The sequence below is a fragment of the Campylobacter sp. VBCF_01 NA2 genome (genome assembly GCF_027797205.1).
Taxonomy (GTDB): Bacteria; Campylobacterota; Campylobacteria; order Campylobacterales; family Campylobacteraceae; genus Campylobacter_B.
In genome coordinates, this window is sequence record NZ_CP115607.1 from 1 (window position 1) to 55,625 (window position 55,625).

The 55,625-nt window shown below is 41.1% G+C and carries 67 protein-coding genes and 2 pseudogenes (1 of these 69 running past the window's edge); 48 read left to right on the plus strand and 21 right to left on the minus strand.

The genetic code is table 11. The features are described from left to right. From PF027_RS00005 to PF027_RS00120, 24 genes and pseudogenes are all read left to right on the plus strand, one after another. Positions 1-111 (plus strand): annotated as a pseudogene (locus PF027_RS00005) (30S ribosomal protein S10); the annotation flags it as partial. An 11-nt stretch (positions 112-122) separates the two neighbouring features. Next, positions 123-701, plus strand: coding sequence for a 50S ribosomal protein L3 (gene rplC, locus PF027_RS00010; RefSeq protein ID WP_270858577.1), 579 nt, complete (start codon positions 123-125; stop codon positions 699-701). Next, positions 698-1,312: a 50S ribosomal protein L4 gene (gene rplD / locus PF027_RS00015; protein ID WP_270858576.1), complete on the plus strand. Its 615-nt coding sequence runs from the start codon at positions 698-700 to the stop codon at positions 1,310-1,312. The genes rplC and rplD overlap by 4 nt, the downstream gene beginning before the upstream one ends. 1 nt (position 1,313) lies before the next feature. Further along, a complete protein-coding gene (locus PF027_RS00020) occupies positions 1,314-1,595 on the plus strand; it encodes a 50S ribosomal protein L23 (protein WP_270858575.1) in 282 nt (93 codons plus the stop codon). Between the two features lies 1 nt (position 1,596). Then, complete coding sequence (gene rplB / locus PF027_RS00025; RefSeq protein WP_270858574.1) at positions 1,597-2,427, plus strand: 50S ribosomal protein L2; 831 nt, start codon at positions 1,597-1,599, stop codon at positions 2,425-2,427. 2 nt (positions 2,428-2,429) lie between these two features. Then, positions 2,430-2,711, plus strand: a complete 282-nt coding sequence (gene rpsS, locus PF027_RS00030) for a 30S ribosomal protein S19 (protein ID WP_270877271.1) — start codon at positions 2,430-2,432, stop codon at positions 2,709-2,711. Between the two features lie 10 nt (positions 2,712-2,721). Further along, a pseudogene (gene rplV, locus PF027_RS00035) lies at positions 2,722-3,033 on the plus strand (50S ribosomal protein L22); the annotation flags it as partial. A 19-nt stretch (positions 3,034-3,052) separates the two neighbouring features. Continuing rightward, on the plus strand, positions 3,053-3,748 hold the full coding sequence (gene rpsC / locus PF027_RS00040) for a 30S ribosomal protein S3 (RefSeq protein WP_270858572.1): 696 nt from the start codon (positions 3,053-3,055) through the stop codon (positions 3,746-3,748). A 2-nt stretch (positions 3,749-3,750) separates the two neighbouring features. Continuing rightward, positions 3,751-4,176, plus strand: coding sequence for a 50S ribosomal protein L16 (gene rplP / locus PF027_RS00045; RefSeq protein ID WP_270858571.1), 426 nt, complete (start codon positions 3,751-3,753; stop codon positions 4,174-4,176). After that, on the plus strand, positions 4,163-4,345 hold the full coding sequence (gene rpmC, locus PF027_RS00050; RefSeq protein ID WP_270858570.1) for a 50S ribosomal protein L29: 183 nt from the start codon (positions 4,163-4,165) through the stop codon (positions 4,343-4,345). The genes rplP and rpmC overlap by 14 nt, the downstream gene beginning before the upstream one ends. Positions 4,346-4,355: 10 nt before the next feature. Next, positions 4,356-4,607: a 30S ribosomal protein S17 gene (gene rpsQ, locus PF027_RS00055; protein ID WP_270858569.1), complete on the plus strand. Its 252-nt coding sequence runs from the start codon at positions 4,356-4,358 to the stop codon at positions 4,605-4,607. Beyond that, positions 4,607-4,975: a 50S ribosomal protein L14 gene (rplN, locus tag PF027_RS00060; RefSeq protein WP_270858568.1), complete on the plus strand. Its 369-nt coding sequence runs from the start codon at positions 4,607-4,609 to the stop codon at positions 4,973-4,975. The genes rpsQ and rplN overlap by 1 nt, the downstream gene beginning before the upstream one ends. Continuing rightward, positions 4,975-5,208, plus strand: a complete 234-nt coding sequence (gene rplX / locus PF027_RS00065; protein ID WP_270858567.1) for a 50S ribosomal protein L24 — start codon at positions 4,975-4,977, stop codon at positions 5,206-5,208. The genes rplN and rplX overlap by 1 nt, the downstream gene beginning before the upstream one ends. A 2-nt stretch (positions 5,209-5,210) precedes the next feature. Further along, positions 5,211-5,756 (plus strand): 50S ribosomal protein L5, encoded by a 546-nt coding sequence (gene rplE, locus PF027_RS00070; protein ID WP_270858566.1) that lies wholly within the window; start codon positions 5,211-5,213, stop codon positions 5,754-5,756. A gap of 1 nt (position 5,757) precedes the next feature. Further along, a complete protein-coding gene (locus tag PF027_RS00075; RefSeq protein ID WP_270858565.1) occupies positions 5,758-5,943 on the plus strand; it encodes a type Z 30S ribosomal protein S14 in 186 nt (61 codons plus the stop codon). Positions 5,944-5,955: 12 nt separating this feature from the next. Continuing rightward, the gene (rpsH, locus tag PF027_RS00080) at positions 5,956-6,351 is read left to right on the plus strand and encodes a 30S ribosomal protein S8 (protein ID WP_270858564.1); all 396 of its coding nucleotides are present in this window, start codon (positions 5,956-5,958) and stop codon (positions 6,349-6,351) included. Between the two features lie 76 nt (positions 6,352-6,427). Next, complete coding sequence (gene rplF / locus PF027_RS00085) at positions 6,428-6,964, plus strand: 50S ribosomal protein L6 (protein ID WP_270858563.1); 537 nt, start codon at positions 6,428-6,430, stop codon at positions 6,962-6,964. A 10-nt stretch (positions 6,965-6,974) separates the two neighbouring features. Then, entirely contained in the window at positions 6,975-7,331 is a 357-nt protein-coding gene (rplR, locus tag PF027_RS00090) for a 50S ribosomal protein L18 (RefSeq protein WP_270865758.1), read from the plus strand. A 15-nt stretch (positions 7,332-7,346) separates the two neighbouring features. Further along, positions 7,347-7,790, plus strand: coding sequence for a 30S ribosomal protein S5 (gene rpsE, locus PF027_RS00095; RefSeq protein WP_270858561.1), 444 nt, complete (start codon positions 7,347-7,349; stop codon positions 7,788-7,790). A 12-nt stretch (positions 7,791-7,802) separates the two neighbouring features. Continuing rightward, positions 7,803-8,204 (plus strand): 50S ribosomal protein L15, encoded by a 402-nt coding sequence (rplO, locus tag PF027_RS00100; RefSeq protein WP_270858560.1) that lies wholly within the window; start codon positions 7,803-7,805, stop codon positions 8,202-8,204. Next, positions 8,204-9,469, plus strand: coding sequence for a preprotein translocase subunit SecY (secY, locus tag PF027_RS00105; protein WP_270858559.1), 1,266 nt, complete (start codon positions 8,204-8,206; stop codon positions 9,467-9,469). The genes rplO and secY overlap by 1 nt, the downstream gene beginning before the upstream one ends. Before the next feature lies 1 nt (position 9,470). Then, positions 9,471-10,238, plus strand: coding sequence for a type I methionyl aminopeptidase (map, locus tag PF027_RS00110; RefSeq protein ID WP_270858558.1), 768 nt, complete (start codon positions 9,471-9,473; stop codon positions 10,236-10,238). 14 nt (positions 10,239-10,252) lie between these two features. Further along, the gene (gene infA, locus PF027_RS00115; protein ID WP_005869854.1) at positions 10,253-10,471 is read left to right on the plus strand and encodes a translation initiation factor IF-1; all 219 of its coding nucleotides are present in this window, start codon (positions 10,253-10,255) and stop codon (positions 10,469-10,471) included. Positions 10,472-10,732: 261 nt separating this feature from the next. Beyond that, positions 10,733-12,448, plus strand: coding sequence for a DUF262 domain-containing protein (locus PF027_RS00120; protein ID WP_270872632.1), 1,716 nt, complete (start codon positions 10,733-10,735; stop codon positions 12,446-12,448). 27 nt (positions 12,449-12,475) lie between these two features. Here PF027_RS00120 and PF027_RS00125 read toward each other — a convergent pair whose 3' ends face one another. Next, positions 12,476-13,153 carry a DNA alkylation repair protein gene (locus tag PF027_RS00125; protein ID WP_270867885.1) on the minus strand — a complete coding sequence of 226 codons (678 nt, stop codon included), beginning with the start codon at positions 13,151-13,153 and terminating at the stop codon, positions 12,476-12,478. Positions 13,154-13,298: 145 nt separating this feature from the next. Between PF027_RS00125 and PF027_RS00130 the strand changes: the two genes are divergently transcribed. Next, entirely contained in the window at positions 13,299-14,075 is a 777-nt protein-coding gene (locus PF027_RS00130; protein ID WP_270867886.1) for a 3'(2'),5'-bisphosphate nucleotidase CysQ family protein, read from the plus strand. A 45-nt stretch (positions 14,076-14,120) separates the two neighbouring features. Next, positions 14,121-14,507, plus strand: a complete 387-nt coding sequence (locus tag PF027_RS00135; protein WP_270872633.1) for a type II secretion system protein — start codon at positions 14,121-14,123, stop codon at positions 14,505-14,507. Positions 14,508-14,518: 11 nt separating this feature from the next. Here the strand turns inward: PF027_RS00135 and PF027_RS00140 are convergent, their stop codons facing one another. Beyond that, positions 14,519-15,121 carry a hypothetical protein gene (locus PF027_RS00140; protein ID WP_270872634.1) on the minus strand — a complete coding sequence of 201 codons (603 nt, stop codon included), beginning with the start codon at positions 15,119-15,121 and terminating at the stop codon, positions 14,519-14,521. Positions 15,122-15,217: 96 nt separating this feature from the next. Between PF027_RS00140 and PF027_RS00145 the strand changes: the two genes are divergently transcribed. The 15 genes from PF027_RS00145 to PF027_RS00215 all read left to right on the plus strand — a co-directional run bounded on the left by PF027_RS00145 (position 15,218) and on the right by PF027_RS00215 (position 33,614). Beyond that, positions 15,218-15,775, plus strand: a complete 558-nt coding sequence (locus PF027_RS00145; RefSeq protein WP_270872635.1) for a TRAP transporter small permease subunit — start codon at positions 15,218-15,220, stop codon at positions 15,773-15,775. Further along, on the plus strand, positions 15,775-17,136 hold the full coding sequence (locus PF027_RS00150) for a TRAP transporter large permease (protein ID WP_270858552.1): 1,362 nt from the start codon (positions 15,775-15,777) through the stop codon (positions 17,134-17,136). The genes PF027_RS00145 and PF027_RS00150 overlap by 1 nt, the downstream gene beginning before the upstream one ends. A gap of 37 nt (positions 17,137-17,173) precedes the next feature. Next, on the plus strand, positions 17,174-18,979 hold the full coding sequence (locus tag PF027_RS00155) for a biotin/lipoyl-containing protein (protein ID WP_270872636.1): 1,806 nt from the start codon (positions 17,174-17,176) through the stop codon (positions 18,977-18,979). 158 nt (positions 18,980-19,137) lie between these two features. Then, entirely contained in the window at positions 19,138-20,721 is a 1,584-nt protein-coding gene (gene pckA, locus PF027_RS00160; RefSeq protein WP_270865768.1) for a phosphoenolpyruvate carboxykinase (ATP), read from the plus strand. Next, positions 20,696-21,997 (plus strand): CAP domain-containing protein, encoded by a 1,302-nt coding sequence (locus tag PF027_RS00165; RefSeq protein ID WP_270872637.1) that lies wholly within the window; start codon positions 20,696-20,698, stop codon positions 21,995-21,997. The genes pckA and PF027_RS00165 overlap by 26 nt, the downstream gene beginning before the upstream one ends. A gap of 9 nt (positions 21,998-22,006) precedes the next feature. Beyond that, entirely contained in the window at positions 22,007-23,404 is a 1,398-nt protein-coding gene (argH, locus tag PF027_RS00170; RefSeq protein ID WP_270872638.1) for an argininosuccinate lyase, read from the plus strand. Further along, positions 23,374-24,045 (plus strand): uroporphyrinogen-III synthase, encoded by a 672-nt coding sequence (locus PF027_RS00175; RefSeq protein WP_270872639.1) that lies wholly within the window; start codon positions 23,374-23,376, stop codon positions 24,043-24,045. Before argH ends, PF027_RS00175 begins: the two co-directional genes overlap by 31 nt. 218 nt (positions 24,046-24,263) lie before the next feature. Then, on the plus strand, positions 24,264-25,511 hold the full coding sequence (purD, locus tag PF027_RS00180) for a phosphoribosylamine--glycine ligase (RefSeq protein ID WP_270867895.1): 1,248 nt from the start codon (positions 24,264-24,266) through the stop codon (positions 25,509-25,511). 4 nt (positions 25,512-25,515) lie between these two features. Then, entirely contained in the window at positions 25,516-25,962 is a 447-nt protein-coding gene (locus PF027_RS00185; protein ID WP_270867896.1) for an RDD family protein, read from the plus strand. Between the two features lie 28 nt (positions 25,963-25,990). Further along, a complete protein-coding gene (locus PF027_RS00190) occupies positions 25,991-28,198 on the plus strand; it encodes an LPS-assembly protein LptD (RefSeq protein WP_270872640.1) in 2,208 nt (735 codons plus the stop codon). Continuing rightward, complete coding sequence (locus PF027_RS00195) at positions 28,195-28,929, plus strand: phosphoribosyltransferase family protein (RefSeq protein ID WP_270858543.1); 735 nt, start codon at positions 28,195-28,197, stop codon at positions 28,927-28,929. Before PF027_RS00190 ends, PF027_RS00195 begins: the two co-directional genes overlap by 4 nt. Beyond that, positions 28,913-31,045, plus strand: coding sequence for a polyribonucleotide nucleotidyltransferase (locus PF027_RS00200; RefSeq protein ID WP_270872641.1), 2,133 nt, complete (start codon positions 28,913-28,915; stop codon positions 31,043-31,045). The genes PF027_RS00195 and PF027_RS00200 overlap by 17 nt, the downstream gene beginning before the upstream one ends. Positions 31,046-31,057: 12 nt before the next feature. Next, positions 31,058-31,912 (plus strand): universal stress protein, encoded by an 855-nt coding sequence (locus PF027_RS00205; RefSeq protein ID WP_270864717.1) that lies wholly within the window; start codon positions 31,058-31,060, stop codon positions 31,910-31,912. 41 nt (positions 31,913-31,953) lie between these two features. Beyond that, positions 31,954-33,117 carry an MFS transporter gene (locus PF027_RS00210; RefSeq protein WP_270872642.1) on the plus strand — a complete coding sequence of 388 codons (1,164 nt, stop codon included), beginning with the start codon at positions 31,954-31,956 and terminating at the stop codon, positions 33,115-33,117. Next, positions 33,114-33,614 carry a methylated-DNA--[protein]-cysteine S-methyltransferase gene (locus PF027_RS00215; RefSeq protein WP_270872643.1) on the plus strand — a complete coding sequence of 167 codons (501 nt, stop codon included), beginning with the start codon at positions 33,114-33,116 and terminating at the stop codon, positions 33,612-33,614. Before PF027_RS00210 ends, PF027_RS00215 begins: the two co-directional genes overlap by 4 nt. Before the next feature lie 22 nt (positions 33,615-33,636). Here PF027_RS00215 and PF027_RS00220 read toward each other — a convergent pair whose 3' ends face one another. Continuing rightward, positions 33,637-34,212, minus strand: a complete 576-nt coding sequence (locus PF027_RS00220) for a nitroreductase family protein (RefSeq protein ID WP_270872644.1) — start codon at positions 34,210-34,212, stop codon at positions 33,637-33,639. Between the two features lie 33 nt (positions 34,213-34,245). Continuing rightward, the gene (locus PF027_RS00225; RefSeq protein WP_270872645.1) at positions 34,246-35,082 is read right to left on the minus strand and encodes a 4Fe-4S binding protein; all 837 of its coding nucleotides are present in this window, start codon (positions 35,080-35,082) and stop codon (positions 34,246-34,248) included. Between the two features lie 97 nt (positions 35,083-35,179). Here PF027_RS00225 and PF027_RS00230 point away from each other — a divergent pair, with 97 nt between their 5' ends. Next, a complete protein-coding gene (locus tag PF027_RS00230) occupies positions 35,180-35,626 on the plus strand; it encodes a MarR family winged helix-turn-helix transcriptional regulator (RefSeq protein WP_270872646.1) in 447 nt (148 codons plus the stop codon). A gap of 111 nt (positions 35,627-35,737) precedes the next feature. On the opposite strand, the gene PF027_RS00235 is transcribed toward PF027_RS00230, so the two are convergent. The 15 genes from PF027_RS00235 to PF027_RS00305 all read right to left on the minus strand — a co-directional run bounded on the left by PF027_RS00235 (position 35,738) and on the right by PF027_RS00305 (position 47,363). Then, positions 35,738-36,133: a cyclophilin-like fold protein gene (locus PF027_RS00235; protein ID WP_270872647.1), complete on the minus strand. Its 396-nt coding sequence runs from the start codon at positions 36,131-36,133 to the stop codon at positions 35,738-35,740. A 16-nt stretch (positions 36,134-36,149) separates the two neighbouring features. After that, positions 36,150-36,410 (minus strand): hypothetical protein, encoded by a 261-nt coding sequence (locus PF027_RS00240; protein ID WP_270872648.1) that lies wholly within the window; start codon positions 36,408-36,410, stop codon positions 36,150-36,152. An 8-nt stretch (positions 36,411-36,418) separates the two neighbouring features. Then, complete coding sequence (locus PF027_RS00245) at positions 36,419-36,817, minus strand: flavodoxin family protein (RefSeq protein ID WP_270872649.1); 399 nt, start codon at positions 36,815-36,817, stop codon at positions 36,419-36,421. A gap of 36 nt (positions 36,818-36,853) precedes the next feature. Further along, positions 36,854-38,383 (minus strand): flavodoxin, encoded by a 1,530-nt coding sequence (locus PF027_RS00250; protein ID WP_270872650.1) that lies wholly within the window; start codon positions 38,381-38,383, stop codon positions 36,854-36,856. Continuing rightward, positions 38,380-39,027 (minus strand): DUF4405 domain-containing protein, encoded by a 648-nt coding sequence (locus PF027_RS00255; protein WP_270872651.1) that lies wholly within the window; start codon positions 39,025-39,027, stop codon positions 38,380-38,382. The genes PF027_RS00250 and PF027_RS00255 overlap by 4 nt, the downstream gene beginning before the upstream one ends. A 20-nt stretch (positions 39,028-39,047) precedes the next feature. After that, positions 39,048-40,013, minus strand: coding sequence for an aldo/keto reductase (locus tag PF027_RS00260; RefSeq protein WP_333720397.1), 966 nt, complete (start codon positions 40,011-40,013; stop codon positions 39,048-39,050). 95 nt (positions 40,014-40,108) lie between these two features. After that, positions 40,109-41,110, minus strand: a complete 1,002-nt coding sequence (locus PF027_RS00265) for an aldo/keto reductase (RefSeq protein ID WP_270872652.1) — start codon at positions 41,108-41,110, stop codon at positions 40,109-40,111. A gap of 33 nt (positions 41,111-41,143) precedes the next feature. After that, complete coding sequence (locus PF027_RS00270; protein WP_270872653.1) at positions 41,144-42,433, minus strand: NTP/NDP exchange transporter; 1,290 nt, start codon at positions 42,431-42,433, stop codon at positions 41,144-41,146. Positions 42,434-42,505: 72 nt separating this feature from the next. Further along, on the minus strand, positions 42,506-43,087 hold the full coding sequence (locus tag PF027_RS00275) for an NAD(P)H-dependent oxidoreductase (protein WP_270872665.1): 582 nt from the start codon (positions 43,085-43,087) through the stop codon (positions 42,506-42,508). A gap of 172 nt (positions 43,088-43,259) precedes the next feature. Beyond that, a complete protein-coding gene (locus PF027_RS00280; RefSeq protein ID WP_270872654.1) occupies positions 43,260-43,886 on the minus strand; it encodes a flavodoxin family protein in 627 nt (208 codons plus the stop codon). Positions 43,887-43,910: 24 nt separating this feature from the next. Further along, complete coding sequence (locus PF027_RS00285; RefSeq protein WP_270872655.1) at positions 43,911-44,462, minus strand: flavin reductase family protein; 552 nt, start codon at positions 44,460-44,462, stop codon at positions 43,911-43,913. Between the two features lie 10 nt (positions 44,463-44,472). Then, positions 44,473-45,582, minus strand: coding sequence for a carboxymuconolactone decarboxylase family protein (locus tag PF027_RS00290; protein WP_270877272.1), 1,110 nt, complete (start codon positions 45,580-45,582; stop codon positions 44,473-44,475). A 10-nt stretch (positions 45,583-45,592) separates the two neighbouring features. After that, a complete protein-coding gene (locus tag PF027_RS00295) occupies positions 45,593-46,480 on the minus strand; it encodes an aldo/keto reductase (protein ID WP_270877273.1) in 888 nt (295 codons plus the stop codon). Positions 46,481-46,566: 86 nt separating this feature from the next. Next, positions 46,567-47,025 (minus strand): hydrogenase maturation protease, encoded by a 459-nt coding sequence (locus PF027_RS00300; RefSeq protein ID WP_270877274.1) that lies wholly within the window; start codon positions 47,023-47,025, stop codon positions 46,567-46,569. Beyond that, positions 47,022-47,363 carry a formate hydrogenlyase maturation HycH family protein gene (locus tag PF027_RS00305; protein WP_270862997.1) on the minus strand — a complete coding sequence of 114 codons (342 nt, stop codon included), beginning with the start codon at positions 47,361-47,363 and terminating at the stop codon, positions 47,022-47,024. The genes PF027_RS00300 and PF027_RS00305 overlap by 4 nt, the downstream gene beginning before the upstream one ends. 162 nt (positions 47,364-47,525) lie before the next feature. Between PF027_RS00305 and PF027_RS00310 the strand changes: the two genes are divergently transcribed. The 6 genes from PF027_RS00310 (at position 47,526) to hisIE (ending at position 53,110) form a co-directional block, all read left to right on the plus strand. Continuing rightward, positions 47,526-48,302 (plus strand): hypothetical protein, encoded by a 777-nt coding sequence (locus tag PF027_RS00310; protein WP_270858521.1) that lies wholly within the window; start codon positions 47,526-47,528, stop codon positions 48,300-48,302. 2 nt (positions 48,303-48,304) lie between these two features. Continuing rightward, positions 48,305-48,856 carry a molybdenum cofactor guanylyltransferase gene (gene mobA / locus PF027_RS00315; protein WP_270877275.1) on the plus strand — a complete coding sequence of 184 codons (552 nt, stop codon included), beginning with the start codon at positions 48,305-48,307 and terminating at the stop codon, positions 48,854-48,856. Then, positions 48,846-49,832 (plus strand): phospholipase A, encoded by a 987-nt coding sequence (locus PF027_RS00320; protein WP_270871393.1) that lies wholly within the window; start codon positions 48,846-48,848, stop codon positions 49,830-49,832. Before mobA ends, PF027_RS00320 begins: the two co-directional genes overlap by 11 nt. 394 nt (positions 49,833-50,226) lie before the next feature. Further along, the gene (locus tag PF027_RS00325; RefSeq protein ID WP_270877276.1) at positions 50,227-51,153 is read left to right on the plus strand and encodes a branched-chain amino acid transaminase; all 927 of its coding nucleotides are present in this window, start codon (positions 50,227-50,229) and stop codon (positions 51,151-51,153) included. Between the two features lie 8 nt (positions 51,154-51,161). Beyond that, positions 51,162-52,247 carry an SPFH domain-containing protein gene (locus PF027_RS00330; RefSeq protein WP_270877277.1) on the plus strand — a complete coding sequence of 362 codons (1,086 nt, stop codon included), beginning with the start codon at positions 51,162-51,164 and terminating at the stop codon, positions 52,245-52,247. A gap of 62 nt (positions 52,248-52,309) precedes the next feature. Continuing rightward, complete coding sequence (gene hisIE, locus PF027_RS00335; protein ID WP_270871133.1) at positions 52,310-53,110, plus strand: bifunctional phosphoribosyl-AMP cyclohydrolase/phosphoribosyl-ATP diphosphatase HisIE; 801 nt, start codon at positions 52,310-52,312, stop codon at positions 53,108-53,110. 157 nt (positions 53,111-53,267) lie between these two features. Here the strand turns inward: hisIE and PF027_RS00340 are convergent, their stop codons facing one another. Further along, positions 53,268-53,873: a lactate utilization protein gene (locus PF027_RS00340; RefSeq protein WP_270862949.1), complete on the minus strand. Its 606-nt coding sequence runs from the start codon at positions 53,871-53,873 to the stop codon at positions 53,268-53,270. 98 nt (positions 53,874-53,971) lie between these two features. Continuing rightward, positions 53,972-55,625: the 3' portion of a PEP/pyruvate-binding domain-containing protein gene (locus PF027_RS00345; protein ID WP_270872054.1), read on the minus strand. It continues 827 nt past the right edge of the window; 1,654 of the gene's 2,481 nt are visible here — the last part of the coding sequence; the start codon falls outside the window, past its right edge; the stop codon is at positions 53,972-53,974.

Sequence of the window (55,625 nt, forward strand, 5' to 3'; positions counted from 1 at the left end):
CACGCTCGTATGCTAGATATCGTAGCGGCAACCCCTGATACAGTTGATTCGCTAACTAAACTTGACTTAGCCCCAGAAGTTAATGTCGAAGTTCATGCGATGGGCAAATAAGGAGTTAAAGTATGGAATATATCGTAGAAAAAATAGGCATGAGTAGAACAGTCGGCATCAAAAGCACGCCTGTAACGCTTTTAAAGCTTATTAATACTAAAATTTGCGAAGTATGCAACGACAAGCAAGCTATCGTAGCTTACGCTAACGGCAAAGCATACAACAAATCTATCGCAGGAATTCAGAAAAAATATAGCCTAAGCAAAGAATTTAACAAATTCGCGACACTAAATGTCGAAAATGCTGAGGTTGGCGATCAAAGCACAGAAGTATTAAGCTCGGCTAAAATCGTAAAAGTTACTTTTACTTCAAAAGGTAAAGGTTTCCAAGGTGTTATCAAACGCCACGGTTTCTCTGGCGGTCCAGCAGCTCATGGCTCACGCTTCCACAGAAGACCAGGTTCTATCGGAAACTGCGAGTGGCCAGGTCGCGTCCAACCAGGTATGAGAATGGCAGGTCACACAGGCAATGAGACAATCACTGCTAAAAACGAGATAGTAAGCTTCGATGCTGAGAATAAAATTTTGGTAGTAAAAGGTTCTATCCCAGGATTTAATGGTGCAATGGGCAGAATAAGGATAGTAAAATGAGTAAAGTAAGCGTTCTTAATGAAAAATTAGAAAAAGCTAGCGAAATCGAACTTCCTGCAAAATATGCAGAGGTAAATTCGCACAATTTATATTTATATGTAAAATCTTACCTTGCTTCACTTCGTGCAAATACGGCACAAACAAAAGGTCGTTCAGAAGTTAGCGGTGGTGGCAAAAAACCATGGCGTCAAAAAGGTCGTGGCGGTGCAAGAGCTGGTTCGACTAGAACAAATGTTTGGGTTGGCGGTGCGGTTGCATTTGGTCCGACAAACAACAGAAACTATGAGCAAAAAGTCAATAAAAAACAAAAACGCCTTGCGCTTGAATTTGCTATGAACGAAAAAGCAAACGAGGGCAAATTTTATGTTTTCGATAACCTAAGCGTAGAAAGCGGCAAAACAAAAGACGCTGCTAAATTTATCGAAAAACTAGGTGTAAGAGATGCTTTAATCGTTAAAAACGAGCTAGATGCACAAACACTTTTAGCATACAGAAATTTGAAAAATTGCTATGTAGTTGATGCTAGCGAAGTAAATGCTTATTTGGTTGCAGTATATAGCTCAATCGTATGCGAAAAAGCTGCATTTGAAACATTGGTGAAAGAGGACTAAAATGGCAGATATAACAGATATCAAAACTATACTTTATACAGAAAAGTCTCTTGGCCTACAAGAAAGTGGCGTAGTTGTTATCCAAACAAGTCCGTCAATGACTAAAAATGGACTAAAAAGCGTTTTGAAAGAATACTTTGGCATCGTGCCTGTAAAAGTAAATTCATTGCGCCAAGATGGTAAAGTTAAAAGATTTAGAGGAAGATTAGGCGTAAGAGATGATGTAAAGAAATTTTATGTCAAACTTCCAGAGGGTGCAACCCTAGAAAATGCGGAGGCGTAAGATGGCGATTAAAACATACAAACCATATACTCCAAGTAGAAGATTTATGACAGGCCTTAGCAGCGATGATATCACTGCAAAAGCAAGCGTTAGAAGCCTACTTGTAAAAATCCCAGCCGCTGCTGGTAGAAACAATAATGGTCGCATTACAAGCCGCCATAAAGAAGCTGGTGCTAGCAAACTTTACAGAATTATCGATTTCAAAAGAAGAAAATTTGGAATCCCAGGTAAAGTAGAGGCTATCGAATACGATCCAAACAGAAATTGTAGAATCGCTTTGATCTCTTATGCTGATGGCGAGAAACGCTATATCATTAGACCAAATGAATTAAATGTAGGCGATGTCGTTGCTTCTGCTGAGGCTGGACTAGATATCAAACCGGGCAACGCAATGAAAATGAAAAGTATCCCAGTTGGAACTATCTTGCACAATATCGAGCTAAAACCTGGCAAAGGTGCTCAAATGGCTCGTTCAGCTGGTGGATATGCTCAACTAATGGGTAAAGAGGAAAAATATGTAATCCTACGCTTACCATCAGGCGAGATGAGAAGAGTTTTGGCTGAGTGTATGGCTACTATCGGCGTTGTTGGCAACGAAGACTGGGCCAATGTCGTTCTAGGAAAAGCTGGTCGCAATCGCCACAGAGGAATTCGCCCACAAACCAGAGGTTCTGCTATGAACCCAGTAGATCACCCACACGGTGGTGGTGAAGGCAAGAAAAATTCAGGTCGTCACCCAGTTACTCCATGGGGCAAACCTACAAAAGGTGCGAAAACTCGTCGTAAAAAAGCTAGTGATAAGCTTATAATTTCTAGAAAGAAAGGAAAATAAAAATGGCTAGATCGCTTAAAAAAGGTCCTTTCGTAGATGATCATGTAATGAAAAAAGTAGTAGTTGCAAAGGCTGCTAACGATAACAAACCAATTAAAACTTGGTCAAGACGCAGCACAATCGTTCCTGATATGATTGGACTAACATTTAATGTGCATAATGGCAAAAATTTTATCCCAGTGTATGTTACAGAACACCACATTGGTTATAAATTAGGTGAGTTTGCTCCTACTAGAACTTTCAAAGGCCACAAAGGCTCAGTTCAAAAGAAAATCGGTAAATAAGGGGAAATAAATGAGTAAATCAACTATCAAATTTGTTCGCCTTTCACCGACTAAGGCAAGACTTATCGCAAAACAAGTTCAAGGCATGAACGCTGAATTTGCACTTGCTACATTGGAATTTACTCCAAATCGTGGTGCAAAATATATCGCTACTGCTATTTCAAGCGCAGTTGCTAATGGCGGTTTTGAACCAGAGGAAGTTATAGTAAAAAGTTGTCGCGTAGATGCTGGTCCAGTTCTAAAAAGATTTAGACCACGCGCTCGTGGAACAGCAAGCAGAATCAGAAAGCCAACTTCACACATTAGCGTTGAAGTAGCAAAACCAAGTAAGGAAGCGTAGTATGGGACAAAAAGTTAATCCGATTGGTTTAAGACTAGGTATCAATAGAAACTGGGAATCAAGATGGTTTCCTGCTAAATCAACACTATCAGAAAACATCGGCGAGGATTACAAAATCCGTAAATTCCTAAAAGCTAAACTTTATTACGCAGGAATTAGCCAAATTCTTGTTGAAAGAACAGCTAAAAAAGTTCGCGTAACTATCGTTGCAGCTCGCCCAGGTGTTATCATCGGTAAAAAAGGTGGCGAAGTAGAGAATTTAAGAGCCGAAGTTGTTAAACTAGTAAATAAAGATGTGAATTTAAACATCAAAGAAGAGCGCAAAGTCGGCGCTAATGCACTTTTGGCAGCTGAAAATGTAGCTATGCAATTAGAGCGCAGAGTTGCATTTAGACGCGCTATGAAAAAAGTAATTCAAGGTGCGCAAAAAGCAGGCGCAAAAGGTATTAAAATTTCGGTTTCTGGCCGCTTAGGTGGCGCTGAAATGGCTCGCACAGAGTGGTATTTAGAAGGACGCGTTCCACTTCACACTCTAAGAGCAAAAATCGATTATGGTTTTGCTGAGGCTCATACTACATACGGAAATATCGGTATTAAAGTTTGGATTTTCAAAGGCGAAATTTTGCAAAAAGGAATTCAAGCTGAAAAAACAGAAGAAGCTTCTAAAAAACCACGCAGAACAAGAAGAGGTAAATAGCCATGTTGATGCCTAAAAGAACAAAATATCGTAAGATGATGAAAGGTCGCAATCGCGGCTACGCAACTCGCGGTAATGCTTTGACATTTGGTGATTTTGGTATCAAAGCTGTTGAAGCAGGTAGAATTAATTCACGCCAAATCGAAGCAGCTCGTATCGCGATGACTCGCTATGTAAATCGCCAAGCTAAAATTTGGATTAAGGTATTTCCTGATAAACCACTTACTAAAAAACCTCTACAAACTCGTATGGGTAAAGGTAAAGCTGGTGTAGAAGAGTGGGTAATGAATATCAAACCAGGCAGAATGATTTTCGAGATGACTGGTGTAAGTGAGGAGCAAGCAAGAGCAGCTCTTACGCTATCAATCCACAAATTACCTTTCAAAACAAAAATTGTAACTAGGGATAGCGAAAATGAAATATACTGATTTGAAAGATAAAGATTTAGCTGAGCTAAATAAGATGTTAAAAGATAATAAGTTGCTTTTATTTACGGCTAAGCAAAAGCTTAAAACAATGCAGTTAAGCAATCCTAATGAAATTCGTGCGATCAAAAAAGATATCGCTAGAATCAATACTGCTATAAAAGCAAAATAAGGATAGAGTTATGGCATTTAAAAGAGAAATTCAAGGCGTAGTCGTAAAAAAAGCGGGCAATAAAACTGCTACTATTTTGGTAGAGAGAAGAGTTATCCACCCAAGATATAGAAAAATCGTCAAAAGATTTAAAAAATATCTTATCCATGACGAGAACAATATCGTCAAAATCGGCGATACTATATCAGCAGTTGAGTGCAGACCACTTAGTGCGAAAAAAACATTTCGCTTAAAAGCGGTTTTGAAAACAGGAGTTGAATAATGATACAAAGTTTTACAAGACTTGCAGTAGCTGATAACAGCGGTGCAAAAGAACTTATGTGTATTAAAGTTTTGGGTGGTAGCAAACGCCGCTATGCAACAGTAGGCGATATTATAGTTTGTTCTGTAAAAAAAGCTCTACCAAATGGCAAGATTAAACGCGGTCAAGTTGTAAAAGCCGTCGTCGTTAGAACAAAAAAAGAGCTTCACAGAGGAAATGGCTCTTTGATTAGATTTGATGAAAATGCAGCTGTAATTTTGGATGCAAAAAAAGAGCCGATTGGCACTCGTATTTTTGGCCCAATCGGTAGAGAAGTCAGATACGGCGGTTTTATGAAAATCGTTTCATTGGCTCCGGAGGTTCTATAATGGCAGTGAAATTTAAGATTAAAAAAGGCGATCAAGTAAAAATTATCGCAGGTGATGATAAAGGCAAAACTGGCGTTGTAAAAGCTGTTTTCCCTAAAAAATCACAAGTTATAGTTGAGGGTTGTAAAATAGCTAAAAAAGCTGTTAAACCAACTGAGCAAAATCCAAGCGGCGGTTTCACAAACAAAGAAATGCCTATGGATATTTCAAATGTCGCATTGGTTGAGGGTTGATTATGAACAGATTACAAACTAAATATGTTGAGTCAATTAGACCAGCTTTACAAAAAGAATTTGATATAAAAAATCCTATGCTAATTCCGGCACTTGAAAAAATCGTAATTAGCGTTGGTGTAGGCGAATCTGGCAAAGATCAAAAAGTGCTTCAAAATATGGCTGATACAATCTCTTTGATTGCAGGTCAAAAAGCACTTATTGTAAATGCAAAAAAATCAGTTGCTGGTTTTAAAGTCAGAGAGGGATTTCCTGTCGGTATTATGGTTACATTGCGCAAAGAGCAAATGTATGCGTTTTTTGATAAACTTATCTCAATCGCATTACCAAGAGTAAAAGACTTCCGTGGTGTTGCACGCAATGGCTTTGATGGTCGCGGTAACTATAACTTCGGTTTGCAAGAGCAATTAATGTTCCCTGAGGTAGAGTATGATAATATCCTAAGAACTCACGGTATGAACATTACAATCGTAACTACAACAAATAGCGATAAAGAGGCGTTTAAATTGCTAGAATTATTTGGCATGCCTTTCGCAAAAGGAAAGTAATATGGCAAAAAAATCAATGATAGCTAAGGCAAAACGCCCTGCTAAATTCAGCTCTCGTGCATATACAAGATGCCAAATTTGCGGTCGTCCGCACTCTGTTTATAGAGATTTTGGAATTTGCCGTGTATGTTTAAGAAAAATGGCTAATGAGGGTCTAATCCCTGGCCTTAAAAAAGCTAGCTGGTAAGAAGGAGTAGATATGGTAAATGATCTTATTTCAGACGGATTAACCCGCATTAGAAATGCAGCTATGAGACGCTTAGACACTGCTAAATTGTTTCACTCAAATGTTGTAGAGGCTACTCTTAAAATTTTAGCTCAAAAGGGCTATATCGAGAGCTACAATGTAGTAGAAGAGGGAAACAAAAAATTCATCAATGTTGTTTTAAAATATGATGAAAAAGGCAGAAGTGTAATCAACGAAGTAAAAAGAGTTTCAAAACCAGGTCGTCGTGTTTATCAAGGTAAAGACGAGATCAAAAGATTTAAAAATGGTTATGGAACAGTAGTTGTTAGCACTAGCAAAGGCGTTATGAGCGGTATCGAAGCTAGTAAAGCTGGCGTTGGCGGCGAAGTGCTTTGCACTATTTGGTAAAAAGTTCTACTTTTTATGGCATTGTGGTATCCATTCGTAAAAGTAGTCATACCCTAGACAAATAAAAAGGAAAATTATGTCAAGAATTGGTAAAAAACCTATCTCTATTCCAAACGGAGTAGAGGTAAAAATCGATGGTTCATCTTTAAAATTTAAAAAAGCAAACAACGAAAGAGTCCTTGATTTAAAGGGCAATGTCGATGTTAAAATCGAAGATGGCCAAATTTCGTTTTCACCAAAAGGTGAAGATAGACAAAGCAGAGCGTATTGGGGAACATACCGTGCGCTAGCTAACAACATCGTTATTGGCCTAACTGACGGCTTTACAAAACAGCTTGAAATCAACGGCGTTGGTTACAGAGCTGCGATGAAAGGCAAAGTCTTAGAGCTAAATTTGGGTTTTTCTCATCCGATAAATTTCGATTCACCAGCAGGTATTGAAATTTCAGTAGATAAAAACATCATCACAATCAAAGGCGACGATAAACAAAAAGTTGGTCAAGTCGCTGCTGAGATTAGAGGATTTAGACCACCTGAGCCATACAAAGGCAAAGGTGTAAAATATGTCGAAGAGCATATTATCCGCAAAGCCGGTAAAACATCTAAAAAATAAGGGTTGAGAAATGACAGCAAATGTATTAAAAAGAAAAATAGCTCTAAGAATTAAGAGAAAAAGAAGAATTCGTGCAAAAATTTCCGGCACTAGCTCTTGCCCTAGAATTTCTATTTTCAAATCAAATAGAACAGTTTATGCGCAAGTAATCGATGATGTTGAGGGAAAAACAATATGCGCTGCCAGCGGTAAAACTTTGGGTGTGAAAGCAAACAAAGAAGGCGCTGCTAGCCTTGGCAAAGATTTGGCTGCTAAGCTAAAAGATAAAGGCATTTCTGAGGCGCTTTTTGATAGAAACGGTTATTTATATCACGGAGTGATTGTAAGTTTTGCTGATGCGTTACGCGAAAACGGCATCAAACTATAAACCAAAGGAATTATCGTGGAAAAATATAATAGAGAAGAATTCGAAGAAGTAATCGTTAATATCGGTAGGGTTACAAAGGTCGTAAAAGGTGGTAGAAGATTTAGATTTACTGCCCTAATCGTTGTTGGTAATAGAAATGGTTTAGTTGGCTTTGGTTTTGGAAAATCAAAAGAGGTTCCAGACGCGATTAAAAAAGCCGTAGATGATGCGTTTAAAAACATCATCGAGGTTAAATTAAACGGTTCGACAATCACTCACGATGTAGAGGTTAAATACAACGCTAGTAGAATTTTGCTTAAACCAGCTAGCGAAGGTACCGGCGTAATCGCAGGCGGATCTGTTCGCCCTGTTTTAGAACTTGCAGGCGTTAAAGATATTTTGACTAAGTCTCTTGGTTCAAACAACTCATCAAATGTCGTAAGAGCTACAATGAAGGCTCTTAGCATGCTAAAACACTAACAAGGATTTAAGATGGGATTAGAAAATCTTCAAAAAGCACCAGGCTCTACTCATAGCACCAAAAGACTAGGTCGTGGTCAAGGTAGCGGTCTTGGCAAAACAGCAGGTCGCGGTGGCAAAGGTCAAACTGCGCGCACTGGCTCACATGAAAAAAGAGGTTTTGAGGGTGGCCAACAACCACTTCAAAGAAGATTACCAAAAGTTGGTTTTTATTCAAGATTTGAAAAACCTTATGTAATCAATGTAGAAAAAATTTCAGCTGTAAAAGAGCTAAGCGAGATTACAGTTGATACTATCAGAACTGTTCATAAAATGTCTAGCTCTGTAAAAGTAGTAAAACTTATCGGTGCAAGCGCAAAAGATCTTGCTAGTAAGATAAAAGACGAAAATGTAAAATTTAGCGGACAAAACTAATGAACAAAACACTTCGCAACAAGATACTCATTACATTGGGTTTTCTATTTGCTTTCAGGCTACTGGCTTATGTGCCAGTGCCGGGCGTTGATGTTGAGGTGATAAAAGAATTTTTCAATACAAACAAAGACAATGCCTTTGGTATGTTTAATATGTTTAGCGGTGGCGCGGTCGAAAGATTTAGCGTCATTTCGCTGGGCATTATGCCATACATTACAGCTTCGATTATTATGGAGCTATTATCTGCTACATTTCCAAATTTAGGCAAACTAAAAAAAGAGCGCGACGGTATGCAAAAATATATGCAAATTATTCGTTACGCTACAATCGCTATTGCACTTGTGCAAGCAATCGGTGTTAGTATCGGTTTGCAGGGCATTACGGGCGTAAATGGCGCGAAGGCTATCATGGCAGAAAATACAAACGAATTTATATTTATTTCGTGTATTTCTATGCTTGTAGGAACTATGCTTTTGATGTGGATTGGCGAGCAGATTACTCAAAGAGGTGTTGGAAACGGCACGAGCTTAATCATCTTTGCCGGTATTGTTAGCGCGATACCAACGGCGATCGGCGGCACAGTTCAGCTCGTAAATAATGGCGAACTTAATATCTTAAAATTAATCGCAATCGCCTTAATTATTTTTGCTACAATCGCGGCGATTTTGTATGTCGAGCTAGGCGAGCGCAGGATTCCAATCTCGTTTCCTCGCAAAATTTTAATGGCGAACCAAAACAAACGCATTATGAATTATGTGCCAATCAAGCTAAATTTAAGCGGTGTTATTCCGCCGATTTTCGCTAGTGCGGTATTGATGTTTCCTAGCACGATTTTGACTGCTAGCACAAATTCTTTTGTCCAAAAAGTAGCTGACTTTATCAATCCAAGTAGCTATTTCTTTAATCTTTTGACATTTATTTTAGTTGTATTTTTTGCGTATTTTTACGCTTCAATCGCGTTTAATTCCAAAGATATCAGCGAAAATTTGAAAAAACAAGGTGGATTTATCCCTGGAATTCGTCCAGGTGAGGGCACAGCGACATTTCTAAACGATGTTGCATCTCGCCTTACATTTTGGGGTTCGATTTATCTAGGCTTGGTGACTGTTATTCCATGGTTGCTAGTCAAATTTATGGGTGTTCCATTTTATTTCGGTGGCACGAGCGTGCTAATCGTAGTATCGGTCGCACTTGATACTATGAGAAGAATCGAAGCGCAAGTGTATATGAACAAATACCAAACCCTAAGTGCCGTTGGACTATAAAATGGCAATTTTACTCAAAAATCAAAAAGATTTAGAGGGTTTGCGGGCGGCGAATAAAATCGTCGCCGCTGCCCTTGATTACGCGGAAGAATTCATAAAACCTGGTATGACGCTTTTAGAAGTGGATAAAAAAATCGATGATTTTATCACGAGCAAGGGCGCGTATCCAGCATTTAAAGGGCTTTATGGTTTCCCAAACGCAGCTTGTCTTTCGCTAAACGAAGTTATAATCCATGGCATACCTGATAACACTATCCTAAAAGAGGGCGACATACTAGGCATCGATCTAGGTTCTCGCTTAAATGGATATTACGGCGATAGTGCGCGCACTTTGCCGATTGGCAAAATTTCAAAATCAGACGAAGAGCTCATCGCATGTAGCAAAGACGCGTTGTATCATGCTATCGACACGATAAAGGTCGGCATGCACTTCAAAGAGCTATGCCTAGCTATCGAGCAATTTATCAGAGCGCGTGGATATGTGCCACTATATGGATTTTGCGGGCATGGAATCGGCAAAAAACCGCATGAAGAGCCTGAAATCCCAAATTATTTAGAAGGCAACAATCCAAAATCAGGACCAAAAATCAAAAACGGCATGGTGTTTTGTATCGAGCCGATGATTTGCCAAAAAGACGGCACCCCAGTCGTGGGCGCAGATAAATGGACGACGACGAGCAAAGACGGGCTTAGGACGGCTCATTATGAGCATTGCTTGGCTGTGGTAAATAACAAAGTCGAAATTCTAAGCAAAAGCTTGAAAGATTAAAAGGAGAAAATTTAATGGCAAAAGATGATGTCATTGAGATTGATGGCAATGTGATCGAGGCGTTGCCAAATGCGACATTTAAGGTCGAGCTTGATAACAAGCATGTGATTTTGTGCCATATCGCAGGCAAAATGCGTATGCACTATATCAAAATCATGCCAGGCGATCGCGTCAAAGTCGAGCTTACGCCATACAGCCTTGATAAGGGCAGAATCACTTATCGCTACAAATAAATTTTGCATTTGTAAAATTTAACCAAGTGGTTAAATTTTAAAATTTCGCTTTTAAAATTTAACCCAAATTCTTAAATTTTTGCTTTTAAATTTTGTCTGAATTTTAAAATTTTAGCTTCCAAATTTCACCTAAATTTTAAAATTTTGTTTTTTTTGAAATTCTACGCAAATTTCAAAATTCTACTCCGTAAATTCGCCAAATTTCAGCTAACTCTAACCCCCCCCCGTATAATTAGATGAAAATTTTTTAAAGGATGAAAAATGGCAGCTGTTTTTGACGAGTTTAAAACTATTGCTGAATTTTTGCAGACCACGCAAAAAGAGAAAATTCTAATCCCAGAGTATCAAAGACCTTATGCTTGGGGGTTCGATCAAATCGAAGCTTTATTTAGTGATTTAAAAGATTTTACAATAGATAAAATCAAAGATAAAACCCAAGAAACATATTTTTTAGGCACGATTGTTTATTTTGTCAATGACAATGGCGAAAAAGAAATCATCGACGGACAACAACGCCTAACCTCGATAATGCTACTTTTGCGAGCAATTTACGAAAAATTATCCACTAGCGAGATTACGACGCCTGAGGGTTTGAATTTTATAAATAAAATCGAGCCACTACTTTTCATAAAAAACGAAATGACTGGGCAAGTCGATAAAGACGATATATTGATTAGATCTGATGTCGTATCAGATAGTCAAAACCACACATTTCATCAAATTTTAAAAACTGGTAAAACGCAAAACGGGGCAAAGGATAATTACAGCAAAAATTATGAGAGCTTTTCTAAATTATACGATGAGTTTATTTCGCAAAATTCAGACCCAAAAGCGATTTATTATTTCATAAACAATCTTTTAAATTACACAACCATAATCCCAATCAAAGCCAAAACCCAAGATACCGCTCTTACGATATTTAACACCCTAAACGACCGCGGTATGCCACTAAGCGATGCTGACATTTTTAAGGGGAAAATTTACAAAAATTTAGATGATGATAAAAAAGTAAAATTTATCCAAGAGTGGAAAATTTTAGAAAACGAAACTGAGCTAGCAAATGAAAAAATGCAAAATTTATTTTATATGTATATGTTTTATCTAAGGGCAAAAGCTGATGATAAAGACACCACGACGCCAAAACTTCGCTCGTATTTATTAAAAAAGAAACCCGAATTTTTAAGAGATGATGATTTGCTCGAAAATTTACGCCAAATTTTGAAAATTTTAAAATTTAGCAAGGATTTGAAAGATATTGATGATGAGGTTTGGAGCGAAAATTTGCAGATAAAACAGGTTTTTTCTCTCCTTGTGCTTACAAATAACGAGTGGTGGAAATATCCTAGTATAATATATTATTTGACGCACAAAAACAGTCCAAATTTCGAAAATTTGTATTTGAAATTTTTGCGAAAATTGTTTGTGAGTATTTTTCAAAGATATAGCATAGAACATGCTATAAATTCGATTAAAGCGCCTGTTTTGAAGCTAAATGTAGAAATCACAAATAACGCAGAGCCGAAATTTGATTTTAAAGAAATTTTGGGCGATGAAGAAAATATCTTAAAGGGAAAAATTATCGCGCCACATGTAAATTTGCGCTATGCTTTGGTTTTGTTTGTGGCATACGAAATGGCAAATCAAACCGAGATTTTGCCCGAGCGTTGGGAGCTAGAACACATTTTTCCGCAAAAATGGCAAAACACCTATATCGAGCAAACTTTGGGCTGGACGGATGCGAAATTAAAAGAGCTGTTGTGGAATATTGGTAATCTTACGCCACTTGAAAAAAAGTTAAATATTATGGCGAGTAATGGGTATTTTGACAAGAAAAAAACCGAGTATGCAAAATCAAAAGTGGCGATAACAAATGGAATTGATAAAAATTATAACGAGTGGAAACCTGAAAATATTATCGAGCGAAACGGCGAAATCGTAAAATTTGTAAAAGAAAAATTTAATCAGTGGGCACAATAAATTTAAAATCTAAATTTTCCGCGAAATTTAGGATTTCGCGGATTTTAATGCCTTAAATTTTGCCTTGCTTTGCTCGGTGAAACGCAGGCTTTCGCAGATTTTTTTAATCGTAAGATTTTTGATTTTTTCGTTTTTATACCCCTGCAAAAACTCATAAATTTCACCCTCAAATTTCACGGCGAATTCGCACAGTGCCCACGCTGCCCCCATTTTGACATAGTATTTCTCGCTTCGCTCAGCGCGCGCAGTATCTAGCAAAAGCGCCAAATCCCGCGAATTTACGAAATTTACCAGCAAATTTACATAAAAAAACCGCTTCTCAAACTCGCCCCTAGCCTCCCTAAACCCAAGCGTAAATTCCCGCCAAAGCTCTAAATCGTTTTTGCGTTTAGCGCAAAATGTATCGCAAATGCCCCAGTTTGTGATACGAGGGATAAAATCTCGCGCCAAATTTATGCGATTTTTTTCGCTGATTTTTAGCGAATTTATCAAAATCGCTTTCAGGGTCATTTCTTCGCTAAATTCGCCCTTGGCGCGGATAAATTCTAAAATTTCACTCTCGCTTTTTTCATGCAAAACCTGCTTTGCAAGCGCGCGTAAATGTGGCATTTTCACGCCCAAAATTCGCGCTCCCGGCAGAATTTTCGCGCTAAATTTAGCGTATTTTTTATCGCTTAAATTTCGCAAATTCTCTAAAATTTCCATTTTTGCCCCTTGAATTTGCAAAAATTTTATAAATTTTGCCCTTAAAATTTAATCTAGCTTTTTTAAAGCTTTGTTGTGCTAAAATACTAAATCTTTCAATTCCACGATTACAACAATTTCTTACCGCTTATTTTTGGAGGCGAAAATGAATAAAGATGAACTTTTGAATTTAGCCGTGGTTGCGGCGAAGCGTGCAAATAAGGCGATTATGGAGCATTATGAGAAATTTGATGTCTATGTCAAAGAGGACAAATCTCCGCTAACAACCGCGGATTTGGCTGCAAACGAGGCGATTGTAAGCACGCTAGCACCTAGTGGGATTGCGATTTGCTCCGAAGAGAGCGTGATGAGCGCAGATGAGCGCATGAGCGCGAAGAGGTTTTGGCTAGTCGATCCGCTTGATGGGACGAAGGAATTCATCGCGCGAAATGGCGAATTTTGCGTTTGTATCGCGCTGATAGAGGACGGAAGGCCGATTTTGTCGGTGATTTCATCGCCTGTAAGTGGCGATGTGTATAGCAGTAATGGCGGTGGCATCGTCTATAAAAATGGCGAAAAAATCGAGCGAAAACCAGATTCGCCAAAGACCTTTATGATAGGCCGAAATGGCAGAGGCTCAAAATACATGCCGTTTTGCGAGGAATTTGGGCTTGAATTTACTAGGCTTGGCTCTGCGCTGAAATTTTGCATAATGGCAGAAAACGGGGCGAGCGCGTATGGTAGGTTTAGCGATTGTTCGCTGTGGGATATCGCGGCTGGGGATTTTATAATCCACCAAAGCGGTGGCGCGATAATCGACCTCAAAACAGGTGTCGCTCCGCTGTATAACGGCAAAAGTCTGATAAATAATCACTACATCGTCGTCGATGCAAATACAATAAATTTATTATCAAAAATGGTAGAATTTGCGAAAAATTTATAGATTGTGGTAGAATACGCCTGCAAAATTTTTATCAAAGGATAAAAAATGAAACAGGCTTTTACAATGATCGAATTAATTTTCGTGATTGTTATTTTGGGTATCTTGGCGGCGGTAGCTATCCCTAGACTGGCTGCTACCAGAGACGACGCAGAGATTGTCAAAACGATGAACAATATCACGACATCTCTTAGCGATTTGATGGCGTATTACACATCGCAAGCGCATTATACTTCTTCTATCGCAACGATGACAAATGTTACAAACCCGATTAAGATTAGAAACGATGTTTGTGCTACTTATGAAATCGTTGATGAGAAGCAAATTATCCTTACAAAAGGCTATGACGGATTATGCAAAAAGGTCTGGGCGATGAGCGGATTATCTTCGCTTGAAGATATGTATAGCTCCGATGCGCTAATTATCGTTCAATAACTCCGCAGGGGCTATCCCCTGCGCCTGATAAATCCCAAAACTACTCCCAAAACACAGACAAAAGCAAAAAATCCAAATACAATAAACCAAAGCGTAGGCAAACTTAGGCTTTTTGAGCTTACAAAAAGATACCAGCCGTCATTATAGGCGCTAATTAAATTCGCGCGCATACCGCTGATTTCGAAATTTGCAGGCGGTGTGGGTATATCAAAAGCGCAAGAATTATATGATTTAAAAAGCGAAATTCTATTTAAATCAAAACTCAAAAATTTATTCGCCCCAGCGCAGTTCATCATGCCGTCCATATCGCTACTAGCGCGCACTGCTTTGTGTAGATACGATAGGCTTTTCGCACAAATTAGCCCGCCAAGCGCGCCATAAAACCATAAAAAATACCCACAAATCGTGCTTAGGCTATTCTTACTAAATGCCACAAAAATCACGCCCAGAGCTAAAACGCACAGATCAAACCTAAGCCTAGCGCTGAAAATTTCAGGATACATAAACAAGAAATTTTGCAAAAAGCAGTATGAAAAGCAAACCCACAAACCCGCCCAAACTGCGCAAAATAGCAGAAATTTGCGAGAATATTTATTATTAAATTTTAAATCCATTTTTATCCTTTTTTGCTCGTTATTTTATTATTTTTTGCGCTAAATTTCGATAAAATCGCAAGTTTATTTTGAAATTTATTATAAAAAGGTTCAAATTTGAGGAAAAATCTCCAAATTTTAGAAAAAATTTTCGATAGTTTTGCGAAAATTTTAGGTTTTTTTAGCATTGTTTTTTTAGCCCTTTTAGTCCTTTGCGTTTTTTACAATGTCGTTGCGCGCTATCTTTTTCCAAGCGCGAATTCTGTGGCTATGCAAGAGATTAGCTGGTGGCTGTTTTCGGCGATGTTTTTGTTCGGCTCAACCTATACTTTACAGCAAAATTCCCATGTCAGGGTCGATGTGCTATATGAAAAATTTCGCCCCAAAACAAAGGCGATTATCAATATTTTAGGCACAATCTTTTTTATCTTGCCATTTGTGGCGCTCGTGGCGTATTTTTCGCTAGATTTCGCGCTCGAAGCCTACGAGAGCAAAGAATCCAGCCCAAATCCTGGCGGATTAACGAATTTATGGATAATCAAATCATTTATTAGCCTATCTTATGTCTTTTTGTTTATTTATTCGTTTGGGTTTTTGATAAAAAATATAAATTCGCTAATCCATAACCACCACGGCGAATTTTTAGATGAAAATTCTAGCGCAAAGGCTGTGTGATGATAGGGATTATAATGTTTGGCGCAGCGCTTTTTATGCTGCTTTTGGGATTTCCGGTAGCCTTTACATTTGGGGCTGTGGCGGTGATTTTTGGATTTATTTACGGCGTGAGTGAGGCGTGGGAATACGCCGAGGGAAGCGAGGTTTTTACAGAGGCTATAAGCGAAATGAGCAATCAGTTTTTCTCTCTTATGCCAAACCGAATTTACTCGATTATGGAAAATCAGCTTCTAATCGCGGTTCCGCTTTTTATTTTAATGGGTATGATTTTGCAAAAAACGCGCCTAGCTGAGAGGCTTTTGGAGTCAATGGCGTTTTTATTTGGCGGGGTTCGCGGTGGCGTAGCGATTAGCACTGTTTTGGTGGGTGCGCTTTTAGCGGCTACGACTGGGATTGTGGGTGCTAGCGTGATCGCTATGGGTATTATTAGCCTGCCTGTGATGATGAAATACGGCTACGACAAAGCCCTATCCACCGGCACTATCGCAGCTTCTGGCACGCTTGGACAGATTATTCCGCCCTCAATCGTGCTAATCATTTTAGGCGATGTTTTTTCAGTATCAGTAGGCGAGCTATTTTCCGCAGCTATCGTGCCGGGGCTTGTTTTGGTGGGGCTTTATATAGTTTTTATCCTCATAATCTCGTATGCCAAAAAAGACTGCGCACCCGAACTTCCTAAAATCGATGATGAAACCAAAGCTCGCCAAATTTTTAATGCTCTAAAAAATGTCGTGCCTGTTTTTGTGCTGATTTTGCTAGTTTTAGGCTCTATCTTTGGCGGTATCGCAACTCCGACAGAAAGTTCATCGGTGGGCTGTGTGGGCGCGATAATTTTGTCATTTTTATACCGCACATTTTCATTTTCTTTGCTTTACGACGCACTTCGCCAAAGCGTGAAAATTTCGGGCATGGTTTTTATGATTTTAATGGGCGCAACAGCCTTTTCTATGATTTTTTCATACACGGGCGGGGACTATGTCGTGGAGGATTTCATGCACGCGCTTCCTGGCAAAGAGTGGGGATTTATCGCGCTAACTATGATTGTTATCATAATTTTGGGCTTTTTCCTTGATTATGTTGAAATTTCATATATCATTTTGCCGATTTTATTCCCGATAGTCGAAGCGATGAATATAAATCCAGTTTGGTTTGCGATACTAATCGCTGTAAATTTACAAACATCATTTATGACGCCACCTTTTGGATTTTCGATATTTTTCCTAAAAGGTGTCGCGCCAAAATCAGTGCGCACGACAGACATTTATCGTGGAGTGTTGCCGTTTATCGGGCTTCAAATTTTAGTTCTTTTCGCCCTTGCGATTTATCCAGAAATTTTTGGATTAAAAGCTTTTTTAGGCTAGAAATTGTAGAATTTAGAATTATTTTAAAGGAGTTAGCATGAGCAAAAAATTTATTGATGTTATGGACACTACATTTCGCGATGGTTTCCAATCTGTCTTTGGTGCGCGTGTAGCGATGAAGGACTTTTTGCCAGCAGTGAGCGCGGCAAAAGAGGCTGGGATTAGACACTTTGAATTTGGCGGTGGAGCTAGATTTCAGAGTCTGTATTTTTATCTAAACGAAGACGCGTTTGCGATGATGGATAAATTCCGCGAAACCGTGGGAGACGAGGCAAACCTGCAAACCCTAGCCAGAGGCGTAAATACCGTTACGCTTGATACTGGTTCGCGCGAAATGATAGACATGCATGCCAAACTCTTTGCCAAACACGGAACTACGACTATTCGAAATTTTGACGCCTTAAATGATGTCGAAAATTTAAAATATAGTGGCGAGCGTATCAAGGCGCATGGATTAAAACACGAAATTACCGTTACTATGATGGATTTACCACCTCGTTGCTCTGGCGCGCATGATCCTGAATTTTATGCTGGAATTTTACGCAAAATTTTAGAGGCTGGTATTCCTTTTGATAGCGTTTGTTTCAAAGATGCTAGCGGAACTTCAAGCCCACAAAAGGTTTTTGAGACCGTAAGAAGAGCGCGCAAACTCCTAGGAAACGATATTCATATCAGACTTCACACTCACGAAACAGCTGGCGTTAGCGTGGCTTGCTATCAAGCAGCCCTAGCAGCAGGCGTCGATGGAATTGATCTAGCTGCGTATCCAGTCAGCGGAGGCACAAGCCAACCAGATATTTTGACGATTTTACACGCGACAAAGGGGCAAAATTTTGATTTCGGCTTTGACGCTGAGAAAATTTTAAAATACGAAGAGGTTTTGGAGGATTGTTTGAGGGATTATTTCTTGCCGCCAGAAGCGACAATGGTAAGCCCAATAATCCCATTTTCGCCTATGCCAGGTGGCGCGCTAACTGCAAATACGCAAATGATGCGCGATAACAAAATCATGGATAAATTCCCCTCTGTCATCAAAGCTATGCGCGAAGTCGTCGAAAAGGGCGGTTATGGCACGAGCGTAACGCCTGTAAGTCAATTTTATTTCCAACAAGCATTTAATAATGTAATGTTTGGAGAGTGGAAAAAAATCGCTGATGGATACGGCAAAATGGTGCTTGGATACTTTGGCAAAACCCCAGTTGCCCCTGATAGCGAGGTCGTAAGATTAGCTAGCGAGCAGCTTGGCTTAGAGCCTACTACCAAAAATGCCGTTGATTTGGCTGATTTGGACGAGACAAAGAGTATTGCTTATGCTAAAAAACAGCTAGAAGATGAAAATATCGAACCAAGCGAGGAAAATATTTTTATCGCTCTTGCGTGCCGTGAAAAGGGCATTGCCTTCTTAAAAGGCGAGGGCAAGGTAATGATCCGCAAAAACGAAGCAAAAGAATCTAGCGAGGGCGGTGAGAAAAAGGCAAAATCTGATAAATTTGACATTAATGTCAATGGCAAAGCCTATGCAGTGGAATTTAGCGGAAATAAGGTCTTAGTAAATGGCGATAGTTACAATGTCAGCATTGGCATGGCAGAGCCTAGCGAGGCCAAAACTGAGGCGAAATCAAGTGCAAATAGCGATGATATTGTGGCTAGCCTGCCAAGTAATGTGTTTAAAATTTTAGTCAAACCTGGCGAAAAAGTCGTAGCTGGTCAAACCGTAGTCGTGCTAGAAGCTATGAAAATGGAGATAAACATCGAAAGCCCAAGAGACGGCGAAGTCGCTGAAATTTTGGTATTCCAAGGTCAAAGCGTCGATGCAGATGACCCATTAATCCACTTAAAATAATTTTAAATTTAACTACCACAGGGGCGGAATTTAGCGGGTTTCGCCCCTTTTTAAATTTACAAAAACGATAAATTTACTTCAAATTCCACAATCCTAATAAAGGTTAATCAAATTTCGATATAATTACTTATTTATAATTTTTTAAAAAAGGATTTAAGATGAGAATTCCAAATGATTTTGAAAAACTAGGAATTAGCGGTGAAAAAGAAATTTTTTATAATCTTAGCTATGATGAGCTTTTCGAGCACGAAAAACGCGCAAACGAGGGCAAGGTAAGCGATAATGGCACCTTTATGGTCGATACTGGCATTTTTACAGGCAGAAGCCCAAAAGACAAGTATTTTGTAAAGCAAGATCCAAGCGCGAAATATATCAGCTGGGGCAAAATCAATCAACCGATTAACAAAGAGCTTTTTGATAAACTTCTAGCAAAGGCCAAAAATCAGCTTTCAAACAAATCAATCTATGTCCAAGACGCGTATTGTGGCGCTAGTCTAAAAAGTCGCAAAAGCGTGCGTTTCGTAACCGAAGTAGCATGGCAAGCACATTTCGTAAAAAACATGTTTATCCGCCCAAGCGATGATGAGTTAGCAAATTTCCACCCAGATTTCGTGGTTTATAACGCTTGCAAATGCGTAAATGAGGATTACGCCAAAGACGGGCTAAACTCAGATGTTTTTGTAATCTTTAATGTCGAGGAAAATGTCGCAGTCATCGGTGGAACTTGGTATGGTGGCGAGATGAAAAAAGGAATTTTTTCTATGATGAATTACTGGCTACCATTAGAGGGCAAAATGTCAATGCACTGCTCAGCAAATGTCGGAGCTGGCGGCGACACTGCGCTATTTTTCGGACTATCAGGCACTGGCAAGACTACGCTCTCTACCGATCCAAACCGCGCGCTAATCGGCGATGATGAGCACGGCTGGGATGATGAGGGCGTGTTTAACTTCGAGGGTGGTTGCTACGCAAAATGTATAAATCTCGATCCAAGCTCAGAGCCTGAAATTTATGGTGCGATTAAACGCAACGCACTTTTAGAAAATGTCGTAGCTGACGCAAACGGCAAGGTCGATTACGCTGATGGTAGCAAGACAGAAAATACCCGTGTAAGCTACCCAATCGAGCATATCGCAAACCACGAACCAAGCCTAAGCGCAGGACACCCAAAAAATATCATTTTCCTAAGCGCTGATGCTTTTGGCGTTTTACCGCCTGTTGCGAAGCTTACAAAAGAACAAGCGATGTATTATTTCCTAAGCGGATATACTGCCAAAGTCGCAGGAACTGAAAGAGGAATTACTGAGCCAGTTGCAACTTTTAGTGCTTGTTTTGGTGAGCCGTTTATGCCACTTCACCCGACAGTTTATGCAAAACTTCTAGGCGAGAAAATCGACAAACACGGCGTAAATGTATATCTAGTAAATACAGGTTGGAGCGGCGGTGCTTATGGCGTTGGCAAACGCATGAGTATAAAGGCAACTCGTGCTTGTATAAATGCAATCCTTGATGGAAGTATCACAAAATGCGAATTTGAAAATTTTGAAAAATTTAATCTAGCCGTTCCAAAAGAGTTAGCTGGCGTTGAGACAAAACTTCTAAATCCGGCTAACACTTGGGAAAATGCTGATGAATACGCAAAAACTCGCGAGAAACTTGCGAAAATGTTTGTAGAAAATTTCAAACGCTACGAAGATGTCAAAGAGGGCGTAGAGTATGCAAAAGCCGGCCCAAAAGCTTAAAATTTGGCTTTTGTTAGGCACTGCGGGCTTGTTTTTGGGTTGCAAAGGCGAGCCTGCGAATTTAAAAGAACCGCTTCCTAGTAAAAGCGGTTTTTCTTTTTATGATACGCCGATAAACTACATAAACTATATCCGCCAAAGCTCGAATTTAAACCCATTTGCGCCAAATTCGCTTTTAGACAAGGCTGCGCTAAATCACGCCAAATATGTCGTTACAAACGATGAAATCACCCACGATGAGAGCGAAGGAAGGGCTGAATTTAGCGGCAAAACCCCAAGTGATCGCGCATTTAGCGTGGGATTTAATTCAGGCGTGGTAGAAAATCTCTCTTACAACGCCCACGATATCAAGGCCTCAATCGACGGGCTATTAAGCGCGATTTATCATCGTTTTGGGTTTTTGACATTTGACGCAAATATTCTTGGCGTGGGATACTACGAGCAGGGCGAGAAATCTGCCTATGTCTATGAAATGGGAAATGAGTATTTAGAGGAAATTTGTGGTGGCGGAAAGAGCCAGAGTGGGGACGGCAAATTTATCATAGGGCTTTGCAAAAACAAAAGCCTTGCCATACGAAACGAAAACTACGAGCGCACCAGATCGCTAAATACCACGCCTTACGCGCATTATCCAAACAAAGAGCCCGCACTTGCATTTTTTAGCCACGAGCTCCCTGACCCTGTGCCAGAGTGCGCGATTACAGCAAATCCCATTAGCATAGAATTTCACCCCCAAGCCAAACCTGTGGAAATGCTCGAATTTAGGCTATTTGATAGCGAGGGAGCAGAGATTAAAGATATTAAAATTTTGGATAAAAAAAGCGATCCAAATAGGCGTTTTAACGACAAACAATTCGCGCTTTTTAGCAAGGAAGTGTTTAAATTCGACGCTACTTACACGGCGGAATTTAGCTATAAACAGGGCGAAAAGCAAGATAAAATTCGCTGGAATTTCACTACTCAAACCCCAAAATATGACTATTTTATAGTCGGTGGCGGAGAGAATTTAGCCATAAAAAATGGCAAATTTTACGATATATTTTTTGCGCCAAAAGATTGCAACGATGAGGTCAAAAACTACAAAACCAGCTACAACGGCGCAATCGACAAGCCCGAAATCCAAAATATCGCCACAAATATGCTAAGGGTGCGCGTAACTGGCGAGCGGGGCGCCAAGCTCGAAATCAGCACGGATAATGGCGAGGTGGTGAGCTTGTATCTAACAGACGAGCCAAAAAATTCTAGTTTGAAACGCAAAATTATAAATTTATTCTAAGGATTATTGATGAAAAAAATGTGGGAAGGCAGGTTTAGTGAGGCTAGTAGCGAGCTTTTGGAGAGATTTAACGCTTCGATTATGTTCGATAGAGAGCTTTATGAGGACGATATCGCAGGCTCAATCGCTCATGCAAGCATGCTAGGCGATGCAGGAATCATTACCAAAGACGAAGCTAGCGCGATAAAATCTGGTTTGGAGCAAATTTTAGCCGAGATTAATGAGGGGAGGTTTGAGTGGAAAATCGCCGATGAGGATATCCACATGGCAGTCGAAAAACGCCTAAGCGAAATTGTAGGCAAAGAAATCGGCGGCAAGCTCCATACTGCGCGCTCTCGCAACGATCAAGTAGCCCTTGATTTCAGGCGTTTTGTAATGCGAAAAAACCGCGAAATTTCGGTTCAAATTTTAAATTTAATCAAAACCTTGCTTGAAATTTCAAACTCCCACACAGACGCTTTAATGCCGGGCTACACTCATCTCCAACACGCCCAGCCTGTAAGCCTTGCCTTTCATTTGCTAGCTTATATTTATATGTTTAAGCGAGATTATGAAAGGTTTGTGTCAAGCTTTGAGCGCGGAAATTTTAGCCCACTTGGCTCGGCTGCGCTTGCAGGCACCCCACACCGCATAAATCGCCACGCCACGGCTAGTGCGCTTGGATTTTATGCCCCTATGGAAAACGCAATGGACGGCGTGAGCGATAGAGATTTCGCCCTTGAAATTTTATTTAACATTAGTCTATTTTTCATGCACGCTTCAAGGCTGTGCGAAGAGCTGATTTTGTGGAGTTCGAGCGAATTTGGCTTTATCACTATCAGCGACGCGTATTCGACTGGAAGCTCGATAATGCCACAAAAGAAAAACCCCGATGTGGCCGAGCTAATCAGGGGCAAAACTGGTAGGGCTTATGGAAATTTAATGGGGCTTTTAACCGTTATGAAGGGTCTTGCTCTGGCGTATAACAAAGATATGCAAGAGGATAAAGAGGGCGTGTTTGATAGCGTAAAAGCTATTTTGGAGAGCGTTGCAATCCTAAATGAAATGCTAAAAACAGCCAAATTTAACAAAAAAAATATGCTAAGCGCGACTGAGCGCGGCCATTTAAGCGCGACTGATTTGGCGGATTTTTTGGTGCGAGAAAAGGGCGTGGCGTTTCGCGAGGCGCATTTTATCACCGGAAAATGCGTAGCCGCAGCAGAGGGAGCGGGCAAGGATCTAAGCCAAATGAGCGCAGAAGAGCTTCGCTTGGTCGATGAGCGAATCACGCCTGATGCGCTTGCATTTTTGGGGTTAAAAGCTTCGATGGACGCTAGGAAATCTTTCGGCGGGGCTAGCAGTTCTAGCGTGCTAGCGCAGATCGCGAGTGTGCAAAAGTGGCTGGGCGAGAAGAGCAGCTCTATTTAGTTTCAAACACTAAATTTGACGATGAGAGGGTGATTTGGCTAAATTTATGCGAGATAAAATTTTATAAATTTAGCATAAATTCCAAATTTGACGCACTTATTTTTACATCGAAAAATGGGGTAAAATCTTTGGAATTTAACGGCATTAAATTTGATGAAAATATCCAAATTTACGCCATTGGCAAGGCGTGCGCTGACGAGATAAGAGCCCAGGGATACAAAAATATTTTCGTAGCGCAAAACTCCCATGGCGACGAGTTTGCGCGCGAGATTGCCACGCATTTAAAGGGCAAAAGCGCGCTTTATATCAGCGCCAAAGATAGGGTGTCGAATTTGCCCCAAATTTTGCACGAAAATGGCGTAAATTTGACCCATATAATCGGCTACGAAAACAGACCCAAAAAAGCTAGCATTTCGCAAAAACCAGCCCCAAATTCCGTGATAATTTTTACTTCGCCACTAAATGCGAAAAGTTTTATTTCAAATTTTGGTTGGGATAGCTCATATCAGGCGATTTGCATAGGAAATAGCACGGCTAAAATTTTATCCAAATTTACAACGCCCATAATCAGCGAAAATCAAAGCATAAAAGCGTGTGTGGATTTGGCGTTTGCTTGTATTTTAAGGCAAAAAAACATATAATTTCGCTTGCCTGGGTGATGCGCCAGCGTTATTTATGAGGGTCTAACATATTTTAGTAGGCGACGATGTGATTTGCCGGTGTGACGCGGCTCGGTTTGAGGCTCTGAGCTTACGGGTTGCGACCTAAGGGCTTGTCCTAGTTGCAAGATTGGCTTTGTTTTAGGCCGAATCTTTTTCACGCAACGCTCACTTGGGCTATTTTTACACGGAGTTTTACCTTGAAAATTTTAATCATCGGCAGCGGTGGCAGAGAATACGCTATCGCACTTAGACTAAAAGAGGATAAAAATGTTTCAAATCTATATTTTGCCCCAGGAAATGGCGCGACTAGCGCACTTGGCGAAAATTTGGATTTGAAAACTTTTGAGGAACTTGCAAATTTTGCGAAAGACAACAAAATCGATTTGACGATTGTAGGCCCAGAAGATCCGCTTACAAAGGGCATTGTCGATGTATTCAAATCAAAAGGTCTAGTGATTTTTGGACCGAGTAAAGCGGCAGCTCGTTTAGAGGGCTCAAAAGCCTATATGAAGGAGTTTTTGGCTCGCAATGCTATCCGCACAGCTAGATTTTTAAACAGCGATAATTTCGAGGAAATTTCTAAATTTATCCACACCCTAGATGAAAAAGTCGTAGTCAAAGCCGACGGGCTTTGCGCAGGCAAGGGCGTAATAATCGCTCAAAACCACGACGAGGCCAGAGATGCGGCATGGGAAATGCTAAAAGGCAGTTTCGGAGATGCTGGTAAAACCGTGGTTGTCGAGGAGTATTTAGACGGATTTGAGCTTAGCTTTTTTGCGATTTGTGACGGGGATAATTTCGTCTCTTTGCCAGTAGCCCAAGATCACAAACGATTGCTAAACCGCGATCAGGGTCCAAATACAGGCGGTATGGGCGCATACGCTCCAAGCCCGCTAGCAGATGAGGCGCTGATAAAAAGGGTCGAAAACGAAATCGTAGCTCCGACTTTAAGAGGTATGAAAAAAGACGGTAACCCGTTTTGTGGAGTGCTTTTTGTGGGGCTTATGATCGTGGGTGGAGTGCCGTATGTGCTCGAATACAATGTCAGATTCGGCGATCCTGAGTGCGAGGTTTTGATGCCTTTAATCGACGGAAATTTAAGCCAAATTTTATACGATGCAGCCACTGGCAAGCTAACAGACATCAAACTCCGCGATAAATTCGCCGTTGGCGTCGTAAGTGCTAGCGAAAACTACCCTTATAAATCTACGCCAAAAACAAAGATTAATTTAGGCAAAATTCCGGCTAACACTCACATTTGCTATGCTGGCGTTAGCGAAGAAAACGGCGAAATTTACGCAGACGGCGGAAGAGTTTTGGTAAGTGTGGGTGTAGCTAATAATATCAGAGAAGCGCGAAATTTAGCCTATGAATTAGTCAAAAATATAGAATTCGAAGGCTCTCAACACCGAAGTGATATTGCATATCAGGCACTTAGGGACTAAGTAAGTGTTAGCTAGTCTTCCTAAGAGAATTTTCGCCTTTATTTTAGATGAGGTGATTATGGGCGTGCTTTTTACCTTTATGCTCATTAGCGTGGCTTCCGAGCCCTTGCTTGCGGCCTCACAGATGAGCGGAAGCGACCCAATGGCGCTAAATAACGCAATCGCACCGTATTTGCCCTATTTAGTAATGGTGAAATTTTTATATCACGCGATTTTTGTATATTTTTATGGCGCGACTTTGGGAAAACTAGCCCTAAAAATAAAAGTCATCAGCGCTAGGGACGAAAACGAGAGGCTTAGCTTTGGCGTTTGCGCGTTTAGATCGGGCGTTAGGCTGGTTAGCGAAACAGCATTTTATATCGGATTTTTGTTTGCATTTTGGACGAAATTTCGTCAGAGTTTGCAGGATTTGGCAGCAAAAACCTTGGTGGTAGAAATTGAAAAAAAGTAAAATTTTAATATTAACATTTGGTGCGTTAGTGGCAAATTTGCTTAACGCAAAGGTGCAAAATGTCGAGTTAATCGCCGATAATGTCAAGCGAAACGGCTTTTTAACCATAGCCAGAGGCAATGTAACTGTGTATTCACAGGACTATTTTCTCACAGCCGATCGCGCCACTTATGATGAAAAAAACGAAATAATCGAGCTTTTTGGCAATGTGAATGCTATGCGTGGGGATAACGAAACCACCAGAGCCGAATACATTAAAATCGATCTGAAAAACAATACCCAAGAGGGCAAAGCGACCTTTATGATGGATAAAGACGCTGAGCTTTGGATGCAAAATGATGAGAGTTGCAGTGATAGCGAGTATTACCGTGTCAAGGGCTCTGTGATATCTAGCTGTAATGTCAATGATCCAGACTGGAAAATCAAATTTAGCAGTGGCAAGCTAAATAAAGAGAGCAAATTTTTACACCTTTTCAACCCTAGATTTTATATCGGCGATGTGCCTGTGTTTTATCTGCCGTATTTTGGCGTGCCTACTGATACTACCCGCAGAACCGGTCTCTTGCCACCAGAGGGCGGGTATATCGGCGATGAGGGCGTGTATTATAAACAGCCGATTTATTTCGCGCCGTATGATAGCTGGGATTTGCAGTTAGACCCGCAGGTTCGTTCGCGCCGTGGTTTTGGTGTGTATGGGACATTTAGGTTTGCGGATTCGCCGTATTCAAGGGGTGAAATTCGTGGCGGTGTGTTTGATAATTTCACCCGCGCCCAAGAACGCTTAGAGTATAAAAACGAAAAACATTACGGATACGAGATAGAATATGACAGAAGCAAGCTTGTAGGATACCTAATCGACGGAAATTTCAAAGAAAATTTATGGATCGACTTTACGAAATTAAACGACCTTGAATACTATGATTTAAAGAGCAAAGGTGGCGTCGATGAGGACGATAACGCGCTAGTAACCTCTAAGCTAAATTATTATTTGACGACAGATGAGCATTATTTCGGGCTTTATGGCAGGTATTATATCGACACTAGCAAGCTCAACCAAGATAGCGTCTTCCAAAACCGCGACACAGTTCAAGAGCTACCGACTGCGCAATATCATAAATTTATCGATGATATCTTTGTGCCAAATTTGCTCTACTCTGTGGATTTAAAGGCGCGAAATTTCACCCGCCAAGAAGGCGTTACCGCACGCCAATACGAGCTTGATATTCCACTTAGTTATAGCGATAGATTTTTGGGCGATTATTTGGGACTTAGCGTGAGCGAGCGTGTGTATATGACGCATATAGATTGGAGCGATAAATACTACTACGCAAATGGCGAGCTAGAAGCTGATAAAAGCACATTTTACGCCAATCAATATACCGAATTTTCAGCATTTACGGATTTAGCCAAGGCGTATGAGAGCTTTTATCATACTATGACTTGGAGGGCTGATTTAAGGATTCCTGGCTGGCAAAAGGGCGAGATTGATAAGAGAATTTTGAAATCTCACCAATATGAATACGATGAAAAAAATGGAAATTTACGCAAATCCCGCTTGGCAAGGTTACAAGATTCGCTGTATTGGGAGGATAATTTCCTTGGCGAGTTGGCTGATGAATACACACACGAAAATATAGCTCTTGGCATGACGCAGTATTTTTACGACGAAAATGGGCGCAAATTTATCCGCCACTCGGCTAAACAAAGCTATGATTTTGACGATGAAGAGCTGGGGAATTTCGACCATAGATTTGATATTTATTTCGCAAATGGGCTAAATTTAGGCAATCGTTTCAGATACTCGCACAAATACGATAGTTTTAGCAAGGTTCAAACCTACGCAAACTACTCGAATTCTGATTTTAGCGCGAGCATAAGCCATGCTTATACCTACGATCAATTCGGCGATGAAAACGAAAAAAGGTATAAAAAAGACAACTACACAATCGCAAATTTAAGCGCGAATTTGCCAGGAAATAACAAAATTTTCGGGCGCTGGGAGTATGATTTGGCTAGGTCGTATTCAAAAATGTGGAGGCTAGGTATCACGCATACGAGAAAGTGCTGGAACTACTCTTTCGTCTATCAAGAAGACATCGAGCCAAAAAACACGAGCAACGCTGATTACACCAGGGCTAAAAAAGAGCATGGATTTTACTTTTTCGTAAATTTCTACCCATTTGGCGGGGTTGGATATGATTTTTCGGTTGATACTGAGTATGGTGAAGCGCAATGATACCAAGAGCGGAATTGATGTTTGAAAACGAAGTAGAAGCAGCCGAAAAGCTAGCTGAAATTCTGCCCTCAAATGCGGTAAAAAACGAAAATTTCCTAATCATAGCCCAGTCGTTATCATCGATTTATTTGGTAAAAAGACTATCTGAAAAGCTAAATTTAAGCTATGAATTTTTATTTAGCGAGATGATTTATGCGCCAAATAATCCAGAATGCGTGATAGCCTGTGTGAGCGAAACGCAAGAGATAGTTTTTATAGATGAACTTGTCAAAAGCTTTGGGATAAGTTTGGATTATATTTACGGGCAGGCTAACCGCAAATATGAGGAAAAAATTTTAAAAAATGTCTATAAATTTCGCAAGGGCGCGCTTTTGCCTGATTTGGCTAGAAAAAATGTAATCTTAGTCGATGAGGGTTGCGAGAGTGGGCTTACGACGATGACATGTATAAAAACCCTAATCAAGCTAAATGCAAAGACGATTTTTTATGCTACGCCGGTTATTAGCACTGATAATGCCGAAGAGATAGAAGCCGCGGTAGATGGGCTATACGCCGTGCATAAAATAAAAGATTTTGTAAATGTGGATTTTTATTACAAAGAGAAAAAAGAGGAAAAAGCCGAGGATATTATGCAAATTTTAAATAATTGCGAATTTTACCTACCATTTCACAAAGAAAAAAACATTGATAAAAACGAAAACAAGGAGAGTAACAATGCAGTGCAAGATTGATGTAAATAATCAATTAGAAATTTTTGACATAGACAAGGTCGCAAAACAAGCAGCGGGTGCTGCGCTTATGCGTGTGGGTGATACTGTGGTGCTAGCTACGGTCGCTAGGGAAGATAGACAGGTAGAGGAAGATTTCTTGCCACTAACCGTGCAATATATCGAAAAAATGTATGCCGTGGGAAAAATCCCTGGCGGATATATCAAAAGAGAGACCAAACCGGGCGATTTTGAGACGCTAACTAGCCGTATTATAGATCGCTCGCTTCGCCCCCTTTTTCCAAAAGGATATGCTTACCCTACCCAAATCGTAGTTTATGTCCTTTCAGCAGATCCTGAGGTGGATTTGCAGGTCGTGAGCCTAAATGCGGCAAGTGTGGCGCTATATCTAAGCGATATTCCTATGAAAGCCCCAGTTTGCGGTGTCAGAGTGGGCCAAATAGACGGAGAGTTTGTGCTAAATCCGTCAAATTCAGCCCTTAAAAATTCAGCCCTTGATCTGTATGTAGCTGGCGTGGGCGATGAGCTTTTGATGATTGAGATGCGCTCGCTCCCTCAAATCGTAGATGGCGTCCAAAGCATGAACGAACTACCAGAGGATTTGACAGCCCAGGCGATAAATTTCGCTGCTAAGGCTATCGAAGAGGGCTCGCGCAAATACGAGGAAGCGTTTTTAGCGCTTAAAAAACCAGACGCAAATTTAGAGTATAAACCAGAAATCGAAGATGAAAATATCGCCAAATACATCGATGAAAACTACAAAGACGCCGTAAAAGAGGCGATTAATCAAATGGCAAAAAGCGAGCGCGCAACCGAGCTAAATAAAATTGTAGATAAAATTTTAACTGATGAAATCGCGGTGCAAAACGAGTGGCAAAAAGATGTCATCACAAATGTCATTGGCAAATACAAACGCCAAATCATACGCACTCAAATCATCGAAGAGCGTCGCAGAGCCGACGGACGCGCGCTAAATGAGGTGCGCCCAATCAGCATTGAGACAAACATTTTGCCACGCGCGCACGGCTCATGCCTCTTTACCCGCGGTCAAACACAGGCTTTGGTGGTGGCAACTCTGGGTGGGGATAGCGACGCTCAGCTTAGCGATAGCTTAACTAGCCCAGAGCCGATAGCTGAGAAATTTATGTTTAATTACAACTTCCCTGGATTTTGCGTAGGCGAAGCAAGCCCGCTAAAAAGCCCAGGTCGCAGGGAGTTGGGACATGGAAATTTGGCAAAACGAGCGATTTTTCCAAGCATTGATATAAACTCTCCTCAATCAATGCGCGTAGTAAGCGAAATTTTAGAAAGCAACGGATCTAGCTCAATGGCCTCAGTGTGCGGTGGCGCACTATCGCTTCGCGCAGCCGGTGTAAAAACCATAAAACTAGTCGCAGGTGTGGCTATGGGACTAATCTTTGAGGGCGACAAACACGCGATTTTGACTGACATTATGGGCTTAGAAGATCACGACGGGGATATGGATTTCAAGGTCGCTGGTAGCAACGACGGAATTACCGCGCTTCAAATGGATATCAAGCTTGGCGGAATTAGCCTAGAAGTGCTAAAAGAGGCGCTAGCGCAAGCCAAAGAGGGCAGAGCGCATATATTAAATTTAATGGAGGAAGCAAACGCAAATATCGTAATCAACGAAGCCGTGCTTCCAAAACTCGAAATTTTCAGCGTCGATCCTAGCAAAATCGTCGATATCATCGGTCAAGGCGGAAAAACGATTAAGGAAATCACCGAAAAATTTGGCGTTAGCATTGATTTAGATCGCGAAAAAGGCGAGGTTAAAATCCAAGGCGCGAACAAAGACGGCGTCGATGGTGCAAAAGAGAAAATCCTTTCTATCGTTTCAAATGCGAAAGATTTCCGCAAACCGCGTGGCGATAGAGGCGATAGGCACGAGCGCAAAGAGGTAAAATTTGAAATCGGCGAGGAATTTGACGGCGTAGTGCAAAGCTCACTAGATTTTGGCACATTTATTTCACTTCGCGACGGCGTAGATGGGCTTTTAAGAGCGAAATTTATCACAACTCCATTTAAACCAGGCGATGTGGTTAGAGTGCGCGTAACAGAGCAAAAAGGTAGTAAAATTTCACTTGAATTAGTGTAAAAAGGAGGCAAAATGGAGCTGAAAAAACTTTTTTTCCCAATCGGTGGCGGCGAAGAGTTAGAGGGCAGAATTCGTGGTGCGTTGCTTGTGAATAAATTTTTTGGCACACACATGAATATCATGGCATGCCAGCTAGATCCTAAGATGATTTATAATGTCCGCATGACGCTAAAAGGCGGAGTTTTGATGGACGAGTTTTTGGAGTCGGCAAACGAGGAGATGAAGGCTGAGCGCGATGAAATCGGCGCAGTTTTCGAGGCGGAGTGCAAAAAAATCGGCCTTGATATGCACGAAGATGAGAGAGTAGGAAAAAGTGCGTGCTTGCGCCATTTGGTAGGAATTCGCTCCGAGCTAGTTGAAAAGCATTCTAAATACTGCGATCTTGTCGTGGTCTCAGTGCCCCCAACTGGCACGATTACGGGCACTTTCGAGGCGGCTGTTTCAAAAAGTGGCAAGCCTTGTATCGTAATCCCAAGAGAGCTAAAAAGCTTCAAAGCTGATAAAATTTTGGTCTCTCTTACAGGCACGGCTGCAAGCGCCAGAGCGCTCGATCACTCGCTAGACTTGCTCAAAAAAGCGCAAAATGTTACAATCATCACAGCCAATCACTATCTCCAAGATAGCGCAGAAGAGACTAAGCGCAGAATCACCGAGTATCTAGCACTGCACGATGTGAAAGTCGATAAATTCGAGCTTTTAAATATTGACGGCAAAATTCCAGGGCAGGTTTTGATAGACTATGCAAACAACGGCGGATACGATTTAATCGTCGCTGGACTTCACTCAAACACTGGAATTAAGGAAATTCTGCTTTCAGGAACGAGCAAATTTTTCTTGCAAAATACGCAAATTCCTGTTTTAATGTAAATTTTATATGGGATTTTCCCATATAAAATCCTAAATTTAAAATGAAAAACAAATTTGTCTATATTCTGGCATTTTCGCATTTGTGCTGTGATATAAACCAAGGCGCACTCGTAGCGATTTTGCCGTTTTTAATCGCCAGCTATCACTACGATTACGCAACTGCTGCAAGCCTAGTCATGGTCTCAAATATCGTGGGCTCGCTAATCCAGCCCGTTTTTGGCTCGCTCGCTGATAAGAAAAACACCCCTTACATTATCCCGCTAGGTCTTATTTTAGCAGGTGGCGGTATCGCGCTAAGTGGCGTTGCGCCCTCGTTTGCCGTGCTTTGTGCGGTCGTGATGATTACAGGAATTGGCGTGGCGATGTTTCACCCACAAGCCGCAAGAGCCATAAACAAATGTTCAAATTCGCACAACAAAGCCCAAAATATCGGCATTTTCTCATTTGGTGGGATTTTGGGATTTTCTTTGGGTCCGCTTTTCATGACAGCGATTATTAGCGCGTTTGGGCTAAAAGGGACACTGATTTTCATAATTCCGCAAATTTGCGTTAGTATTGTGTATAGATTTTTTTACGCCGAATTTAAAAGACTTGGCGAAATTACACCCAAAACAGCCACAAACACCCAAACTAGCGGCGTCGATGACTGGGGCGGATTTTATAAACTTATGGCGTTAATCTGTGGGCGTTCTATCATTTTTCACGGATTTAATACATTTTTGGCACTTTATTTTATCTACGAATTTGACCAAAGCAAGGCTTACGCAAACATACTATTAAGCGCATATATCGGCGTGAGCGCGATTTTTACCCTTCTTGGTGGCAGGTTTGCCGATAAATTCGGCTTTACAAAGATGATAAAAATCTCATTTCTCTGCCTTTTGCCGATTATGATCATGTTTGCAACCGCGCAAAATTTGGGCTTTGCCGTGGTTTTATTAGCACCGCTTGGCATTTTTCTAGCTCTTTCTTATAGCCCGATTATCGCGCTTGGGCAGGGCTATTTGCCAAACCGCGTTGGGCTTGCTTCTGGCGTTACATTTGGGCTGACTGTCAGCATTGGCGGGATTTTTGCGCCGATTTTGGGCTTAATAGCCGATAAATTTGGACTTAGTTATGTTTTTTACACGCTTTGCGGGGTTTGCGTTTTGCCACTAATCATGGCGTTTTTCTTGCCAAATTTAGAAAAAAGGCAAAGCTTATGAAATATTTTTGGCGTTATAGCTCACCGCTTGGCGAGATTTTTATGCAAAGCGACGGAGCAAATTTAACAGCGCTTAAATTTGGCAAATTTAGCGATTTTGGCGCAGAATTTAGGGAGCAAAATTTGCAAATTTTTAGGGATACCTGCGCTTGGTTGGATATTTATTTTAGTGGAAATTTGCCAAATTTCACACCTAAAATTTCACTAATTGGTAGCGATTTTCAGCTTGAAATTTGGCAAATTTTAATGCAAATTCCTTTTGGGACTACTACGACTTACGGCGATATTGCGCACGAAATCTCACTAAAAAGACAAATTCCAAAAATGTCCGCCAGAGCCGTTGGCAGGGCAGTGGGAGCAAATCCTATCGCGATAATTATCCCTTGCCACCGAGTTATCGGCAGTGGCGGCAAACTCACAGGCTACGCATACGGAGTGGATAAAAAACGCTTTCTTTTAAATTTAGAAAGTCTCGCCTTTGGCGTGAAAACGCTGTAATCATAAAAACTCATTTTAACTCTCATATAAAATTTAATTGATAATGCTCATTTTTAGGCTCTCTTTTTTTAAATTCGAAGTCGCTAAGCCCAAGCACTATAGAACAAAGTGGCGAGTATCCCTTAGGAATACCCGCTCTTTTGGCGAGTTCTGGCTCGTCAAAAAGCGTAACCACGACGGTGTTTATCAGGCACGAGCTAAGCCCAAGCTCGGTGGCGCGAAGTTGCATGTTTTGCATAAGTGAGCCCATTGTCCAATAGACATTTCTGTGGATATTTTCTGGGTGCAAAAACTCAAATCCAGCCGGGACCTCATCTGCCAATCTCCCAGAGATTAAAACATACACAGGTGCGCCGTAAAGCGTGTTTGTCATACCCATGCTTTCTAGCATTTTGCTAAATTTTTTACTCGCAGCCGCGTCTAAATCGCGGAGCAAATCTTTGTCTGTGATGACGCTAATGTGTGCGTCTTTGGTCGTAAAAAGCGCAGGGGCTAAAAACCCAGCCTCCAAAACAGCCTTGATTTGCTCAGGGCTTGGCATTTTATCGCTAAATTTTCGCACACTTTGGCGTCTTTGCATTGCTTCTAAAAGTTCCATTTTTTATCCTTTCTTTGGAATTTGAAATTTATTTTAAAAAAACAGCGTCGGCTCTTGTCTTCGTTGTGAATCAGCCACAAACGAAGTGATGATATCTACCATTTCTTTGGCGGCGATTGGCTTAATCGCGCCCTTTGGACAGCGATTGACGCAACTATAACACGAAATGCACTTTTCTAAATCAAACGCCTTATTTTCGATATTGATTGCGCCTGTGGGGCAGTTTTTCACGCAGGTTTTACACTCTATGCACTCAGCGGTAAATTCTTTGGCTTTATACTCTGGCGGTAGCGCGTATGCCACTTCTGGGTGCTCTTCGCGGTAAGCCACGACCTGTTTGCCCATTTCCCAGTCTCCCCAGCCAGTTTTTAGCTCATCATGCACGCTCAAATCGCCACGCAAAAATTTTTCGTAAGAGGCTTTGGCGAAATTTTTAATGATTTGCTTGTCGCTTTTATCTGGGCGGTTGTCGGCTAGCCCTTTTAGCATGGAGTATCTAGCGATGAAAGCACCCAGTGAGACCACGCTAAACCCGCTGTTTAGGGCGCGTTCGCTCATTTCCTTTATAGCTATGCCATAATACGCATTGCTATAAGTTACAACCCCGATAAATGGCGTATTTTGCGCCTTTAAGCAAGCAAACATCTCATCTGAAAGTGTGAAAAGCTTGCCTGTGCTCATACAGCCAAAAATCACCAAATCATCTTTGGTGAAATTGTGTATTTTTTCGCGGTTTTCTTTGCGCAAAAGATTGATTTTTTTGATTTCAAATTCGCCCGAATTTGCGATCTCTTCCCCTATCATTTTGACGATTTTCTCAGTCGAACCACTCGGACTAAAATATACCAAATACAAATTTTTCTTCGCCATTTTTACCCCTTTAATTAAAATTTTGATAAAATTGCAAAATTCTTGTGAATTATATCGCATACGATATAATTTGTCAAATTTGAAATTTGGAGAAAAAATGAGCGATAAATACGATATGTTGCTGCTAGAAAATCAAATTTGCTTCCCGACTTACGCTGTGGCAAATAAAATTTTAAGGCGTTATCAACCTTTGCTTAAAAAGATAAATTTAACCTATACGCAATACATCGTAATGATGGTTTTGTGGGAAAAAAAGCAAATAAATGAAAAAGTTTTGGTTAAGGCTTTGTTTTTGCAGGCAAACACGCTATCAAATTTGCTTAAAAATCTCAAATCCAAAGGCTTCGTCGATATCGAAAAAGACCCCAGCGATAAGCGAAATATCATAATCTCGCTCACCAAAGAGGGTGAAGCTTTGCGCGAAAAGGCGCTAAAAGTCCCGCAAACTTTGGCGAACGAGCACTGGCTAAGCGACGAAGAGTTTGCGACATTTAAAAAACTGCTTTTAAAACTGCTTCGTGGCGAGTGGGAAGGGTGCAAATAGCGCAAACGGCGCAAAAGGCGCAAATTTCGCTGTTACGTTAAATTTATTCGGGCGAAATTTGCGTTAAATTTCGAATTTTTCGCGCAAAATTCGCCAAATTTTACTAAAATTTTAATCCGCTTTTTGGATTAAAACTCTCTCACATTTTATGATTTCATCAAATCCGCTTTCGAATTTACCGAGATTTATGACGCCTTCGTAGTATGGCTGAGGTTTGTAGTAAAGCACCAAATTTCCCCACGGCGAGAAATAGCCAAGATCGCCGACTTTGCCGTCCGAGCTGGGATCGCCGGCAAAATTTAATCGCACAGGCAAATCCGCGATTTTTTCTCGCCCAGCGTAATCTTTCAAATTTAACTCTAATGGCAAATTTTCATAAAAACTCTTTGCCGCGCTAGTATTCCCCAAAACCGCCACAGCTTCGGCGTTTTCACAGCTAAATTTTACTCTCATCTCGCCTCCAAATGCAAAAATTATACTCAAACACAAAAAAATCAGTTTTTTCATAAATTTCCTTTCAAATTTAGCCCAAATTCATCTGCGCTAACTTCGCACCAAGCTCAAAAGCATTTTGCAAATCTTGCGAAAACTGCGTATCTCGCACCATTTTTTTGTACGGTTCGCTAAACATATTGCAATCATACTTCGAATAGTCCTTAAACTGGTAAGTATCGCACGCCAAAAGCGTTTCGCAGTGCCCATAGACCATTTTTAGTCCGAGCTCGTTTCCGCTCCACATCGCTTCCATGTTATACTGCGCGACCTGCTCTTTTGTCGCGTTCATCGTATAGATTAACCCAACCGGGATTTTTTCTTTAAATTTAGCTCATAGCGTCCGTTTTCATCTAGCATATACGACCCACTGGCAAAAAGCATACGCTCCAAAAGGTTTCTAAACATGCCTGTCGGATAAAAATCATAAATCGGAGAGCCGATTATTAGGGCATCAGCGTTAATTATTTTTTCTAAAACCGCCCTTCCTTCGTCTTTTACGGCGCAAAGTCCGCCTAGACTTTTGCTCTTTCTTTTACAGGCAAAACAACTTATACAGCCCTTAAAATCCACATCGCCTAAATTTATAAACTCAGTCTTTGCGCCCACGCTTTGTGCGCCCTTTTCGCTAGATTTTAAAATTTCAGCCGTGTTGAAATTTTTCCTTGGACTTGCGTTTATGATGATAACTTTTTTCATATTTTTCCTTAAATTTATTGCCTAATTCTGCAAATTTTATTTTAGCAAAATTCCGTTAGCATTTAGCCATGCTTTTATGTCATCGCCGAGAGTCGCACCACCCGAATAATGCACCGATAACGCATTTCCGATAGGCGAATTTGGCGCAAGCTTGGCAATAGCCGTGACACTAGCCCCCATTCTGCCCCCACCATGCGAAGCAAACGGAATTATCATTTTGCCGTTAAAATCATAGCTTTCAAGTAGCGTTGCAATGGGCATTGGGATACTTGCCCACCAGTTTGGATAGCCTAGTAGTATCGTATCATACTGCTCGAAATTTTTGATTTGTGCATCTATTTTTGGGCGTTTTTGTTTATGTTGGTCACTCCCAGCCTGCATTAAACAAGTATTGTAATCATCAGAATACGGCGTTTCTAGGCGAATTTCAAAGATGTCTGCGCCCGTGATTTTGCGAATTTCTCTGGCTATGCCACGCGTATTTCCGCCCCACGAGAAAAATACGATTAGGATTTTTTCGTGTTTGCTTTGAATAAAACTTTCGTTTTTGGCTTCGATTTTGCCTAAATTTGGCGAATTTTTGGCATTTCTTGCAAGGCGAATTCCAAGATTGTGATTTTTATAATTTGACTGAGCTGCCGCCCTGTAAGCACTGCGTAAATTTTTGCCAAAGTCGTTCCAGCCGCCACCCCTATAAACATGCCTTGTGCCGACACTCGCGCCTGTGGGATTTAGCGCGTCCCCGCTCTCGTAAGCGCCGTAAAAATCCCAGCACCACTCATTTACATTTCCGTGTATGTCAAAAAGACCAAAGCCGTTTGGCGAAAAGCTACCCACTTCTATCGTGCGATAGCGTGGGCTTGTGGGTTTTGCTTTTAGTTTGCTATTGTCAAAATAATTTTCTTCGATTTCATAAGGGTAGTTTGAGTAAAAATTCGCCTCTTTTCCGCTTGGCGGGATCTCTGAGCTAAACGGCGTCGAAGTCCCAGCTCTGGCTGCAAATTCCCACTCGGCTTCGCTTGGCAGACGGTATCCATTTGCGCCCATGTCCCAAATAACCGAATCCGGCGTGATTTCGTAAGCTGGATTTAGCCCTTCGCTAAGGCTTTTTAGGTTGGCAAATATTAGCGCATCTAGCCACGAAACATTTTCTACAGGCAAATTAACACCTTTGTTTTCGCTTGGATTAACGCCTGTGATGCGTTCGTATTCGCCCTGCGTGATTTCGTGAGTGCCGATATAAAAATCACTCACGCCCACTTCATGTGCCATCTCGTCATCGCTTCGCCAGTTTTCGCTTTTCTCGCTTCCCATGATGAAATTTCCGCCTTTAATCAAAACGAAATTTTTATCTAAATTTGTGGAATTTTTCTGCGTATCGCTTAAAATTTGCTTTGATTTTTCATCTAAGATTTTTAGTTTTTCTAAATTTTCATTTTCGTTTGAAACGCTCGCTGTGGCGGTGTTTTCGATGATATTTCTCTTTTTTGAGCCAGTAATATTATAAATCGCCCCGCCAAAAATAAAAATCGCCAAAAGCGCGAAAATAGGCATAAATTTTTTCATTTTGCTTCCTTTAAATTTTTGATAAATTTTGCTAGTAAAAATCCGATAAACGCCCACGAAAAGAGCATTACGGCACCGCGTAGCATACTTTGGTAAAGCGGAATTTTAAAATCCAAAAATGCAAATTGCACCTTAGCTAGCATGTAATCAATCATGCCAGTATCCAAAAATAGCCAAAATCCATAAAGCGAAATTAGCCACGAGCCGATGATTAGGGCATTTGCGAAAGTGCTTGGTTTTAGTTTTTTGGCTAAATTTAGCGCGTGAAAACCGATATGAAGCCCAGCAAACACAAAAAACCAGTGCGTAGCGCATAAATGAAGCACTCTGGCAAATGAAATTTTCATAAATCCGCTAAAAATAGCCGCGGCATATTTACTCATCGCCAAACCCGATATTATGGAGATTGCAAAAGAAATTATAAGGGCGAAATTTATGAAATTTTGAGCCAAATTTGATGAATTTTTTAAAATTTTGAGCTTATACCACCACGAGTTTAAAATTTGGTGGATTAAAACCACAAAAAGAGCAAAAACGCCGATATATTCGTGCGCTCTTTGCTCTGTGGATTGCGAACTCATAAGCAAAATTAACAAAAACGCCAGAAAAATGTCGGTTAGCTGTTTTTGGCTTTTTTTACTCATTTTTCGCCTTGCAAAGCCCATTAATCAGGCAGTTTCCAGCCGTTTAGCATTTCTACTGTTTTTGGGTCTAAGTGGTTGAAATCATTAAATAGCGATGTTTGCTCGTCCATTGCAGCGATTGTTTGCATATCGTTTGCGTCAAGTTCAAAGTCAAAAACGCTGAAATTTTCTATCATGCGTTCTTTGCGAGTGGTTTTTGGTATGACGATAACATCAAGCTGGATAAGATAGCGCAAAATCGTTTGAGCTACCGTTTTACCGTATTTCTCGCCGATTTTTTTAAGGATAGGGTTGTTAAACATATCGTTTCTACCCTCGCCAAAACTCGCCCAGCTTTGCATCGCAACGCCATATTTTTTGGCGATTTCGCGGTCAAATTTACGCTGATGAAATGGATTTAGCTCGATTTGATTAACGGCGGGTTTGATTTCGTTATTTATGGCGAAATCCACTAAGCGATCGGGATAAAAATTGCTAACGCCGATTGATTTTATGCGTCCTTCGTTTTTTAGCCTACTCATCGCGCGCCACGCTCCGTAAATGTCGTTATATGGCTGGTGGAGCAAAAGCAAATCAAGATAATCTAAATTTAACTTTTTCATACTAGCTTCAAAACTGCGTAAAACGCCACTTTCTGTCGCGTTGCTAACCCAAATTTTGGTTGTGATGAAAAACTCATCTCGCTTAATCCCGCCTTTAATAGCCGAATTTACCGCCGCTCCCACGCCAAGCTCATTTTGATATGCCTGAGCCGTATCGATAGAGCGGTATCCTACGCTAATGGCGTCTTCAACGCACCTTTGGGTGTCGTTTTGTGGGATTTGATACACGCCGTATCCTAAAATAGGCATCTTTTTGCCGTCATTTAAAGTGATAAATTTCATAGCTTCTCCTTTCAAAGAATTTGCGTTTAAATTTAGCGCACCGCCAAGCAGTGCCACGCTACCTAAGATCGCAGAATTTTTTAAAAATTCCCTTCTTTGCATAAAAATCCTTTCGGCAAATTTGATGAAATTTTAGCAAATTTGAGAGTAAAATTCATAGAACAATTCTCCAAATTCCTTGCCTAATCCTGCAAATTTTATTTTCGCTCGATTCGTTCCGGTCCGCCTTTATTGATAGCTCCTACCACTTTGTGTGGGACATACAGCTCTTCAAGGTATTTGATCTCACTCTCATCAAGGCTGATTTCAAGGGCTTTTACCCAGTCGTCTAAATGCTCTGTTTTGATTGCTCCAAGCACAGGGCTATCCACGCCCTTAGCAAAGTGCCAAGCTAATGCGATTTGCGCCATATTTACGCCACGATTTTTCGCTATTTCATCAATCCTAGCGATGATTTTTAAGTCGCTTTCTTTAAATTCATCGTATTTTACGCGCAAAACCTTGTCTTCATCTGCGCGTTTTGAATACCCGTCCCACGAAGTGTGAGCTAAATGACCGCCAGCTAGCGGGCTATACGGCGCGATACTTGTGCCAAACTGCCTACACACGGGGATCAAATCCCGCTCGTCTTCCCTATAAATCAGGCTATAATGGTTTTGCATAACGCTAAATTTGGTCAAACTTTCACGCTCGGCGCATAGTTGCATGTTAAAAAACTGATAGCCATACATCGCACTAGCCCCAAGCGCACGGACTTTTCCGGCTTTTACTAACTCATGCAAAGTACTCATAGTTTCATAAATTTCATGGTCGTAGTCGAAGCGATGTATCATATACACATCGACATAGTCCATATTTAGGCGTTTTAGTGAGCCTTCGATTTCACGCATGATTGCCGTTTTGCTTAGTTTGCCTTCGTTGAAAAATACCTTAGTTTCGATGACGACATCTTCTCTTTTGACGCCTAAATTTCGCAAAGCCTTGCCTAGATAAATCTCAGAATCGCCGTTGGTATAGACATTTGCAGTATCAAAATAATTTATACCAAGCTCCAATGCCCTTGCGACGACCTTTTCGCAGGTTTTTTCATCAGCGTCAGTCCAAGTAAGAAAATTTGGATTTGGTCTGCCAAAACCCATACAACCAAGGCAAATTTGCGAAATTTTAATGTCGGTTTGCCCTAAATTTGTGTATTTCATAATCTCTCCTTTTATTGCCTAATTCTGCAAATTTTATTTTAATTTCTCATATTTTTTACTTAAATTCAGACCCAAAATTCCCCAAACAAACGAAATTATTGCGCCTAAAATCAAAACTCCACTCACGCCAAATTTAGCTAGTGCTATGCCCTCGACCTGCGATGAGAGCGCGTCTCCGCCGCGATAAACAACCGTGTCAAGGAAGTTTTTGACCTTGTATTTGCTCTCGCTATCAAGCGGGACAAAAAGCATTTCGCGAGCCGGTTTTACAAGGGCGTATTCGCCGACCCTACGCAGGCTCATCACAAGCGCGATACCCCAGAATGCTGGGTGCGTGAAATTTAGCATAATAAATCCGAGCGCAATCACAAATCCAAGCAGAGCCAAAAGCCACTTTATGCCAAAAAATTTAGCGATTTTTGCCGTTAAGAAAATTTGTATAAAAAAACTAGCGCTTTGCACGATGAGATCGATATTTGCAAAGGCTGCGGCTCTGGCTTCGCGCGTCTCAAAGACGGCTCGGACGATTCTGGCTTGTTCCATGTATAAAAATGTGCTAACACTTGTTAGCAACAAAACAAAGCCTACAAAAGATAGCAAATAGGGCGATTTAGCGATGATTTTAAAGCCATCAAGCGGGTTTTTGCTAGGTAGTGGAGTGCTGAATTTTTGAGTGAAATTTGCCTTTTCGCTCTCGTTTTGGAGCAAATTTAGCCCCTCTTTTATGATTAAATTTTTTAAAATCAAGGCAAAAAGTAGCAAAAATGCCGATAAAAATATGAAATTTTGCGTCGAAACTTCTCGCAAAAAGCTAACCAAACTAGCCCCTGCAATCCCACCCAAACTAGCTCCTGCGCTGATTATGCCAAACATTGATTTGCTTGTTTCTTTGCTAAAAACATCTGCTAGGACGCTCCAAGCCGAGCTTATGACAAAGAGATTAAAAACGCTAACCCAAATGTAAAAAACCCTGCAAAGTGTGGCAAATGCGGGGCTCTGGGCGTCAATAAATCTCATAGCCACGAAAAAGCCAAGCAAATTTAGGGCAAAAAATATAAAAATGGCGTCGGTGTAGAGTTTGCGCCTAATAGCCCCGCTTAGCCACATAGCCACAAACGAACAAACAAGCGTGGCGACAAAAGTGCCTAAAAATAGCCATTTTAGCTCGTCGCTTCCGCCGTGAATCCCCAGTGCGTCGCGAATCGGGCGCAAAAGCGCATACGAGCAAAAAAGCGAAAAAATAAAAAACGCGCTGTAAAGCAAAAGCTTGAATTCTTCGTGCTTTATCTCAAAAATTGAGTAAAATTTTTCTTTAAATTTCATTTTTATATTTTGCCTAATTGTGCAAATTTTGGCATTATAAACGCGCCAAAACTGCTCTAAATTTCAATAAATTTACCCAAAAATCTTTTGCAAATGCGCCTTATACTCGCTCACATATTTTTCAACTTGCGGATTTTTTATGACATCGTTGCACATAAATGTAGGAAAGCCCGTCATTCCAACAAATTCCATTGTTTTGTGCAGGTGCATATACACAGCCTCCACACCCGCTCCGCCGAAAAATTCGTCCTTATCCTCAAACGCGTCAAGCGGGGCGTTCCATGTTACGCTAAACATATACTTTTTATCTGTGAGTTTGCCGCCCTTACCGTAGTCTTTGGTAGGATTAGTGCGGTGTCTGCCGTCGTTTCCGCCTGTTTTCATAGTGATTTCCATAAATACTTCATCGATATATTTTTTCACTATCCACGGCTCGCCCATCCACCACGCAGGTATTTGCCAAATCACACAATCGCTTTCTAAAATTTTATCGCACTCGACTTTTTGCTCATATCCATTGTCGATTTTTTTGATTTCTACGCTTTTGCCTAGGCTTTCAAGCGTCTGTTTTGCTGTCTCGCACAAAAGTTTGCTAAGCTCGCCCTTGCTCCCCCAAAATTCCTTTGAGCCGTCTATTATGTAGATTTTTTTCATATTTTTTCCTTCGCCTTTATCCCAAATTTTCAAATTTGCGAAATTTACTCCGTTTTCTTGTGCGCCCAAATTTGTCGCTCCAAGGGCTACCGCAGAGCCCACAACTGCTGAATTTTTCAAAAATTCTCTGCGTTTCATAATCACTCCTTAAATTTATAAATTTAATCCAAACCTATCTGATAAAATGCGTAAGGGTTATAGGCTCGTATTTTGGCAATTCTAAGCCGTTTTGCATGGCTAAATTTTTACATTTGATAAACCAAGCGATATTTTTGCCTAGCGTTCGCATTGTCTGCATACCTTCTGCGTCATTTGGCAGATCCTCTGGCACCAAGCCATGGACTTCGTTCCAGTATTGCGAACCAGCTACAAACATATTTGAGATTGTAAAAAATTTATTTAGCCTATCAAAAGTCGCACTAGCCCCGCCACGCCTAGCTATGACGACACTGGCTCCTACCTTACAGGCTAGATTTTTTTGACCAGCTACGAAAAACAGCCTTGTCAAAAACGCTTGAATTCTAGCTGTGGGTCCAGCGTAATAAACAGGGCTTCCGGCTACAATGCCGTCAAATTCATCAAGTCTAGCAACTATTTGATTTACCACATCATCTATTGAACAAAGCCCAGTTTTTTGGCATTTATAGCATGATATACAATCATTTATCGCCTTTTTGCCAAGGTATAAAATTTCGCTTTGAACGCCGTTATTTTCGAGCTCTTTTGCGATTTCGCTTAACGCTAAATTTGTGCTTCCGTTTTTGTTCGGACTGCCGTTTATTAGTAGGATTTTTGACATATTTGCTCCTTAAATTTACTAAATTTACACGCCCTTGCCGTCAAGATAAAATTTTTTCCCTGCTACATAATGAAGCGTTTTTAGCTCATCGCCAACTTCATCAAAACGCCAATGTGAGCCGTCAAAAACTCTATCATCGCCAAATGCAGCCACAACCTGCCCGATAAAAAGGTCGTAGGTCTGCTCGTTGTGAGGCTCCGGGATAACTTTGCAGATTATCCACGCAGCGCAACCTGCGACTAGCGGAACTTTAAATTCGCCCCTATAAAACAGCTCCACGCCGTCCATTTTATGCGGATTGTCGAAGCGAGAATTGTTTTCATCGCCCAAATTTAAAAGCAAATCTTTTTGCGTGGCGACGGGGATTTGCACGGCAAAATATCCGCTTTTTTCAATCAAAGTGCGTGTAAATGAGCCATTGTGCGGCACTATCGTAACTTTGTCGTAATCCAGCGGACATGCCCAAGTAACCGCCATAGCGTTTTTTACGCCCTCAAATTCAGCCGAGACTATCGTCGTGGCACCGTGGTTTAAAATGTGGTAGGATTTTTGAATATCGACATTAATAATTGCCATTTTTTGCTCCTTATTTTAGTTTTTTATACTGCTCGTCGCTTACAGGTTCTAGCCACTCGTTGCTAGTTTCCACGCCATCGACTTCGACGGCGATATGGGCAAACCAGCTATCCTTTGCCGCGCCGTGCCAGTGTTTGACGCCAGCTGGTATATTTATGACATCTCCTGCTTTCATCTCCACGGCTTCCTTGCCCCATTCTTGGTAGTATCCGCGACCTGCTGTGGCGATTAGGATTTGACCGCCGCCGCTTTTGGCGTGGTGGATATGCCAGTTGTTGCGGCAGCTTGGCTCAAAGACCACATTATACATTTTGACTTGTTCGGTTGAGATAGCGTTTAAGTAACTATTTCCGCTGAAATACTTCGCATACGCGCTGTTTAGTTCGCCCACGCCAAATGGGCTAATTTTGGCGAATTCGTCCTTGCTCATGGCGCTAGGATTGCCAAATTTAGCTGAATTTGAAATTTTTAAAATCTCATTTATTTGCGCGTCGCTAATGCCGTTTAGTTTAGCGATTTTTATGTGAGCGTCCCTTTGTGGCTCGGTGCCACTCATCGCCGCTAATGCTGCGACCGTGATGATCTCGCGCTCCTTCCACGAAAAAATCTCGCTCGCAAAAATATCGCCAAATAAATGCGCCTTCAAATAATAATCCACATCTGCGCTAAGTGCGCTTAAATCGACTTTACCGCCCACTAAATCGGTTTGTGTTTTAGAGCCGATTTCAAGGCTATTTAAATTTTTTTCTATGATTTTATTTTCCGTGCCTTGCGTGGTTTTTAAGCCCATTTTTTCGCGCTCTTTAAGCGTTTCGTTTAAAACGCCAAGTCCATTTAGGGCTTTTGGAAAGCCACAATACGCATAAAGTTGCGCCATTAAATCTTTAATCTCAGCCACGCTTATACCGCTATCAAGCGCAGAATTTACGGCGATTTTTAACTCGCTTAAATTTGAACTAGCCAAAAACGCCGAAATTTTGGTTAAATTTAGCTCTTTTTGGTTTAAATTTTTGATTTCGCTTTGTGAAATTTGCATATTCTCCCCCGTTTCATTTGCCATGCAAACCCCGCAAAATAGCGAAGTTAGGGCTAGTGTTAAGATTGATTTTTTAAAAAACATACTCTCTCCTTTAAAATTTTTCAAGATTTGCGATTTTTTTCATATCATCATTGCTTAAATTAAAATCAAAAATGCTAATATTTTCGATCATACGGGACTTTGTCGCGGTTTTTGGGATAGTGATGATATTTCTTTGTATTTGCCAACGCAAAATGACCTGCGCCGCGGTTTTGCCGTATTTTTCGCCGATAATTTTAAGCGTCTCATTTTGCAAAATCCTAGAACTTCCGGTGCCAAAAGGCGAGTAGGCTTGTGTGGCAACGCCTAATTTATCAAGCTCGTTTTGAGCTGAAATTTGCTGGTTAAACGGGTGAAGTTCGATTTGATTTAGAACGGGCTTAATGGCGAATTCATCGCAAAGCTCTCGCACTAAATCCACGCTAAAATTGCTAACGCCGATTGATTTTATTAGTCCCTTTCCCACTAGCTCGCAAAATCCAGCCCAAATGCCCTTAATATCGCCATAAGGAGCATGGATTAGATACAAATCGATATAATCAAATTTAAGCGCATCTAGGCTTTCATAAACTGCCCTTTTTGCACCCTCTTTGCCCACATTTGCGCCCCACATTAGCTTTGAAGTTACGAAAATTTCATCTCGTTTTATGCCACTATTTCGCACAGCTTCGCCCACGATGTCTTCGTTGCGGTAATACTGCGCCGAGTCAATATGTCGGTATCCGACTTCTAGGGCATTTTCGATAGCTTTTAGCCCGTCCCTGCCGCGAATATCCCAAGTGCCATAGCCTAAAATAGGGATTTCCCTGCCGTTATTTAAAGTGAAATTTGGAACTAAATTTTGCATTTTTGCCCCCTTGTTTGCAAAAAGCGAATTTGCGCCCACAATCACGCCTGCGCCAAAAATTACAGAATTTTTCAAAAAACTTCGTCTTTGCATAAAATTTCCTTGCGAGAGGTTAATTTCGCAGAAATTTTACCAAATTTGGGGTGGAATTTGGTAGAACAATCCTCCAAATCCCTTGCCTAATCCTGCAAATTTTTGTCTAATTCTTTGATTTTTTCGATTGCAAGAAGTGCGCCAGTTTTGGCTGTGCGTGAGAGCGTAGAGGAAAATTCGCCCAAATTTAGCAAATCAACCTTAATGCCTAAAAATAGTATTTTTGGGATAAATTCGCGCAGGTATTTGATCCACACGCACGCTGGGATATTGTGCGCGCTGTAAAAATAACTCACATCATCGCTTAAATCCACGAATTCGCACTCAAATTTGGCGTTTTCGTCCATTATCACGCCGATTGCATCGACAGCGACTAAGATTTCTGGCGCGTAAGCTCTGATTTTGGAAAATTCATTTTCTGGCATGTCCCCGCCAAAAAATACCTCCCAGCCAGGAAGCTTGCGCATGGCGATTTTACCGACTTCTATGCCAACGCCGTCATCGCCACGAAGCTCGTTTCCTACGCACAAAATTGCTTTTTTCATCTAAAAACTTTCCTAAGCGTTAAATAACCCTCATCTAAATTCTTTAAAAACTCACCCAAAGCCGAATTTTTAAGGCTTTGCAAAAGTTTTATGGCGTGTTCTGGGAAAATTTCGATTTCGTTTATCGTAGCGATATTTCCTAGCTTAAATTTCGCGTATTCATCGCCCGCGCTTAGTATCTCTTCCCACTCATTTTCGCTAAATTCGCAAATCTTCTCGCTAAAATCAATCGTGCCAACCCCATGCCCAAGGCTCGTAAAAATGGTGATATCCCTAAATTTCGGCGCAGTATCTGGCTCATCTACATGGCGTTTTGTCAGCTTCCAAACCTCTATCATAATCCTGCCTTAAATTTGAAATTTTGCGAAATTATACAGATAAATTCTTAATTATTAAAATTTAAAAAAAATCCAAAATTTTGCCCTTTATTTGCTATAAAAGTAGTATAATCTTTCACTTAAAAGCAAAAGGCTTTTAGGACAAATTTTAAGGAGGGCGGTATGAAGGTTGTAAGTATTGTTGTAGTAGATGGCAGTGTCGTAAATGAATCTGATTTGATTACAAGTATTGCGTCGTATGATGATTTTAGCGCGATTAGCGCAGAGCTTCGAAAAGCCCTGAAAAAAAATTATATTAACAAGTCGCAATATACGAAAATTTACAAAAAAATCACCGCGCAAACTGGGTTTTCGCGCGCGAAATTCGACTATACTCCATACGCGAAAGATATCGAGGAGCTGGTTTCAAGGGGATACACGGTCAAAGCGATTTTAGCCCATATCGGCGAGAAGGACGCGGAGTTTAAAAAATCTGTGAGCGCTTCGGGGCTAACGCACTTCATAGCTACGAATTGTAAGGACGAAAAAAACAAAATTCGCGCAATCGCAAAGAGCAAAAACGAGCTTTTGCAAGCGTATAAATTTGAGCTTAAAAAGCTCCATTTCAAGGGCATTTCTGATAAAGATATTTTGAGAGTAATGAGGGAAAAATACCCAGAAGATTTTACCAAAATCACAGAGGCGCAAATCCATGAGTTTATAGAAACCAACGCCAAACTCGATATGGGGCGCAAAATTTCACTTCTTAAAAAACCAAGCCTGTATGATGAGCATTTCGACGAGATTATGAGCTTGTATAAAAGTGGCATGAGGGTCTATGATATCTGGAAAACACTAAGGCAAAAATACCCAAAACTAGCCAAACTTCAAGCCCCAAGCCTGTATCATTTCATCGGAAATAACGCGCTTGGCAAGGCAAAATATATGCAAGAAGGATAGGCTTGGGCGAGCCTAGAATTTGCGTGATTTTGTGCGGTGGCAAAAGCTCTCGCTTTGGCAGAGATAAGGCAGTAGAGCCATTTTTGGACGAGCCTAGCATGACGCATTTTTGTTTTAAAAGGTATTCTCGCATTTTTTCGCAGGTTTTCGTCTGCGCAAAATCGCAAAAATTTAGCCCCCCGCTTCCTTTGATAAAAGATGATTTCGAAGATTTTTCACCTATGGGTGCGCTGTATTCGGCGTTAAGGGGGTTTGCCGGGAAAAGGGTTTTCATCGTGCCTGCTGATACGCCATTTGTGAGCGAAGAGGCAATCCACGCGCTTTGGGAGAGCAGGGCTGAGATTTCGCTTGCAAGCGATGGCGAAAAAACGCATAATTTATGCGGATTTTTTAGCGGGGATTTGGCGGAGCGTGCGCTGAAATTTTACCGCGAAAACAACCATAAAATCGGCGAATTTATTACTTCTTGCGATAGTGAAATTTTAAAATTTAAAGACAAAGCGCAGTTTTTAAATATCAATTACGAAAGCGATTTAGAAAAAGTTGAAAACTAAAATTTTATTTTTGGCGCTATTTAGCGTTTTGTGCGCAGATGATGGCAAAATTTTGGCGAAAGCTAGGGATTTTGAGGCAAAGGGCGATTATAAAAACGCTATGATTTATTACAAAAAATTAGCCCTTGCAAACACTAGCGCGCAAAATTCAAGCGGAATTTCAAAGTCAAATTTAGCGTCAAATTCAAATGAAATTTCGGCGCAGTATCCGAAAAAGCAAAATTTAAAGCAAAATTTAGCGAATTTAGACTTGAATTCCACGCCAAAACCAAGCAAAAAACAAAATTTTAGCGAATTTTTGGGCATTAAATATTACGAGCCAATTTACGCAGTTTTTACTCACGATCACCATAAAAAACAGGGTTGTAGCCCCAATGAAGCGCACTTTGCGTTTAGTTTCGAACGGCCTATAAGCTATGATTATTTTGGCTTTGGCGAGAAAATTTCCTTTGCTTACACGCAAAATTCGTGGTGGCAAATCACCGCCGATAGCGCGCCATTTAGGGAAAATAACTACAAGCCAGAGCTTTTTATGAGTTTGGAGCCAGGCTTTGCCGACGAGCTAAAACTTGGCGTTTTGCACGAATCAAACGGCAAGGACGGGGCGGATTCGCGCTCGATAAATCATCTTTACGCGCAAAGTTCGTGGAGGTTTGGGGGCTTTGAAATCACGCCGAGACTTTGGTATGCTTTCGGGCTAGATCAGCGCAACAAGGACATTAGCGAGTATATGGGCTATGGGGATTTGCGCGCTTCGTATAGCTTCGGGCGACACAAAGTCATGGCTAAATGGCGCAACAATCTGCGTTTAAACTCGCAAAATCGCGGTGCAATCGAGCTTGATTTTATATTTCCGCTATTTAACAGCGGGCTTTATGGATATTTTAGGTATTTTAGCGGATACGCTGAGAGCCTGGCGGATTATAAAAAAAGTGTCGATAAAATCGGCCTTGGCGTCTCGTTTGTGGAATTTTAAATTTTGCCAAATACTGACCCTGAATTTTGTATAATTTGTCATTGCGAGGCGATTTATCGCCGAAGCAATCCAGTAAAATTTAATTTAAAATTCAACCTAAATTTAGCATTGAACGATTTTTTAAATTTTAAAATTTCTTGTGAAATTCTTTGTAAGGGGGAAGGGGGCTTGAATTGCGAGGTCGCGCCCCTTCCCCCTTACAAACCCCCAACCCCCGACGACGCTTTACAAGGTGGCTAAATTTAGAAAAACTTCGTTTTTCTAAATTTAACTGGTTTTATTTTTCTGAAATGCTTCGCATTTCTTTGGGTGGTAGATTAAACGAATTTGAAAAGTCAAAATTTATAAAATTTTAGATAAAATCACAGGTTTAAATTTCAAAAAAGGATGTAAAATGGCAAAGGTTCAACCGGCAAATTTAATTTGGAAAAACGGCTCGCTAATCCCATGGGCTGAGGCTACAACGCATGTTTTAAGCCACTCACTTCACTATGGCAACGCAGTATTTGAGGGCGTAAGAGCCTACAAGACAGACAAAGGTTATGCGATTTTTCGCCTTGATGAGCACACAAAAAGACTTTTAGTTTCAGCCAAACTCTGCCTAATCAAAACCCCTTATAGCTTCGACGAGTTGCGTCAGGCGCAAATCGATGTCGTGGCCAAAAACGACTTCGATCAAACCGTCTATATCCGCCCGCTAATCTACCTAGGATACGGCTCTATGGGCGTTTCATTAAAAGATGTCCCAGTCGATACCGTAGTAGCTGCATGGCAATGGGGCGCGTATATGGGCGAGGAAGCCCTAAGAGCGGGCATTAAGGTGAAAATTTCATCTTGGGCGAAACCTGCTCAACACTCAATGATGGCTAAGGCAAAAGCGAGTGCGAATTATTTCAACTCACAAATGGCAAACTTCGAGGCTGTCGATGCTGGATATGATGAGGCACTACTACTTGATCCGCAAGGATTTGTGGCAGAAGGTCCAGGGGAATGCTTGTTTGTCGTAAAAGACGGCGCGCTAATCACTCCGCCAAACGATACTAGCTTGGAGTCAATCACTCAAAACTCAGTTATCCAAATCGCCGAGAGTTTGGGTATAAAAGTCCTTCGCCAACGCATTTCGCGCGATCAAGTCTATGCGGCTGATGAGGCGTTTTTCACAGGCACAGCTGCTGAGGTTACGCCGATTAGCAATATCGACGGACGCATTATCGGCAAGGGCGAAATGGGCGAGATCACAAGCAAATTGCAAAAAGCGTATTTTGCGGTCGTTACTGGCAAAGACCCTAAATTTGAGCACTGGCTCACATACATCAAATAAGGATAATTATGCCGGCAGATTTAAATGATTATTTCAACAAAAATAAAAAAAATGGTGGCAACGAAAATGGTGGATTTAGCTTTAAGGGGCCAAATTTGCAAAATTTTGGCGGCTTTAAATTCGGCGGATTTTTCTACTTTTTAATTGCTATTATCGCGCTTTTTATCATCGCAAAACCATTTGCCACTATCCAATCAGGCGAGGTTGGCATTAAGTCAAATTTGGGTAAATACGATCCCACACCGCTGGGCGCTGGAATCCACTTTTTCGTGCCGTTTATCCAAGATATTTTTGTGATTGATACGCGCGTGAGAATCATCAACTACACTAGCAACGAGGATATGGCTACAAGCAGGGCAAGTGGCGGAAGTATCGGTGGAATTATTCGCAAAAACTCGCTTTCGGTGCTAGACTCTCGCAACCTGCCAGTAAGCGTGGATATCACCGTGCAGTATAAACTAAACGAGAGCACCGCGCCTGCGACGATTGCGGAGTGGGGGCTTTTATGGGAGGATAAAATCATCGATCCTCGCGTCAAAGATGTCGTGCGTAGCGTCATAGGAAACTACCCAGCCGAGGAGCTTCCGACCAAACGCGAGGAAATCGCTAAGGCAATCGATCAAGGAATCCGCTCAAATATAGACGCTCTATCGAATTCTCCTGTGGAGCTAAGAGCGGTGCAACTTCGTGAGATTATACTTCCGCCAAAAATCAAAGAGCAAATCGAGCGCGTGCAAATCGCTAAACAAGAGGCAGAGCGCACCAAATACGAGGTCGAGCGCGCTAACCAAGAGGCTCTTAAAAAAGCAGCCCTTGCCAAAGGTAACGCTGATGCTGTAAAAATTGAAGCCCAAGGCAAGGCGGACGCTGTGAAGATCGAGGCTGACGCGCAGGCGTATGCAAATACAGAAATCGCAAAAAGCCTAAATCAAAATTTGCTAAATTTAAAGCAAATCGAAACTCAGGCGAAATTCAACGAGGCTTTGCGTGAAAACAAAGACGCGCAGATTTTCCTAACCCCAGGCGGTGCGGTGCCAAATATCTGGGTCGATACCAAAAACAAACCGCAACAATCGGCGATTAGCGAACAATAATTTTTGCAATCCCCATTTTGCGGGATTGCAAATTTTGCAAATTTTACAAAAACGGAGATTTTATGATTAAGGTTGATTGGCAAAAGGTCGCTGGCTTGCTTCCAGTGGTGGTGCAAGATTACAGCGACGGGGCTGTTTTGATGCTTGGCTATATGAATGAAGAAGCGCTTGCGCTCTCGCTAGAAACGGGGCTAGCGCACTATTTTTCGCGCACAAAAAATCGCATTTGGAAAAAGGGCGAAACAAGCGGAAATGAGCAAATCATAAAATCTGCGTTTTTAGACTGCGATAACGACACTCTGCTTCTTAAAGTCGAGCAAAAGGGCGGTGCGGCGTGCCATACGGGAGCGAAGAGTTGTTTTTTTAACGAAGTAAAATTTGGCGAGAATTTGGCAAATTTGGCGCAAAATTCGGAGCAAAATTCGCAAAATTTGGGCGGTGGAAATACTGCGCCCAAAACTGCTCGCAAAATTTCGCCTTATGATATTTTAGATGAAATTTACCATGTTTGCTTGGATAGGAAATTTAACGCTGACCCTGCGAAATCGTATGTCGCAAGCCTGTATAAAAAGGGCGAAAATAGCTATCTCAAAAAAATCGCCGAAGAGGCATGCGAGTTCGCGCTTGCGTGCAAGGATCTAACCCGTGCAAAATCTGCGCCAAGTAGCCAGCGGGCGCGTTTTGGCGAGCATAGAGCGGGCGAGCCAGAATACGACGCGATTTACGAGGGCGCGGATATTATTTTTCACATGCTTGTAGCCTTGGGGGATCATGGAATCCACCCTGAGACGATTTTGCGCGAGCTTGCACGCCGTGAGGGTATCAGCGGGATAGAGGAGAAAAATTCAAGGCAGGAAAAATAAAATCCTGCGAATTTGTTGTCATTATGGGCAAAGTGTTGTAATCTAAGGAAATTCGAATAAATTTTGAAAATTTTAAGCTATGGGCTTTTAAATTTTCCACTCGTAGATTGTCATTGCGAGCAAGGTGTGCCCGCAATGGCAAAACAGCGAAATTTGCTTAAAATCCTAAATTTTCGTTAATCAAAATCACTTCGTATTCACAGCCATACGGCGGATAGTAAAATATGCTAAACCCCCTGCACATGCGCTCTTTGCTCTTGCAGTCGTAGCATTTATCCCCGTTTGCGACACATGGGGTTTTTGATTTAAAGCGATTTGTATTTTTCACGGCGGCTATGTTTCTAGCCCTGCTCATCGCACTATCAAAATCTGGCGCGATTTTGTTTTTGCCCACGATGAAATAGACCTTTTTGTGCCCGTAGCAAATCGCTGCTATGCGGTTGCCGGTGCCGTCGATGTTGATGATTTCGCCGTCTTCTGAAATGCCATTGACAGATGAGATATAAACATCGGTCGTAAGGGCTTTTTTGCGCGTTTCATCGACGCTAAGATTTTTGTCAAGTAGCCAGTGCCAGTAGGTTTCGTTGTGCTCTCTGAGGCTCTCATACAGCCCCATTTCCTTTACGCTCATCGAACCGCCAAAGCCCACGCTGACATCGTGGATATAGATATTTAGATACTCCACAGCCTTTTCTTTGCTTTCAAAAGCGCTGACCTTGTAACCTAATTTTTCCAAATTTTTGGTTATTTTGTCGAAATTCACACTCGCCCCTTGAAATAAAATTTTGGTATTTTATCAAAATTTGCAAAAATTTTGGCTGTTTTGGGTGCGATTTGATGAGATTTGCTAAAATTTAAAAACTAATCCAAAATTTCCACAATTCCATTTTTGCCATCTACGCGCACTTTTTGCCCGTTTTGCAAAATTTGCATTACGCTTTTTACAGCCATGACAGCTGGGATTTTCATCTCTCTTGCGCTAACTGCCCCATGCGATAAAACACCGCCACTTTCGGTAATCAGCGCTTTTGCGCTATAAAAAAGTGGCGTCCAGGCTGGATTTGTCGTCCGCGCAACAAGGATAGAGTTTGGAACAAAATTTGCAAAATCATCGCTACTTCGCACCACGCAAACACTTCCTTCTGCCACACCCATGCTAGCAGGGAGCCCTTTTAGGATTTTGGCATTTGGGTTAAACTCGCTCTTTTCATCGGCCGATAAATCCCATTTCGGAGTCAAATTTTTGTTTTTCAAATACGCGGTTTTATTCGATTGAATCTCGCTTGCTAGACTTTCATACTCGCCAGATTTTACCGCGGTTTCTAGCGTTTGTAAATGTGCGAAAAATAGATCATACGGCTCAGCGATGATATCTTTTTGCACCAATTTTTCGCCAAGGGCTTTTATGCCCTTTCTCATCATCGGCGTTAGTCTGGTGGTTTGGTAGTGTTCTTCATCATCGAGTATGGTGTAAATTTGGACTAAATTTGCAAATTCAAGGGTAAATTCTTGCAAATTTTTTGGCACTGCGTTTAAAATTTCGCTAAGGGCTTTATTTGTTTTGGCTGAAATTTCGCTAGATTTGTTTTTGTGTTGCATAGCAGGATTGTTTAAGATATTTTTTATATTATCCAAAACTATGTGTGGCGCCTCTTCCCATGTAGGAATATACGAGTCAAACTCGACCTCTCTGTGTCCGTGTAAATCTATAAATTTTTCAAATTTGGCTTTAAAATCGCTAAATTTATCGAGTAAATTTTCGCTTAAAATTTGCCTTGAATTTCGTGAAATAAAAATATCTTTTAGCTCGCTATTTTGGGCGACATGTGAGGCTAGGCTTAAAATTTCATTATTTATCAGGCTGGTTTTGGTTTGCGCTGTGCATAGAGCATCAAACCACGAAGCAGCCCTGCTCTCATCAATCATTTGCAAAAATCGCATAAAAAATTTATAAATCATAAACTGCGTTATTGATATTGCGATATTTGGCTTGAAATACTCTGTGCCGACATCGACTAAGCTTTGAATAAATTCCCAAATTTCTTTTTCGCTTTTGTTGTCTAAATTTTGGGCTTTTAAACCGCCTATTTGCAAGAGATAATTCGATAAGTTTATATTCCAAGAATTAGGCAAAGAAAAAGCGTAGCTAAATTTTTGTTTCAAACTAGGCAAAATTTGGGCTAATTGCTCTAAATTTTTTACATTTAAAGGTGGGGTTTGCATATACAAATTTACCGCGTTTTGGTTGCCATAAATGTAGTTGTCAAACATTGCAAACCATTTGCCGTTAAATGGTGGAAGCCCCATTAATTCAAACGAGTGTTTTAGTGAAATGTGAAAAGCCAAATCCACATAATCCCAAGTCAGCGGAGTTATCACGCTTGGATAGCGTTCGGCTGATTCATCTCTGGTAAAATGCGGGATAATTGTTGTTATTGGGCGAGATTGCAAAAGATAGAGCTTATTATCCTTTATCGCCCACTCTATGTCTTGGACGAAGCCGTAATGCGCGCTT

What these genes read in the sequence shown, in the direction of transcription:
- PF027_RS00265 (WP_270872652.1), bottom strand. Translation starts at nt 41,110, where the DNA reads ATGAAATACACAAATTTAGGGCAAACCGACATTAAAATTTCGCAAATT.
- PF027_RS00285 (WP_270872655.1), bottom strand. Translation starts at nt 44,462, where the DNA reads ATGGCAATTATTAATGTCGATATTCAAAAATCCTACCACATTTTAAAC.
- rplP (WP_270858571.1), top strand. Translation starts at nt 3,751, where the DNA reads ATGTTGATGCCTAAAAGAACAAAATATCGTAAGATGATGAAAGGTCGC.
- pckA (WP_270865768.1), top strand. Translation starts at nt 19,138, where the DNA reads ATGAGAATTCCAAATGATTTTGAAAAACTAGGAATTAGCGGTGAAAAA.
- PF027_RS00255 (WP_270872651.1), bottom strand. Translation starts at nt 39,027, where the DNA reads ATGAGTAAAAAAAGCCAAAAACAGCTAACCGACATTTTTCTGGCGTTT.
- PF027_RS00140 (WP_270872634.1), bottom strand. Translation starts at nt 15,121, where the DNA reads ATGGATTTAAAATTTAATAATAAATATTCTCGCAAATTTCTGCTATTT.
- PF027_RS00125 (WP_270867885.1), bottom strand. Translation starts at nt 13,153, where the DNA reads ATGGAAATTTTAGAGAATTTGCGAAATTTAAGCGATAAAAAATACGCT.
- PF027_RS00280 (WP_270872654.1), bottom strand. Translation starts at nt 43,886, where the DNA reads ATGTCAAAAATCCTACTAATAAACGGCAGTCCGAACAAAAACGGAAGC.
- PF027_RS00210 (WP_270872642.1), top strand. Translation starts at nt 31,954, where the DNA reads ATGAAAAACAAATTTGTCTATATTCTGGCATTTTCGCATTTGTGCTGT.
- rpsH (WP_270858564.1), top strand. Translation starts at nt 5,956, where the DNA reads ATGGTAAATGATCTTATTTCAGACGGATTAACCCGCATTAGAAATGCA.
- PF027_RS00135 (WP_270872633.1), top strand. Translation starts at nt 14,121, where the DNA reads ATGAAACAGGCTTTTACAATGATCGAATTAATTTTCGTGATTGTTATT.
- rplR (WP_270865758.1), top strand. Translation starts at nt 6,975, where the DNA reads ATGACAGCAAATGTATTAAAAAGAAAAATAGCTCTAAGAATTAAGAGA.
- rpsS (WP_270877271.1), top strand. Translation starts at nt 2,430, where the DNA reads ATGGCTAGATCGCTTAAAAAAGGTCCTTTCGTAGATGATCATGTAATG.
- rplF (WP_270858563.1), top strand. Translation starts at nt 6,428, where the DNA reads ATGTCAAGAATTGGTAAAAAACCTATCTCTATTCCAAACGGAGTAGAG.
- PF027_RS00250 (WP_270872650.1), bottom strand. Translation starts at nt 38,383, where the DNA reads ATGAAAAAATTTATGCCTATTTTCGCGCTTTTGGCGATTTTTATTTTT.
- rplE (WP_270858566.1), top strand. Translation starts at nt 5,211, where the DNA reads ATGAACAGATTACAAACTAAATATGTTGAGTCAATTAGACCAGCTTTA.
- PF027_RS00020 (WP_270858575.1), top strand. Translation starts at nt 1,314, where the DNA reads ATGGCAGATATAACAGATATCAAAACTATACTTTATACAGAAAAGTCT.
- PF027_RS00295 (WP_270877273.1), bottom strand. Translation starts at nt 46,480, where the DNA reads ATGCAAAGACGAAGTTTTTTGAAAAATTCTGTAATTTTTGGCGCAGGC.
- PF027_RS00225 (WP_270872645.1), bottom strand. Translation starts at nt 35,082, where the DNA reads ATGGCGAAGAAAAATTTGTATTTGGTATATTTTAGTCCGAGTGGTTCG.
- PF027_RS00220 (WP_270872644.1), bottom strand. Translation starts at nt 34,212, where the DNA reads ATGGAACTTTTAGAAGCAATGCAAAGACGCCAAAGTGTGCGAAAATTT.
- rplX (WP_270858567.1), top strand. Translation starts at nt 4,975, where the DNA reads ATGGCAGTGAAATTTAAGATTAAAAAAGGCGATCAAGTAAAAATTATC.
- PF027_RS00260 (WP_333720397.1), bottom strand. Translation starts at nt 40,013, where the DNA reads ATGCAAAGAAGGGAATTTTTAAAAAATTCTGCGATCTTAGGTAGCGTG.
- PF027_RS00195 (WP_270858543.1), top strand. Translation starts at nt 28,195, where the DNA reads ATGATACCAAGAGCGGAATTGATGTTTGAAAACGAAGTAGAAGCAGCC.
- rpsQ (WP_270858569.1), top strand. Translation starts at nt 4,356, where the DNA reads ATGGCATTTAAAAGAGAAATTCAAGGCGTAGTCGTAAAAAAAGCGGGC.
- PF027_RS00205 (WP_270864717.1), top strand. Translation starts at nt 31,058, where the DNA reads ATGGAGCTGAAAAAACTTTTTTTCCCAATCGGTGGCGGCGAAGAGTTA.
- secY (WP_270858559.1), top strand. Translation starts at nt 8,204, where the DNA reads ATGAACAAAACACTTCGCAACAAGATACTCATTACATTGGGTTTTCTA.
- rplB (WP_270858574.1), top strand. Translation starts at nt 1,597, where the DNA reads ATGGCGATTAAAACATACAAACCATATACTCCAAGTAGAAGATTTATG.
- rpsC (WP_270858572.1), top strand. Translation starts at nt 3,053, where the DNA reads ATGGGACAAAAAGTTAATCCGATTGGTTTAAGACTAGGTATCAATAGA.
- rplN (WP_270858568.1), top strand. Translation starts at nt 4,607, where the DNA reads ATGATACAAAGTTTTACAAGACTTGCAGTAGCTGATAACAGCGGTGCA.
- PF027_RS00325 (WP_270877276.1), top strand. Translation starts at nt 50,227, where the DNA reads ATGGCAAAGGTTCAACCGGCAAATTTAATTTGGAAAAACGGCTCGCTA.
- PF027_RS00240 (WP_270872648.1), bottom strand. Translation starts at nt 36,410, where the DNA reads ATGAACGCGACAAAAGAGCAGGTCGCGCAGTATAACATGGAAGCGATG.
- PF027_RS00155 (WP_270872636.1), top strand. Translation starts at nt 17,174, where the DNA reads ATGAGCAAAAAATTTATTGATGTTATGGACACTACATTTCGCGATGGT.
- rplC (WP_270858577.1), top strand. Translation starts at nt 123, where the DNA reads ATGGAATATATCGTAGAAAAAATAGGCATGAGTAGAACAGTCGGCATC.
- PF027_RS00165 (WP_270872637.1), top strand. Translation starts at nt 20,696, where the DNA reads ATGCAAAAGCCGGCCCAAAAGCTTAAAATTTGGCTTTTGTTAGGCACT.
- PF027_RS00215 (WP_270872643.1), top strand. Translation starts at nt 33,114, where the DNA reads ATGAAATATTTTTGGCGTTATAGCTCACCGCTTGGCGAGATTTTTATG.
- map (WP_270858558.1), top strand. Translation starts at nt 9,471, where the DNA reads ATGGCAATTTTACTCAAAAATCAAAAAGATTTAGAGGGTTTGCGGGCG.
- PF027_RS00130 (WP_270867886.1), top strand. Translation starts at nt 13,299, where the DNA reads ATGAATAAAGATGAACTTTTGAATTTAGCCGTGGTTGCGGCGAAGCGT.
- PF027_RS00200 (WP_270872641.1), top strand. Translation starts at nt 28,913, where the DNA reads ATGCAGTGCAAGATTGATGTAAATAATCAATTAGAAATTTTTGACATA.
- argH (WP_270872638.1), top strand. Translation starts at nt 22,007, where the DNA reads ATGAAAAAAATGTGGGAAGGCAGGTTTAGTGAGGCTAGTAGCGAGCTT.
- PF027_RS00230 (WP_270872646.1), top strand. Translation starts at nt 35,180, where the DNA reads ATGAGCGATAAATACGATATGTTGCTGCTAGAAAATCAAATTTGCTTC.
- PF027_RS00330 (WP_270877277.1), top strand. Translation starts at nt 51,162, where the DNA reads ATGCCGGCAGATTTAAATGATTATTTCAACAAAAATAAAAAAAATGGT.
- PF027_RS00290 (WP_270877272.1), bottom strand. Translation starts at nt 45,582, where the DNA reads ATGTTTTTTAAAAAATCAATCTTAACACTAGCCCTAACTTCGCTATTT.
- PF027_RS00310 (WP_270858521.1), top strand. Translation starts at nt 47,526, where the DNA reads ATGAAGGTTGTAAGTATTGTTGTAGTAGATGGCAGTGTCGTAAATGAA.
- PF027_RS00305 (WP_270862997.1), bottom strand. Translation starts at nt 47,363, where the DNA reads ATGATAGAGGTTTGGAAGCTGACAAAACGCCATGTAGATGAGCCAGAT.
- PF027_RS00150 (WP_270858552.1), top strand. Translation starts at nt 15,775, where the DNA reads ATGATAGGGATTATAATGTTTGGCGCAGCGCTTTTTATGCTGCTTTTG.
- rplD (WP_270858576.1), top strand. Translation starts at nt 698, where the DNA reads ATGAGTAAAGTAAGCGTTCTTAATGAAAAATTAGAAAAAGCTAGCGAA.
- PF027_RS00270 (WP_270872653.1), bottom strand. Translation starts at nt 42,433, where the DNA reads ATGAAATTTAAAGAAAAATTTTACTCAATTTTTGAGATAAAGCACGAA.
- rpmC (WP_270858570.1), top strand. Translation starts at nt 4,163, where the DNA reads ATGAAATATACTGATTTGAAAGATAAAGATTTAGCTGAGCTAAATAAG.
- PF027_RS00075 (WP_270858565.1), top strand. Translation starts at nt 5,758, where the DNA reads ATGGCAAAAAAATCAATGATAGCTAAGGCAAAACGCCCTGCTAAATTC.
- PF027_RS00120 (WP_270872632.1), top strand. Translation starts at nt 10,733, where the DNA reads ATGGCAGCTGTTTTTGACGAGTTTAAAACTATTGCTGAATTTTTGCAG.
- PF027_RS00275 (WP_270872665.1), bottom strand. Translation starts at nt 43,087, where the DNA reads ATGAAAAAAATCTACATAATAGACGGCTCAAAGGAATTTTGGGGGAGC.
- PF027_RS00300 (WP_270877274.1), bottom strand. Translation starts at nt 47,025, where the DNA reads ATGAAAAAAGCAATTTTGTGCGTAGGAAACGAGCTTCGTGGCGATGAC.
- hisIE (WP_270871133.1), top strand. Translation starts at nt 52,310, where the DNA reads ATGATTAAGGTTGATTGGCAAAAGGTCGCTGGCTTGCTTCCAGTGGTG.
- infA (WP_005869854.1), top strand. Translation starts at nt 10,253, where the DNA reads ATGGCAAAAGATGATGTCATTGAGATTGATGGCAATGTGATCGAGGCG.
- PF027_RS00235 (WP_270872647.1), bottom strand. Translation starts at nt 36,133, where the DNA reads ATGAAAAAACTGATTTTTTTGTGTTTGAGTATAATTTTTGCATTTGGA.
- PF027_RS00245 (WP_270872649.1), bottom strand. Translation starts at nt 36,817, where the DNA reads ATGAAAAAAGTTATCATCATAAACGCAAGTCCAAGGAAAAATTTCAAC.
- rplO (WP_270858560.1), top strand. Translation starts at nt 7,803, where the DNA reads ATGGGATTAGAAAATCTTCAAAAAGCACCAGGCTCTACTCATAGCACC.